The 57671-nt window shown below is 68.2% G+C and carries 57 protein-coding genes, 1 tRNA gene and 2 rRNA genes (2 of these 60 running past the window's edge); 46 read left to right on the forward strand and 14 right to left on the reverse strand.

The genetic code is table 11. The features are described 5' to 3' along the window. The 20 genes from MA876_RS07850 to MA876_RS07945 all read left to right on the forward strand — a co-directional run. Positions 1-772, forward strand: a 23S ribosomal RNA gene (locus MA876_RS07850); it begins 2332 nt to the left of the window's first position. Positions 773-875: 103 nt separating this feature from the next. After that, a 5S ribosomal RNA gene (rrf, locus tag MA876_RS07855) occupies positions 876-992 on the forward strand. 585 nt (positions 993-1577) lie between these two features. Next, positions 1578-2420, forward strand: coding sequence for a hypothetical protein (locus tag MA876_RS07860; RefSeq protein ID WP_248147556.1), 843 nt, complete (start codon positions 1578-1580; stop codon positions 2418-2420). Continuing rightward, positions 2420-3454 (forward strand): HAD-IIA family hydrolase, encoded by a 1035-nt coding sequence (locus MA876_RS07865; RefSeq protein WP_248147558.1) that lies wholly within the window; start codon positions 2420-2422, stop codon positions 3452-3454. Before MA876_RS07860 ends, MA876_RS07865 begins: the two co-directional genes overlap by 1 nt. Positions 3455-3495: 41 nt before the next feature. Continuing rightward, positions 3496-3654 carry a hypothetical protein gene (locus tag MA876_RS07870; protein WP_248147559.1) on the forward strand — a complete coding sequence of 53 codons (159 nt, stop codon included), beginning with the start codon at positions 3496-3498 and terminating at the stop codon, positions 3652-3654. Positions 3655-3664: 10 nt separating this feature from the next. Further along, complete coding sequence (locus MA876_RS07875) at positions 3665-4459, forward strand: TlyA family RNA methyltransferase (protein ID WP_248147560.1); 795 nt, start codon at positions 3665-3667, stop codon at positions 4457-4459. After that, entirely contained in the window at positions 4456-5391 is a 936-nt protein-coding gene (locus tag MA876_RS07880) for an NAD kinase (protein WP_248147561.1), read from the forward strand. The genes MA876_RS07875 and MA876_RS07880 overlap by 4 nt, the downstream gene beginning before the upstream one ends. Next, positions 5388-7079: a DNA repair protein RecN gene (gene recN, locus MA876_RS07885; protein ID WP_248147562.1), complete on the forward strand. Its 1692-nt coding sequence runs from the start codon at positions 5388-5390 to the stop codon at positions 7077-7079. Before MA876_RS07880 ends, recN begins: the two co-directional genes overlap by 4 nt. Further along, positions 7076-9991 (forward strand): DUF2207 domain-containing protein, encoded by a 2916-nt coding sequence (locus tag MA876_RS07890; RefSeq protein WP_248147563.1) that lies wholly within the window; start codon positions 7076-7078, stop codon positions 9989-9991. Before recN ends, MA876_RS07890 begins: the two co-directional genes overlap by 4 nt. Positions 9992-10008: 17 nt before the next feature. Then, on the forward strand, positions 10009-11706 hold the full coding sequence (gene pyrG / locus MA876_RS07895) for a CTP synthase (RefSeq protein WP_248148008.1): 1698 nt from the start codon (positions 10009-10011) through the stop codon (positions 11704-11706). Beyond that, positions 11699-12265, forward strand: a complete 567-nt coding sequence (locus tag MA876_RS07900) for an NUDIX domain-containing protein (RefSeq protein WP_248147564.1) — start codon at positions 11699-11701, stop codon at positions 12263-12265. Before pyrG ends, MA876_RS07900 begins: the two co-directional genes overlap by 8 nt. Position 12266: 1 nt before the next feature. Then, entirely contained in the window at positions 12267-13190 is a 924-nt protein-coding gene (xerD, locus tag MA876_RS07905; protein ID WP_248147565.1) for a site-specific tyrosine recombinase XerD, read from the forward strand. 42 nt (positions 13191-13232) lie between these two features. Then, positions 13233-14138: a ParA family protein gene (locus MA876_RS07910; protein WP_248147567.1), complete on the forward strand. Its 906-nt coding sequence runs from the start codon at positions 13233-13235 to the stop codon at positions 14136-14138. A 100-nt stretch (positions 14139-14238) separates the two neighbouring features. Then, positions 14239-15069 carry a segregation and condensation protein A gene (locus MA876_RS07915; RefSeq protein WP_248148010.1) on the forward strand — a complete coding sequence of 277 codons (831 nt, stop codon included), beginning with the start codon at positions 14239-14241 and terminating at the stop codon, positions 15067-15069. Next, positions 15059-15664 carry an SMC-Scp complex subunit ScpB gene (scpB, locus tag MA876_RS07920; RefSeq protein ID WP_248147568.1) on the forward strand — a complete coding sequence of 202 codons (606 nt, stop codon included), beginning with the start codon at positions 15059-15061 and terminating at the stop codon, positions 15662-15664. Before MA876_RS07915 ends, scpB begins: the two co-directional genes overlap by 11 nt. Beyond that, a complete protein-coding gene (locus MA876_RS07925; protein WP_248147570.1) occupies positions 15661-16440 on the forward strand; it encodes a pseudouridine synthase in 780 nt (259 codons plus the stop codon). The genes scpB and MA876_RS07925 overlap by 4 nt, the downstream gene beginning before the upstream one ends. Beyond that, positions 16437-17567 carry a prephenate dehydrogenase gene (locus MA876_RS07930; protein ID WP_248147572.1) on the forward strand — a complete coding sequence of 377 codons (1131 nt, stop codon included), beginning with the start codon at positions 16437-16439 and terminating at the stop codon, positions 17565-17567. Before MA876_RS07925 ends, MA876_RS07930 begins: the two co-directional genes overlap by 4 nt. Continuing rightward, positions 17560-18252 (forward strand): (d)CMP kinase, encoded by a 693-nt coding sequence (cmk, locus tag MA876_RS07935; RefSeq protein WP_248147574.1) that lies wholly within the window; start codon positions 17560-17562, stop codon positions 18250-18252. Before MA876_RS07930 ends, cmk begins: the two co-directional genes overlap by 8 nt. Continuing rightward, on the forward strand, positions 18245-19777 hold the full coding sequence (gene der / locus MA876_RS07940) for a ribosome biogenesis GTPase Der (protein ID WP_248147576.1): 1533 nt from the start codon (positions 18245-18247) through the stop codon (positions 19775-19777). The genes cmk and der overlap by 8 nt, the downstream gene beginning before the upstream one ends. A gap of 49 nt (positions 19778-19826) precedes the next feature. Continuing rightward, positions 19827-20723 carry an NUDIX domain-containing protein gene (locus MA876_RS07945; protein ID WP_248147578.1) on the forward strand — a complete coding sequence of 299 codons (897 nt, stop codon included), beginning with the start codon at positions 19827-19829 and terminating at the stop codon, positions 20721-20723. Here the strand turns inward: MA876_RS07945 and MA876_RS07950 are convergent. Both MA876_RS07950 and MA876_RS07955 read right to left on the reverse strand, forming a co-directional pair. Further along, entirely contained in the window at positions 20714-21088 is a 375-nt protein-coding gene (locus MA876_RS07950) for an RNA-binding S4 domain-containing protein (protein ID WP_248147580.1), read from the reverse strand. The genes MA876_RS07945 and MA876_RS07950 overlap by 10 nt on opposite strands. Further along, entirely contained in the window at positions 21085-21759 is a 675-nt protein-coding gene (locus MA876_RS07955; protein ID WP_248147582.1) for a lysoplasmalogenase, read from the reverse strand. Before MA876_RS07955 ends, MA876_RS07950 begins: the two co-directional genes overlap by 4 nt. A gap of 37 nt (positions 21760-21796) precedes the next feature. Between MA876_RS07955 and MA876_RS07960 the strand changes: the two genes are divergently transcribed. Next, positions 21797-22978 (forward strand): low temperature requirement protein A, encoded by a 1182-nt coding sequence (locus MA876_RS07960; RefSeq protein WP_248147584.1) that lies wholly within the window; start codon positions 21797-21799, stop codon positions 22976-22978. Here the strand turns inward: MA876_RS07960 and MA876_RS07965 are convergent. Further along, complete coding sequence (locus tag MA876_RS07965) at positions 22965-23546, reverse strand: GNAT family N-acetyltransferase (RefSeq protein ID WP_248147586.1); 582 nt, start codon at positions 23544-23546, stop codon at positions 22965-22967. The genes MA876_RS07960 and MA876_RS07965 overlap by 14 nt on opposite strands. A gap of 409 nt (positions 23547-23955) precedes the next feature. Next, positions 23956-25440, reverse strand: coding sequence for an HNH endonuclease signature motif containing protein (locus MA876_RS07970; protein WP_248147588.1), 1485 nt, complete (start codon positions 25438-25440; stop codon positions 23956-23958). Between the two features lie 193 nt (positions 25441-25633). Between MA876_RS07970 and MA876_RS07975 the strand changes: the two genes are divergently transcribed. Next, positions 25634-25707 (forward strand) — tRNA-Pro (locus MA876_RS07975). A 238-nt stretch (positions 25708-25945) separates the two neighbouring features. Here MA876_RS07975 and MA876_RS07980 read toward each other — a convergent pair. Both MA876_RS07980 and MA876_RS19300 read right to left on the reverse strand, forming a co-directional pair. Beyond that, positions 25946-26617: a GAP family protein gene (locus MA876_RS07980; RefSeq protein WP_248147590.1), complete on the reverse strand. Its 672-nt coding sequence runs from the start codon at positions 26615-26617 to the stop codon at positions 25946-25948. Continuing rightward, entirely contained in the window at positions 26614-27567 is a 954-nt protein-coding gene (locus MA876_RS19300) for a DUF1254 domain-containing protein (RefSeq protein ID WP_248147592.1), read from the reverse strand. The genes MA876_RS07980 and MA876_RS19300 overlap by 4 nt, the downstream gene beginning before the upstream one ends. 104 nt (positions 27568-27671) lie before the next feature. On the opposite strand from MA876_RS19300, the gene MA876_RS07990 reads away from it, so the two are divergent. Next, entirely contained in the window at positions 27672-29135 is a 1464-nt protein-coding gene (locus MA876_RS07990) for a DUF1254 domain-containing protein (RefSeq protein ID WP_248147594.1), read from the forward strand. 65 nt (positions 29136-29200) lie between these two features. Beyond that, positions 29201-30376 (forward strand): MFS transporter, encoded by a 1176-nt coding sequence (locus tag MA876_RS07995; protein WP_248147596.1) that lies wholly within the window; start codon positions 29201-29203, stop codon positions 30374-30376. Positions 30377-30667: 291 nt separating this feature from the next. Here MA876_RS07995 and MA876_RS08000 read toward each other — a convergent pair whose 3' ends face one another. Then, positions 30668-31024 carry a TfoX/Sxy family protein gene (locus MA876_RS08000; RefSeq protein WP_248147598.1) on the reverse strand — a complete coding sequence of 119 codons (357 nt, stop codon included), beginning with the start codon at positions 31022-31024 and terminating at the stop codon, positions 30668-30670. A gap of 49 nt (positions 31025-31073) precedes the next feature. Between MA876_RS08000 and MA876_RS08005 the strand changes: the two genes are divergently transcribed. Genes MA876_RS08005 through MA876_RS08015 form a run of 3 tightly spaced genes read left to right on the forward strand, consistent with a single transcriptional unit; the run spans position 31074 to position 33012 of the window. Then, on the forward strand, positions 31074-31643 hold the full coding sequence (locus tag MA876_RS08005; RefSeq protein ID WP_248147600.1) for a mismatch-specific DNA-glycosylase: 570 nt from the start codon (positions 31074-31076) through the stop codon (positions 31641-31643). After that, on the forward strand, positions 31640-32023 hold the full coding sequence (locus MA876_RS08010; protein ID WP_248147602.1) for a ribosomal maturation YjgA family protein: 384 nt from the start codon (positions 31640-31642) through the stop codon (positions 32021-32023). Before MA876_RS08005 ends, MA876_RS08010 begins: the two co-directional genes overlap by 4 nt. After that, positions 32020-33012, forward strand: coding sequence for an aldo/keto reductase (locus MA876_RS08015; protein ID WP_248147604.1), 993 nt, complete (start codon positions 32020-32022; stop codon positions 33010-33012). The genes MA876_RS08010 and MA876_RS08015 overlap by 4 nt, the downstream gene beginning before the upstream one ends. A gap of 52 nt (positions 33013-33064) precedes the next feature. Here MA876_RS08015 and MA876_RS08020 read toward each other — a convergent pair whose 3' ends face one another. Further along, positions 33065-34951: a pectate lyase-like domain-containing protein gene (locus MA876_RS08020; protein ID WP_248147606.1), complete on the reverse strand. Its 1887-nt coding sequence runs from the start codon at positions 34949-34951 to the stop codon at positions 33065-33067. A gap of 179 nt (positions 34952-35130) precedes the next feature. Between MA876_RS08020 and MA876_RS08025 the strand changes: the two genes are divergently transcribed. The 11 genes from MA876_RS08025 (at position 35131) to MA876_RS08075 (ending at position 46126) form a co-directional block, all read left to right on the forward strand. Beyond that, entirely contained in the window at positions 35131-35928 is a 798-nt protein-coding gene (locus MA876_RS08025) for a glycosyltransferase family A protein (RefSeq protein WP_248147608.1), read from the forward strand. 260 nt (positions 35929-36188) lie between these two features. Continuing rightward, complete coding sequence (locus MA876_RS08030) at positions 36189-36590, forward strand: type II secretion system protein (RefSeq protein ID WP_248147610.1); 402 nt, start codon at positions 36189-36191, stop codon at positions 36588-36590. A gap of 80 nt (positions 36591-36670) precedes the next feature. Beyond that, positions 36671-37192, forward strand: coding sequence for a type IV pilus modification PilV family protein (locus MA876_RS08035; protein WP_248147612.1), 522 nt, complete (start codon positions 36671-36673; stop codon positions 37190-37192). After that, a complete protein-coding gene (locus MA876_RS08040; protein WP_248147614.1) occupies positions 37189-37707 on the forward strand; it encodes a PulJ/GspJ family protein in 519 nt (172 codons plus the stop codon). The genes MA876_RS08035 and MA876_RS08040 overlap by 4 nt, the downstream gene beginning before the upstream one ends. Beyond that, positions 37704-40601 carry a hypothetical protein gene (locus tag MA876_RS08045; protein WP_248147615.1) on the forward strand — a complete coding sequence of 966 codons (2898 nt, stop codon included), beginning with the start codon at positions 37704-37706 and terminating at the stop codon, positions 40599-40601. Before MA876_RS08040 ends, MA876_RS08045 begins: the two co-directional genes overlap by 4 nt. Then, complete coding sequence (locus MA876_RS08050) at positions 40601-41428, forward strand: prepilin peptidase (protein ID WP_248147618.1); 828 nt, start codon at positions 40601-40603, stop codon at positions 41426-41428. Before MA876_RS08045 ends, MA876_RS08050 begins: the two co-directional genes overlap by 1 nt. A 40-nt stretch (positions 41429-41468) precedes the next feature. After that, positions 41469-42479, forward strand: coding sequence for a pilus assembly protein PilM (pilM, locus tag MA876_RS08055; RefSeq protein ID WP_248147620.1), 1011 nt, complete (start codon positions 41469-41471; stop codon positions 42477-42479). Then, entirely contained in the window at positions 42479-43123 is a 645-nt protein-coding gene (locus tag MA876_RS08060) for a PilN family protein (RefSeq protein WP_248147622.1), read from the forward strand. The genes pilM and MA876_RS08060 overlap by 1 nt, the downstream gene beginning before the upstream one ends. Further along, positions 43123-43737, forward strand: a complete 615-nt coding sequence (locus tag MA876_RS08065) for a type IV pilus inner membrane component PilO (RefSeq protein WP_248147625.1) — start codon at positions 43123-43125, stop codon at positions 43735-43737. Before MA876_RS08060 ends, MA876_RS08065 begins: the two co-directional genes overlap by 1 nt. Further along, entirely contained in the window at positions 43734-44882 is a 1149-nt protein-coding gene (locus MA876_RS08070; protein ID WP_308221647.1) for a type IV pilus twitching motility protein PilT, read from the forward strand. Before MA876_RS08065 ends, MA876_RS08070 begins: the two co-directional genes overlap by 4 nt. 2 nt (positions 44883-44884) lie before the next feature. Continuing rightward, positions 44885-46126 (forward strand): type II secretion system F family protein, encoded by a 1242-nt coding sequence (locus MA876_RS08075; protein WP_248147627.1) that lies wholly within the window; start codon positions 44885-44887, stop codon positions 46124-46126. A 50-nt stretch (positions 46127-46176) separates the two neighbouring features. Here MA876_RS08075 and MA876_RS08080 read toward each other — a convergent pair whose 3' ends face one another. After that, positions 46177-47844, reverse strand: a complete 1668-nt coding sequence (locus MA876_RS08080) for a GspE/PulE family protein (protein ID WP_248147629.1) — start codon at positions 47842-47844, stop codon at positions 46177-46179. A 145-nt stretch (positions 47845-47989) separates the two neighbouring features. On the opposite strand from MA876_RS08080, the gene MA876_RS08085 reads away from it, so the two are divergent. Beyond that, the gene (locus MA876_RS08085) at positions 47990-48979 is read left to right on the forward strand and encodes a YihY/virulence factor BrkB family protein (RefSeq protein WP_248147630.1); all 990 of its coding nucleotides are present in this window, start codon (positions 47990-47992) and stop codon (positions 48977-48979) included. A 73-nt stretch (positions 48980-49052) separates the two neighbouring features. Beyond that, on the forward strand, positions 49053-51551 hold the full coding sequence (locus MA876_RS08090; RefSeq protein ID WP_248147632.1) for a glycogen/starch/alpha-glucan phosphorylase: 2499 nt from the start codon (positions 49053-49055) through the stop codon (positions 51549-51551). 6 nt (positions 51552-51557) lie between these two features. Here the strand turns inward: MA876_RS08090 and MA876_RS08095 are convergent, their stop codons facing one another. Beyond that, complete coding sequence (locus tag MA876_RS08095) at positions 51558-52289, reverse strand: glutamine amidotransferase (protein ID WP_248147634.1); 732 nt, start codon at positions 52287-52289, stop codon at positions 51558-51560. A gap of 49 nt (positions 52290-52338) precedes the next feature. Here MA876_RS08095 and MA876_RS08100 point away from each other — a divergent pair, with 49 nt between their 5' ends. From MA876_RS08100 to MA876_RS08110, 3 genes are read left to right on the forward strand one after another with little or no spacing between them, the layout of a single operon-like run. Then, positions 52339-52566 carry a response regulator gene (locus MA876_RS08100; RefSeq protein ID WP_248147636.1) on the forward strand — a complete coding sequence of 76 codons (228 nt, stop codon included), beginning with the start codon at positions 52339-52341 and terminating at the stop codon, positions 52564-52566. Continuing rightward, entirely contained in the window at positions 52556-53170 is a 615-nt protein-coding gene (locus MA876_RS08105) for a CYTH domain-containing protein (RefSeq protein WP_248147638.1), read from the forward strand. The genes MA876_RS08100 and MA876_RS08105 overlap by 11 nt, the downstream gene beginning before the upstream one ends. Position 53171: 1 nt before the next feature. Further along, a complete protein-coding gene (locus MA876_RS08110; protein ID WP_248147640.1) occupies positions 53172-53672 on the forward strand; it encodes a PaaI family thioesterase in 501 nt (166 codons plus the stop codon). A gap of 300 nt (positions 53673-53972) precedes the next feature. On the opposite strand, the gene lpdA is transcribed toward MA876_RS08110, so the two are convergent. The 3 genes from lpdA to MA876_RS08125 form a co-directional block, all read right to left on the reverse strand. Next, entirely contained in the window at positions 53973-55373 is a 1401-nt protein-coding gene (gene lpdA / locus MA876_RS08115) for a dihydrolipoyl dehydrogenase (protein ID WP_248147642.1), read from the reverse strand. A gap of 9 nt (positions 55374-55382) precedes the next feature. Next, positions 55383-56054 carry a copper resistance CopC family protein gene (locus MA876_RS08120; RefSeq protein ID WP_248147644.1) on the reverse strand — a complete coding sequence of 224 codons (672 nt, stop codon included), beginning with the start codon at positions 56052-56054 and terminating at the stop codon, positions 55383-55385. A gap of 145 nt (positions 56055-56199) precedes the next feature. Next, positions 56200-56445, reverse strand: a complete 246-nt coding sequence (locus MA876_RS08125) for a hypothetical protein (protein WP_248147646.1) — start codon at positions 56443-56445, stop codon at positions 56200-56202. On the opposite strand from MA876_RS08125, the gene MA876_RS08130 reads away from it, so the two are divergent. Continuing rightward, positions 56357-56635: a four-helix bundle copper-binding protein gene (locus tag MA876_RS08130; RefSeq protein ID WP_504919234.1), complete on the forward strand. Its 279-nt coding sequence runs from the start codon at positions 56357-56359 to the stop codon at positions 56633-56635. The two genes, MA876_RS08125 and MA876_RS08130, sit on opposite strands and share 89 nt — an antisense overlap. Position 56636: 1 nt before the next feature. On the opposite strand, the gene MA876_RS08135 is transcribed toward MA876_RS08130, so the two are convergent. Beyond that, positions 56637-56987 (reverse strand): hypothetical protein, encoded by a 351-nt coding sequence (locus MA876_RS08135; RefSeq protein WP_248147650.1) that lies wholly within the window; start codon positions 56985-56987, stop codon positions 56637-56639. Positions 56988-57158: 171 nt separating this feature from the next. Here MA876_RS08135 and MA876_RS08140 point away from each other — a divergent pair, with 171 nt between their 5' ends. After that, on the forward strand, positions 57159-57668 hold the full coding sequence (locus MA876_RS08140) for an FHA domain-containing protein (protein WP_372491499.1): 510 nt from the start codon (positions 57159-57161) through the stop codon (positions 57666-57668). Then, a protein-coding gene (ftsR, locus tag MA876_RS08145; protein WP_248147652.1) for a transcriptional regulator FtsR crosses the window boundary here: on the forward strand, positions 57668-57671 show its 5' end (the start). 683 nt of this gene lie beyond the right edge of the window; the window shows 4 of its 687 coding nt (coding positions 1-4); the start codon lies at positions 57668-57670; its stop codon lies beyond the right edge, outside the window. Before MA876_RS08140 ends, ftsR begins: the two co-directional genes overlap by 1 nt.

Raw genomic sequence — 57671 nt, forward strand, 5'->3', positions numbered from 1 at the left:
GACTTTGAAGCATGGACGCCAGTTCATGTGGAGTCATTGTTGAAATACCACTCTGGTCACTCTGGATATCTAACTTAGAACCGTAATCCGGTTCAGGGACAGTGCCTGATGGGTAGTTTAACTGGGGCGGTTGCCTCCCAAAAAGTAACGGAGGCGCCCAAAGGTTCCCTCAACCTGGTTGGCAATCAGGTGTCGAGTGTAAGTGCACAAGGGAGCTTGACTGTGAGACTGACAGGTCGAGCAGGGACGAAAGTCGGGACTAGTGATCCGGCAGTGGCTTGTGGAAGCGCTGTCGCTCAACGGATAAAAGGTACCTCGGGGATAACAGGCTGATCTTGCCCAAGAGTCCATATCGACGGCATGGTTTGGCACCTCGATGTCGGCTCGTCGCATCCTGGGGCTGGAGTAGGTCCCAAGGGTTGGGCTGTTCGCCCATTAAAGCGGTACGCGAGCTGGGTTTAGAACGTCGTGAGACAGTTCGGTCCCTATCCGCTGCGCGCGCAGGAAATTTGAGAGGATCTGACCCTAGTACGAGAGGACCGGGTTGGACGAACCTCTGGTGTGTCAGTTGTTCCGCCAGGAGCACCGCTGATTAGCTACGTTCGGGATGGATAACCGCTGAAAGCATCTAAGCGGGAAGCCGGCCTCAAGATGAGATTTCCATGCCTTCGGGCGAGAGGCTCCCAGCCAGACTACTGGGTTGATAGGCCGGATGTGGAAGCGTGGTAACACGTGAAGCTGACCGGTACTAATAAGCCGATGACTTGATAACACACCGTTTTTGGTGCTTGCGTCCACTGAGTGGTTCTCGATGTACGGTCGAGAACCGCATGACAATGACTTATTTGTTGTGCAGACTGAGACATCAATAGTGTTTCGGCGGCCATAGCGTGAGGGAAACGCCCGGTTACATTCCGAACCCGGAAGCTAAGCCTCACAGCGCCGATGGTACTGCAGGGGGGACCCTGTGGGAGAGTAGGACACCGCCGGACTTCTTTCGAGAAATGGCCACCCAGTGTTGGGTGGCCATTTCGCGTTAACGCGACATCCGCCATGATCGAGGTGGAGTGCAGGGAGTGACCATGGCCGACGACAAGCCCGAGCGCGAGGATTCTGCGCGCTCCTCGAGCTCCGGACGTGGTTCATCCCGTGATTCGCAGTCCCGCGGCGCTGCCTCCGGACGAGGTGCTGACCGCAAGAAGTGCCCACCGCGCGACGGGCAGCGGAAGCCGTATCCGCCGCGGGATGGTGAGCGTAAGTCGTATCCGCCGCGGGATGGTGAGCGTAAGTCGTACCCGCCGCGGGATGGTGAGCGTAAGTCGTACCCGCCGCGGGATGGTGAGCGTAAGTCGTACCCGCCGCGGGATGGTGAGCGTAAGTCGTACCCGCCTCGCGACGGTGAGCGGAAGTCTTACCCGCCTCGCGACGGGCAGCGGAAGCCGTATCCGCCCCGCGACGGTGACCGCAAGCCGTACCAGAAGCGCGAGCACGCGCCGCGAGCCGGCGCTGATCGCGCTCCTCGGGATCCGGTGCAGGACGCCCTGCGTTCGGTGCGCCCGCGCCACGACGATCCCTTCGTGCCCGACGAGGTCACTCCGAAGGACCTCAGCCCTGCGGCGCGCCACGAGCTGAAGACGCTGTCGAAGGAGAACGCCGAGTGGGTGGCTCGCCACCTCGCGATGGCGTCCTCCCTCATCGATGAGAACCCCGAGCTCGCGCACCAGCACGCCCTTTCGGCGTCTCGGCGCGCCGGGCGCATCGGGATCGTGCGAGAGACGCTTGCGATCACCGCCTACGCGACGGGGGACTACGCACTCGCGCTGCGCGAGCTGCGGACGTACCGCCGTATCTCGGGCAAGGACGATCAGATCGCGCTCATGGTCGACAGCGAACGCGGCGTCGGTCGGCCGGACCGTGCCCTGGAGGTCGGGCGTGCCGTCGATCGCGGGGCTCTGCCGGCATCCGTCCGTGTCGAACTCGCCATCGCCATGTCCGGTGCACGTCTCGACCTCGACGACCCCGCGCGTGCTCTGACCGAGCTCGATATTCCGGAGCTGGATCCGGATCGCGCGTTCGAGTGGAGCCCGGGCCTGTTCGCCGCCCGTGCGGCGGTGCTCGAGGAACTCGGCCGCACGGAAGAAGCGGCTGAGTGGCAGACGCGGGCGATCGTCGCGGCGGAGGCACTGTACGCCGCGAGCGGACTGGGCGACCTCGAGACGATCGAGATCGAGGAGATCTTCGAGACGGCCCTCGACGAGGTTTCCGTGGTCGAGCCCGAGGACGACCAACCCGAGGCCTTCGAGGAGAGTGGAGCCGCGGTCGACGAGGCCGATCCCCAGTCCGAGGAGTTCACGATCGAGGACGAAGTCGACGAGATCCTCGCCGAGGCGGGCATCGACGAAGAACGCATCGACGACTGATGGCGCTGTTCTCCGGTCGGCGTGTCTCGTCGACCCCGCTCGCTGGAGTGGATGTCGTGCTGGCGGACCTCGACGGTGTCGTCTACGCCGGAGCGGGGGCCCTGCCGTACGCGGTCGACAGTCTCGAGCGCGCGCGCGAAGGGCGACGACTCGGCTTCATCACGAACAACGCCTCGCGGACGGATGCGTCGGTCGCGGCGCACCTGACGGAGCTCGGTCTTCAGACTGCCCCGGACGAGGTCGTGACGAGCCCGCAGGCGGCCATGCGCCTGCTGTCCGAGCGAGTCGCGCCCGGTGCCACGATCCTCGTGGTGGGCGGCGACGGTCTCGTGAACGAAGTCGAGAAGGCGGGTTTCGTCGTCACGCGCAGCGCAGAGGATGCGCCGGCGGCTGTCGTGCAGGGTTTCGCGCCCGAAGTGGGCTGGTCTCAGCTCGCCGAGGCCGCGTACGCCCTCAAGCTGCCGGAAGACGAAGGCGGGATCCCGTGGATCGCGACCAACACGGACTGGACCATCCCCCAGGCGCGCGGTATCGCGCCGGGGAACGGCACGCTCGTGTCCGCTGTGCACACGGCCGTCGGTCGCCTCGCCACCGTCGCCGGCAAGCCCGAGGTGCCGATCTTCGAAGAGGCCGTCGCGCGGTTCGGTGCGCAGCATCCCCTGTTCCTCGGCGACCGTCTCGACACCGACATCCTCGGCGCCAACCGGGCCGGCATGCCATCGGCACTCGTGCTCACGGGCATCGACCGGCCCAAACACGTGCTCGCCGCTCCCGCAGGATCCCAGCCGACCTTCATCCTCGCCGACCTGCGGGACCTGCACGCGCCCTACCCCGAGGCGCGGGTCAAGGACGACGTCGTGGCGGTCGGCGATGCGAGGGTGCGGATCGATGGTCCGGACGTGCAGATCCTCGCGGCCGGCGAGCCGATCGATCTGCTGCGGGCGGGCGCGAAGGCGATCTGGGACACGGGCCGTGCGATCTACGGCTTCCGCGTACCCGAACAGCTGTACGCGGATCCGTTCCACAAGCCGTGAGGCTCCGAGGCTCCGTGGGGCGGTTCACGTAGTCTGAACGCATGACGGAATCCGCGAGCGAGGATGCCACCGCAGACCTGCTGTCGCACCTCGAGGTGATCGAGGCGCAGCCGCTCGCATCACGCGCCGCGGCGTACGAGTCTCTTCACGATTCCCTCGCGCGGCGCCTCGAAGCGGACCCGTCCGCACCGCGCACGTGACGGCGACCGCATGAGGCTCGATGCCGCACTCGCCGCGCGCGGTCTCGCCCGGTCGCGTACGCAGGCCGCAGCACTCATCGCGGACGGGCTGGTCACGGTGGCCGGCCGGCCGGTCGTCAAGGCATCCACCGCTGTTCCCGACGACGCACTCATCGAGGTCGCCCGCGCCGACCATTACGTGAGCAGGGCGGCGCACAAGCTCCTCGCGGGCCTCGACGCGTTCGAAGTGGATGTGTCGGGGCGGGTCGCGCTCGATATGGGGGCGTCCACCGGCGGGTTCACGCAGGTGCTCCGCGAACGCGGGGCCGAGCCCGTCCTGGCGGTCGACGTCGGCCACGGGCAGCTCGCGGGATCCATCGCCTCGGACCCCGGCGTCGTCTCGGTCGAAGGCTTCAACGTGCGGTACATGTCCCGCGCGTCCCTCGCCGAGGCGAGCGGCGTCGATGCGACACCGTCGGTCGTGACGGGCGATCTGTCGTTCATCTCGCTCGACCTCGTCCTCCCGGCCGTCGCGGCGGTCGTGGGCGACCACGCCGACATCGTTCTCCTGATCAAGCCGCAGTTCGAGGTCGGGCGCACAGCGGTCAAGGGCGGCCTCGTGACCAACCCGGTGCTGCGCTCCGATGCTGTCGCGCGCGTGCTGTGGACGGCGTGGGATGCCGGGCTCGGCACGCTCGGCGTCGTCTCCTCCCCACTGCTGGGAACCCACGGGAACGCCGAGTACATCGCGCATCTCGCGCCGGGACGCGGTACGAATCCGACAGAATGGTTGAGCACCGTGAACCGACTGGCGGGGAGCCCATGACACAGCCGCAGCGCAGCATCCTGGTCGTCGCGCACGCTCGTCGCGGCGACACCGTTCGCGCGGCCGAGCGTGTGATCGGCGCCCTGCGCGGCGCGGGCGCGACCCCCGTGCTCGCCGCAGACGACGCGCTCGAACTCGCGACAGAGCTGCCGACGCTGGGCCCCGTCGCGATCCTCGATGTGGATGTCGCGGTCGCCGATGTCGAACTCGCCATCGTCCTCGGCGGCGACGGCACGATCCTGCGCGCGGCCGAGCTCGTGCGCGAGGGCACGGCGCCCGTGCTCGGCATCAACATGGGGCACGTCGGCTTCCTCGCCGAGATCGAGCGCGACGACATGGATGACGCGGTCCGCCGCGTCATCGCCCGGGACTACGCGGTCGAGGAGCGGCTCGCGCTCCAGGTGCGGGTGAAGGATGCGCACGATTCGGTGCTCTACGAGACATGGGCGCTCAACGAGGCGACGGTCGAGAAGGCGAGCCGCGAACGTCTTCTCGAAGTCGTCATCGAGGTCGACGGGCGCCCGCTGTCGTCGTTCGGCTGCGACGGCGTCGTCGTCTCGACGCCGACCGGCTCGACCGCATACAACTTCTCGGCGGGCGGTCCGGTGATCTGGCCGACGGTCGAAGCGATCTCCGTCGTCCCGCTGTCGGCGCATGCGCTGTTCGCCAGGCCGCTCGTCGTCGGCCCGGAGCACACCGTCGCGATCGAAGTGCTCGAGCGCACCAACGGCGTCGGCATCCTGTGGTGCGATGGCCGGCGCTCACATGATCTGCCCCCCGGGGCCCGCGTCGTCGTGCGGCGCTCGGAGCGACCCGTGCGCTTGGCTCGCCTGCATCCCGCAGCCTTCACCGATCGCCTCGTGCGCAAGTTCCGCCTGCCCGTCGAAGGGTGGCGGGGTCCTTCCGCTCTGCCACCGGGGGAGACTCCGTGATCGAAGAGATGCGCTTGCGCGACCTCGGCGTCATCGCCGAGGCGACGCTGCCCATCGGCCCCGGGTTCACGGCGATCACGGGAGAGACCGGCGCGGGCAAGACGATGGTCGTCACGGGCCTCGGGCTGCTGCTCGGCCAGCGTGCCGATTCGGGTGCCGTCCGCGCGGGAGCCGCGCAGGCATCCGTCGACGGCGTGTGGATCGTGCCCGACGGCGGTGCCGTCGCAGAGCGCGTGCGGGATGCCGGTGGCGATCTCGAACCGCTGGGCGACGGGCGCGCGGAGCTCTTCGTGGGGCGGTCGATCTCGAGCGAGGGCCGCGGTCGAGCCTCGGTGGGCGGCCGCGCCGCACCCGCGGGGGTTCTCGCGGATCTCGCCGACGAGCTCGTCGTCGTGCACGGTCAATCCGACCAGCTGCGACTGCGATCGACCGCGGCGCAGCGCGACGCCCTCGATCGCTTCGGCGGCGGTGCGGTGCAGACGGCGCTCGCGCGGTATCGCGAGAAGTACGAGCGTGCGCGCGCGATCGAGCGCGAGCTGCACGATCTCGTCGAGGATCGCGATCTGCGCGCGCGTGAGGCCGACGAACTGCGCGCGCAGCTCGCCGAGCTCGCGCAGGCGACGCCGGTCGCGGGCGAGGACGATGACCTCGCTGTCCGGGCCGAGCGACTCGCCAACGCCGAGGATCTGCGGCTCGCGGCCGCGACGGCGCACGAGGCGCTCTCGGGCGACGGCGAGCAGCCCGATGCCGGGGCGCTTCTGGCCGATGCCCGCCGCGCCCTCGAACGGGCCCACGACCCCGCGCTCGAAGAGATCGCGACGCAGGTCGCCGAGATCGGCTACCGCACGGCCGATCTCGCGACCGCTCTCGCCGCCTATCTCGCCGACCTCGACGAGTCCGGGCCCCACGAACTCGCGGCCGTCGAAGAGCGACGCTCCGTTCTGAACGGCCTCGTCCGCACGCACGGCTCGCTCGAGGCCGCGCTGAGCCTGCTCGAGACCGGGCCGACGCGGCTGGCCGAACTCGACGACGACAGTGACCGCGTCGAGCGACTCGAAGCGGAGCGGGATGCCGCGGCATCCGCCCTCGACGCGGCCGCCGCCACTCTCACCGCCGCCCGGCAGAAGGCCGCCACGCGACTCGGCACGCAGGTCACGGCAGAGATGCGCGCTCTCGCGATGCCCGATGCGCGGGTCGAGGTGCAGGTTGCGCCCGGGCAGGCGTCGAGCGCGGGCCGCGATGACGTCGCGATCCTGCTCGCCCCGCACCCGGGTGCCGAGGCGCGATCGGTCGCGCGGAGCGCATCCGGCGGAGAGCTCAGTCGCGTCATGCTCGCGATCGAGGTCGTGATCGCGGGGGTGGATCCCGTGCCGACGTTCGTCTTCGATGAGGTGGATGCCGGGATCGGCGGTGCCGCCGCGATCGAGGTAGGTCGCCGGCTCGCGCGGCTCGCCGAGTCGTCGCAGGTCATCGCCGTCACCCATCTGGCGCAGGTCGCCGCGTTCGCCAACAATCACCTCTCGGTCGTCAAGGCGAGCGACGGGTCGGTCACGGCATCCGACGTCCGCCGTCTCGAGGGCGACGACCGCGAGGCCGAGATGGCGCGGCTGCTGTCGGGGATGCCGGACTCCGAAGCCGCTCTGCTGCACGCGCGCGAACTGCTCGCGCTGCGGGGCGCGACGGCGTGACGAGAAGGCGCGGCAGGCGACGGGACGGGCCCGACGCACACGGTGATCCGGCGCTGCCGGCGGCCGAAGCGGACACCGAGCTCGAAGAGGATCTCGACGGACCGCCGCCGCCCGGCGCGATCGTCCTCCCGGCTCCGCGCCACACGCCCGTGTACGCGGCGCTTTCCCGGATCCTGCTGCGCCTCGAGACGCGGGTGCGCGCCGCCGGATCGACGAGCGTGCGCTGGGCGACTCGCGCGGTGTGGGCAGTCGTCGCGCTCGTCGGCGTTCTGCTTCTCTTCGGGCCCGTGATCAACAAACCACTGAGCTTCGATGACATCACCTCGTCGGCCTCCACCGCCACCGAACGGTGGATTGCGCGGTCCTTCACTTCGGACGTCGAGATCCTGCGCGACGACGGCGGCCGGATGAGTATGCGAGTGCACGAGACGATCGAGGTGTACTTCCCGGACGACGTCTCCGACGATCGCATAGAACGCGTCATCGCGAGTCAGTACGAGGGGCATGATCTTCATCCGACGATCGAGCGCGTGACCCTGGACGGGACGCAGGTCGATCCGCGCATCGCCCGCGGTGCGACGCGCACGACAGTCGCGGTGGTCGAGGACGACGACTTCTCGGGCGATCACATCGTGGAGTACGAGTACACGCTGCACGACGTGGCCTTCACCGAGACGGACGCATCGACCCGCCTCACAGAAGAGGTCGTCCTGTGGGACGCGTTCGGCCCGTCGTGGCCCCACGGTGTCGCCGAGAGTCATCTCACCATCACGGTCGGCGACGACCTCGTCGACGCCTACTCGCGCCAGCCGAGCGCGGGGATCGCGTGGCTGCTGGTCGGCGACAGCGTGACCCTGACGCCGGACAGGGATGCCGGGAACGCCGTGGTCTACACGGTCGACAACGATCAGAACATTCCCCCGCATGCGCAGTTCTGGTTCGATCTGCGGTTCCAGCCCGGTACGTTCGCCATGCCCCCGCCGTCCGCGCTCTTCTGGATACAGGCTGTCGGGCCTTTCGTGCCGCTCATCCTGCTCGCCGTGACGCTGCTGTTCGCGCTCGCGGCCCGCGCCGTGGCGTGGTCGGATGCGCGGGGTCGGGCCTGGTTCATCAGCCAGAGCGCACCGCAGAGCGACGTGTCACCCGCGCTCGCAACGCGACTCACGCGCACCGTCCAGCTCTCGCCCCTCGTCGACGCCGTCGCCGCGTACCAGCTCTCGCCCCAGGACAGCCGTCGCCGTCGCGCGCTCGTGCGGGCGGCGCGTCGGGCGGGTCGCGCGGGCAATCTTCCGGCTGCATGGCTGACCTACCTCGACCGGGTCGCGTGGCGCGAGCAGTTCACGCGCGGTCTGCGTCGCATCCCGCGGGGATTCGTCCGGGACAGCTTCCTGGGCGCATCTCTGGCGCTGACCGTCGTCCAGTGGGGGCTGGTGCGGCAGCTCTCGTACCAGTTCGCGCTCAGCGTGTACTGGTGGCCGGTCGCGATCGTCGTGGTCACGACGGCACTCGCCCTGATCGTCGTCGCCATCGCGCTGACGGCGCGGCCGCTGACGAGGCAGGGCGCGCTGCGTCGCGAGCACCTGCTCGGACTCGAGCTGTACCTCGCCCAGACATCTGGTCTCGAGCGCACCTCGCTGAAAGATCGCCTGCTCCCGTACGCCGTGATGTTCGCCCGCCCCCGGGACGTGCGCCGCAGCGTCGCAGCCCTCGTCGAGGAGGCGGGCTTCGCCAGGGAGAAGATCGATGATCCGGACTTCGTGACCGGACCACGCCTGGCCGTCCGCATCCTCTCCGTCGTGCCCGTGCTGGTGGCGCTCGCCCTCGTGATCTGGGCTCCCGTGCACCTGCGGGGCACGCCCGAGGATGAGGTGTACTCCGGTGATCTTCCCGGCGACTACGGCGTCTTCGTGCAGGAGTTCCGCTCGGACGCGACCGTGGTGGGCGCCGAGGACGGGCGTCTGGGCGTCGAGGTCGAGGAGCGTCTGTCGGCAGATGTCGGCTCGAACTACCGCGATGTCCCCCAGGTGCTGCGACAGTGGCGCGATGTCGTCGGCGGCCACGACATGGGCCTCTCGGTCGAGTCGGTCACGGTCGACGGCGCAGCCGTGCCTTTCGACGTCGGGCGCACCCAGGGGATGGCGCTGCTGCAGACCCGCATCGGCGACGAGTGGCCGGGCGAGCACGAGATCATCATCCGTTACACGCTGGCCGACGCCGTGGGAACCGTCAACGAAGACGGCCAGTGGCGCGATCAGCTCCGGTGGACGGCACTCACCCCGGGATGGGACTACGGCTGGAGCGGCGTCGATCACGAGGTCGAGGACGTCTCGTTCTCGATCAGCGTCCCGCAGGAGATCGTGGATGACGCGACCACCGCAAGCGGCTGGTTCGAACGAGTGCGATTCCGCGACGAGCTGGAGCTCACGCCGTTCGGCCGGGGCGAGGCATCCGGCGACCTGATCACCTACGATCTCGCACTGGTCGACGATGACGGATGGTGGGGGAGCGCCGGCCACTCGGACATCGGCGTGCAGCTGCAGTTCCCCGACGGCACCTACGGCGAACCTCGCCCGGCATCCTGGGTGTGGTTCTCGATCACCATGGCGCTTCCGTTCGCGGTTCCGCTGATCTTCGGTGCGGTCGCGGTCTGCTTCGCACTCATCGGGCTCGTCGTCCAGGCCGTCGCTCCCGAGCGGCTGCGCGGGGGGATCCTGCGCGACCTCGTGCGCTGGGTGCCGCCCTGGCTCACCGCGGCCCAGCTCGTGTCGTGGTTCTGGGCTTCGGTCGAGGCATCCGCCGATGATCCGGTCCTCTGGCAGCTCGGCATCCCGCTTGTCATCAGTGCGGTGCTGTCCATCGCTGTGCTGTACTCGACACGACGCCGGACACGGCGCTCTGCCAGAACCGACTGATAGGATCAAAGCCCGTGATGCAGACTTCTGATTCTTCCCGCGGCGACATTTCGAACGACACCACCAAGCACATCTTCGTGACCGGCGGTGTCGTTTCTTCGTTGGGCAAGGGCCTGACGGCTGCGAGCCTCGGCAACCTGCTCACCGCCCGCGGCCTGCACGTCGTCATGCAGAAGCTCGACCCGTACCTCAACGTCGATCCGGGGACGATGAACCCGTTCCAGCACGGCGAGGTCTTCGTGACCGACGACGGCGCCGAGACCGATCTCGACATCGGCCACTACGAGCGCTTCCTCGACATCGAGCTGAGCCAGGCCGCCAACGTCACGACAGGGCAGATCTATTCGCAGGTCATCGCCAAGGAGCGTCGTGGGGAGTACCTCGGCGACACCGTGCAGGTGATCCCGCACATCACCGACGAGATCAAGCGCCGCATGCGACTGCAGGCGGACGAAGACCCGAAGCCCGATGTCATCATCACCGAGATCGGCGGCACCGTCGGTGACATCGAGTCGCAGCCGTTCATCGAGTCCGCGCGCCAGATCCGGCACGAGCTGGGCCGCGCGAACGTCTTCTTCGTGCACGTCTCGCTCGTGCCGTTCATGGGGGCGTCGGGTGAGCAGAAGACCAAGCCGACGCAGCACTCCGTCGCGGCACTGCGATCGATCGGCATCCAGCCTGACGCCCTCGTCCTGCGCAGCGATCGCCCCGTCACCGAGTCCAACAAGCGCAAGATCGCGCTCATGTGCGACGTCGACGAGGGCGCGGTCGTCAACGCGGTCGACGTGCCGAGCATCTACGACATCCCCTCGATGCTCAACGAACAGGGCCTCGACGACTACATCGTGCGTGCGCTGGGGCTCTCGAAGGCCGCCGACGTCGACTGGGCGCGCTGGCAGAAGGTGCTCCAGGCGGTGCACAACCCCAAGCACGAGGTGACGATCGGACTTGTCGGCAAGTACATCGACCTGCCGGACGCGTACCTCAGCGTCACCGAAGCGCTCAAGGCCGGCGGCTTCGCGCAGGAGACCCACGTCAACATCCGGTGGATCCCGTCGGACGAGTGCGAGACCCCCGAAGGCGCGGAGAAGGCGCTCGCGCCGCTCGACGGCATCGTGATCCCGGGCGGTTTCGGCATCCGCGGCATCGAGGGTAAGATCGGTGCGCTGAAGTTCGCGCGCGAGCAGGGCATCCCGACGCTCGGCATCTGCCTCGGCCTGCAGTGCATGGTCATCGAGTACGCGCGTCACGTCGCGGGGATCGAGGATGCGTCGTCGAGCGAGTTCGACCCCGACACGACAGCGCCGGTCATCGCGACGATGGAGGAGCAGGTCGACATCCTCGAAGCCGGCGACATGGGCGGCACCATGCGACTCGGCCTGTACCCGGCGAAGCTCGCGGAGGGCTCCATCGCGGCCGAGATCTACGGCTCGACGACGGCGTCGGAGCGTCACCGCCACCGCTACGAGGTCAACAACCGCTACCGCGATCAGATCGCCGCGGCCGGCATGGTGTTCTCGGGCATCAACCCCGACCTCGACCTCGTCGAGTACATCGAGCTCTCGCGCGACGAGCATCCGTACTACATCGCGACGCAGGCGCACCCCGAGCTTCGCTCGCGCCCGACCAACGCCAACCCGCTGTTCCGCGGACTGGTCGCTGCGGCGCTCGAGCGTCACAGCGCGAGCGAACTCTTCGACGTCGACAATGACTGACCTGCGCGACGAGCCTTTCGAGCCGGAGGTGCTCGAGAGCGATCTCGTCTACGAGGGGCGCGTGTGGGATGTCCGCAGCGACACCGTGCAGTACGGCGACGGACGGATCGTGCGCCAGTACGTCGCTCACCCGGGCGCCGCGGCGATCGTCGCGGTGGACGAGCACGAGCGCGTTCTGCTGATCCAGCAGTACCGGCATCCCATCCGCCATCGCGATTGGGAGATCCCCGCCGGGCTCCTTGACGTCGCGGGCGAGTCGCCTCTCGAGAGCGCTGTACGGGAGCTCGCTGAGGAGGCGGACCTCGAGGCGTCGTCGTGGGAGCCTCTCGTGAGCGTCTTCACGACGCCCGGCGGCAACGACGAGGTCGTCCACCTCTTCCTCGCGCGCGGGCTCTCGCCGCTCGCCGAGGTGCACGAACGTGAGGATGAAGAAGCCGATATCCGCGTCGAGTGGATACCGCTGCAGGATGCCGTGGCCGGCGTGCTCGCGGGGCGACTGCGCAACGGCATCCTCGCCACCGGCGTCCTCGCCGCGGCAGAGAAGCTCCGCGCGGGCTGACATGCGGCTCGAGCGCGCCGTCGACGCCTACTTGCGGCACAGCGCGATCGAGCGCGGGCTCTCGGACCACACCGTCGCGGCCTACGGGCGGGATCTCGCGGTCTACCGGGGATGGCTCGAGGGGCGCGGCGTCGTCGACTCCGCAGCCGTGACGCCGGCGCTCGTCGCCGAGTTCGCGGCGGACCGGGCGGCCGCGCAGCCGCCCGTCGCGGCCTCCAGCCTCGCTCGCCTGCAGTCCTCCGTCCGGGGCCTCCACCGCTTCCTGGTGCGCGAGGGCATCGACGACGTCGACCCGTCCTCGAAGCTCACGCCGCCGAAGCAGGCACGGCGGCTGCCGAAGGCGCTCACGATCGAGCAGACCGAGCGGTTGCTGGATGCCGCGGGCCCCGCACCCGCGGACGCGATGCCCGGCGAGCTCGTGGGCATGCGCGATCGCGCGCTGCTGGAGCTGCTGTACGCGACGGGCGCGCGCGTGAGCGAGATCGTGCAGCTGGACGTCGACGACCTCGCGCACGGCGATGTCCTGAGGGTGCGGGGGAAGGGCTCGAAGGAGCGGATCGTACCGATCGGCTCGTACGCGCGTGCCGCCGTCGACGCGTACCTGACGCGGGCTCGACCAGAGCTCTCACGGCGGGGTCGGGCGACACCCAAGCTGTTCCTCGGCGCCCGCGGAGCGCCGCTGTCCCGGCAGAGCGCGTGGCTCGTCATCCAGTCCGCGTCCGAGCGAGCGGGCCTCACCGCCCATGTCTCGCCCCACACGCTCCGCCACTCGTTCGCGACCCACCTGCTGCAGGGCGGAGCGGACGTCCGCGTCGTGCAGGAGCTGCTCGGTCACGCGTCGGTCGCGACGACGCAGATCTACACCCACGTCTCGGTCGACGCGCTCCGCGACGTGTACGCGACGTCGCATCCCCGCGCGCGGTAGACCCTGCGCGCGCCGGGCTATGTGCGAGAATCGACGCACGACATGGCGAAGGCAGGAGAGTCGGTGGCGGGCAGCACGCGGGGCGCGACGAAGACGTCGGAGGACGGCGGTCCGATCGGCCCGACCGGGCGTCCGTATCACGGGTTCCCCACGCCCCCGGCGCTGAAGAGCCACGGCCCGGCGCGCATCATCGCCCTGTGCAATCAGAAGGGCGGCGTCGGCAAGACGACCACGACGATCAACCTCGCTGCGGCGCTGGCGCAGTACGGTCGCAGAGTCCTCGCGGTGGACTTCGACCCGCAGGGCGCCCTCTCGGCCGGTCTCGGCATCCAGACCCATGACGTGCCGACGATCTACGATCTGCTCCTCGACACCAAGCGCGACCCTGCCGACGCGATCGTGCACACCGGGACCGAGAACCTCGACGTCATCCCCGCCAACATCGACCTGTCGGCGGCCGAAGTGCACCTCGTCAACGAAGTGGCGCGCGAGACGATCCTCAGCCGCGTGCTGCGCAAGGTCACGCCCGACTACGACGTCATCCTGATCGACTGCCAGCCGTCCCTCGGCCTGCTGACCGTCAACGCCCTGACGGCGAGCCACGGTGTCGTGATCCCGCTGGAGTGCGAGTTCTTCGCGCTGCGCGGCGTCGCGATGCTCATCGAGACGATCGACAAGGTCCGCGACCGCCTGAACCCCTCGATCAAGCTCGACGGTGTGCTCGCGACGATGTACGACGCACGCACTCTCCACTCGCGCGAAGTTCTCGAGCGGGTCGTCGAGGCGTTCGGCGACGACGTGCTCGAGACGGTCATCGGTCGCACGGTGAAGTTTCCGGATGCCTCGGTGTCGGGCATGCCCATCACGGAATTCGCGCCGGAGCACGCGGCCGCCCAGGCCTACCTGCGCCTCGCGCGGGAACTGGTCGCCCGCGGTGCCGTCGCCTGACGCCTCGGCTCCTCACGCCTCCGAATTCGGCGAAGAGCCGATCGCCGACGACGTGATTCCGTCGGCCGAGGGCACCGATCCGTCGCAGACGGCCGCTCGGGTGAACGTCGACGCGGCCGATTCCGACGGTTCGCGTGATGGCGAGGCGGAGCCGGGTTTCCGGGTCTCGCTCGGCGTCTTCGACGGGCCGTTCGACCTCCTGCTGACGCTGCTGTCCAAGCATGAACTCGACATCACCGAGGTGTCGTTGTCGAAGGTCACCGCCGAATTCATCGCCTATCTGCGCGAGCTGGGACCCGATGAGGAGCTCGAAGAGGCCTCCGAGTTCCTCGTGGTCGCCGCGACGCTCCTCGACATGAAGGTCGCGGGGCTGCTGCCACAGGGGGAGTTGGTGGATGCCGAATCCGTCGCGCTCCTCGAGGCGCGCGATCTGCTCTTCGCCCGACTGCTGCAGTACCGCGCGTTCAAAGAGGTGTCGGCGTGGTTCGCACGCGCGCTCGCGCTGGAGGATCGCCGGCACGTGCGCTCGGTGCGCCTGGAGGAGAAGCACCGCAACGCGGTGCCCGAGCTCGTCTGGACCCTGAGCCTCGACGACTTCGCCGCCCTCGCCCTGCTCGCGATGTCGCCGAAGGAGATCCCGCACGTCGGACTCGACCACCTGCATGCACCGCTCGTGAGCATCCGCGAGCAGGCGGCCGTCGTCGTGACGCTCCTGCGCTCGTCCGGCACCCTGTCGTTCCGCGAACTGATCGCCGGTGTCGCGCAGCAGGGCGTGATCGTGGCGCGCTTCCTCTCCATCCTCGAGCTCTACCGGCACGCCGCGCTGTCCTTCGAGCAGCTCGAGCCGCTGGGAGAGCTCACCCTGCGCTGGACCGCCGAGCGGTGGTCCGACGAGAACCTCGCCACCTTGGGGGCCGACTATGACCGATGACCCGATCGAGCCCGACGCTCCCGTGCGGGCGCAGGATGCGGCCTCCGTCGCCCGTCGCCTCGAGGCGATCCTCTTCGTCGTCGACGAGCCGCAGAGCCTCGTGAGCCTCGCCACCGCGGTCGGGTCTCCGGTTCCCGCCGTGCGTCAGGCGGTCGAGGGCCTGGTCGAGGATTACGACGGGCTCACCGGCGGACCGCGGCGCGGGTTCGAGCTCCGCGAGGTCGGAGGCGGCTGGCGCTTGTACGTGCGCGACGACCACGACGACCTCGTGAGCGAGTTCGTGAACTCCCAGGCGCCGTCGCGCCTGTCGCAGGCCGCGCTCGAGACGCTCGCCGTCATCGCGTACAAGCAGCCCGTGACGCGCGGGCAGGTGGCATCCATCCGCGCCGTCAACGTCGATTCGGTCGTGCGCACGCTCCTGTCGCGCGGCCTCATCACCGAGGTGTTCACGGATGCCGAGACCGGCGCGATCAACTACGGCACGACCGACGCGCTGCTGGTGAACCTCGGGATCAACTCGCTCGACGAGCTGCCGCACATCTCGCCGCTGCTCGACGATGGCGCTGACGGATTCGACGCGGAGGTCGTCCGATGAGCGATGCGGGGACCGACGGCGTTCGCCTGCAGAAGGTGCTCGCGAACGCGGGCGTGGCCTCGCGGCGGGTGATCGAGGACTACATCGTGGCGGGGCGCATCCGCGTGAACGGCGAAGTGGTGAGCGAGCTCGGTCGGCGGATCGACCCCGAGAACGACCTCGTCGACGTCGACGGCACAGCCGTGCAGCTCGACCAGTCCAAGCGGTACGTGATCCTCAACAAGCCGACGGGAGTCGTCTCGTCGATGAAGGACGACCGCGGCCGGCCCGATCTGCGTCGCTTCACGAAGGAGTGGACCGAGCGTCTGTACAACGTGGGGCGACTGGATGCCGATACGAGCGGCCTGCTCGTGCTCACGAACGACGGCGAACTCGCGCACGTGCTCGCGCATCCGTCCTTCGGTGTCACGAAGGTCTACATCGCGAAGGTCGACGGGCGTGTCACGCCGCAGACGATCTCGAAGCTCACGAAGGGATTCGACCTCGACGACGGCTTCATCAAAGCGGACAAGGCGCGGCTCCTCGACACGGGATCCCGCGACTCGCTCGTCGAGCTGACGCTGCACTCTGGCCGCAATCGGATCGTGCGGCGCATGATGGCCGAGGTCGGGCATCCCGTCGTCGAGCTCGTCCGCCGCCAGTTCGGACCACTGCACCTGGGAACCCTCCCCGTGGGGCGCGCCCGCGAGTTGACTAAGGTTGAACGGGGCGCGTTGCTGACGCTGTCGCGCGGAGCGTCGGCCTCCGACACCCCGGAGCATCAGGAGACAGAGTGAGCGATCGGTCCGGCGCAGTCGCGCCCGGAGGAAGGCTCGCTCCGCGCGTCCACGGCACGGTGCGCATCGTCGGCGCCGGCCTGCTGGGGGCATCCATCGGGCACGCGCTCTCAGCACTCGGCGTGGACGTCGCGCTCGCCGACACGTCACCCGCACAGCTGCGCCTCGCGATCGACTACGGCGCCGGTCGCGCCGCGCGCGCCGACGACCGGCCCGGTCTCGTGATCGTCGCGGTCCCGCCGGACGTCACGGCGGACGTGATCGAGCGGGAGCTCGTCGCCCACCCCGACGCCGTCGTGACGGATGTCGCGAGCGTCAAGCTCGAGCCGCTGCGCGCGCTGCGCGAGCGGGGCGTGGACCTCACGCACTACATCGGCTCCCATCCGCTCGCGGGCCGCGAACGAGGTGGCGCGATCTCGGCGCGCGCCGACATCTTCATCGGGCGACCCTGGGTCGTGTGCCGCGACGAGGAGACCTCCGCGACCGACCTCGCGCTCGTCGAAGGGCTCGCCCTCGATCTCGGCGCGACGCCGATCGAGATGAGCCCCGAGGAGCACGATCGCTCGGTCGCTCTCGTGTCGCACGTGCCGCAGCTCGTGGCCAGCCTGCTCGCGGGACGCTTCGTCGGCGCTCCCGACGGCTCGCTGCGTCTCGCTGGGCAAGGTGTGCGCGACACGACCCGCATCGCCGCATCGGCACCCGAGCTGTGGGTGCAGATCCTCGGCGCGAACGCGGCGCCGGTCGTCGACGTCCTCGACGCTCTGGCCGCCGACCTCTCGTCGGTCGCCGACGCCCTGCGCGCGCCGGATGCCCCGGGCGCGCGCCGCGCCGTCGCCGACACGATCCGCCGCGGGAACGAGGGCGTCGAACTGCTGCCGGGCAAGCACGGGCAGAATCGTCGTTTCGAGAACGTCGTCGTCATGGTCGACGACACGCCGGGCCAGCTCGGCCGCCTCTTCGGCGAGCTGGGCGAACTCGAGGTGAACGTCGAAGACCTCCGGCTGGAGCACTCGCCCGGCGCCCAGTTCGGGCTCGCCGAGATCAGCGTCGTGCCGAGCGCCGTCCGCCCCGCCGTCGAGGGACTCGAGGCCCGCGGCTGGAAGATTGCGAGCACCACCAATGACTGACCCCGTGATCGTCGCGATCGACGGACCGGCCGGCAGCGGCAAGTCGAGCGTGTCGAAGCAGGCCGCGCGAGCGCTGGGCTTCGGCTACCTCGACACTGGCGCCGCGTACCGCGCGCTCGCGTGGCACGCGCTCGAGCACGGCATCGACACGTCGGATGCGGCATCCGTCCTCGATGTCTCCGGCGACTTCGATTTCGCGATCTCGCTCGATCCCGACGCGTACACAGTGCGCGTGGGCGCCGCCGACGTGACCGAGGCGATCCGCGAGCCCCGCGTCGCCGAAGCCGTCAGCGGTGTCGCGCGTGTACCCGCGGTGCGCGAGTCCGTCAATGCGCTCTTCCGCGCCCTCGTGGCGGGGTCGGGCAGGCGTGGCGTCATCGTCGAAGGCCGCGACATCACGACCGTCGTGGCGCCCGATGCCCCCGTGCGCATCCTCTTGACCGCGGCACCGGAGGTGCGCGCCGCGCGGCGCAGCGCCGAAGTGTCGACGCAGGATGCCGCATCCGTCGCCGCCGCGATGCACAAGCGCGACGCATCCGACTCTTCCGTCGTCGACTTCCTCACGGCCGCACCCGGCGTGACCGTCGTCGACTCGACGGACCTCGATTTCGAACAGACCGTGGAGGCCGTGCTCGACGTCGTTCGCACGGGTCGCCGCACACAGGTGGGAGCCGATCATGGCTGATTCAGGATTCGACGACGACTTCGAGGCCGAGGACGACAACCTCGTCGAGACCCTCGCCGACCTCGACGACGAACTCGCGGAGCAGCGCGCCAGCGCACTGCGCGCCGCGCTCGCGGACTACGACCTCGACGACGAGGACGCCGCGCTGCTCGCGGGCCTCGAAAGCGGGGAAGACGGCATCCACCTGCTGCCGGCACTCCCCGTCGTCGCGATCGTCGGGCGGCCGAACGTCGGCAAGTCCGCGCTCGTGAACCGCATCCTCGGGCGCCGCGAGGCGGTCGTGGAGGACACCCCCGGTGTGACGCGCGACCGTGTGACGTACAAAGCCGAGTGGATGGACCGCAAGTTCACACTCGTCGACACCGGAGGCTGGGAGCCCGACGCGAAGGGCATCGACAAGTCGGTCGCCGCGCAGGCCGAGATCGCGATCGATCTCTGCGACGTCGTGCTCTTCGTCGTCGACGCAATGGTGGGGGCGACCTCCACCGACGAGCAGGTCGTCAAGCTGCTGCGCAAGAGCGGCAAGCCCGTGTTCCTCGTGGCGAACAAGATCGACGACGCGCGCCAGGAACCCGAGGCCACGGCGCTGTGGAACCTGGGCCTGGGCGAACCTCATCCGGTCTCGGCGATCCACGGTCGCGGTGTCGCCGACCTGCTCGACGAGGTCATGAAGGTGCTGCCCGAGATCTCCGCCGTTGCGAAGGCCGAGATCGGCGGACCGCGTCGCGTCGCGATCCTCGGTCGCCCCAACGTGGGCAAGTCGTCGCTGCTCAACAAGGCGGCGGGTGAAGAGCGCGTGGTCGTCAACGAGCTCGCCGGCACCACGCGCGACCCCGTCGACGAGATCGTCGAACTCGGCGGAAAGCTCTGGCGCCTCGTCGACACGGCCGGCATCCGCCGTCGTGTGCACCTGCAGCAGGGCGCGGACTTCTATGCGTCGCTGCGCACGTCGGCTGCCCTTGAGAAGGCCGAAGTCGCTGTCGTCGTGCTCGATGTGAGCGAGACGATCAGCGTGCAGGACATCCGCATCATCGACCTCGTGCTGGAGTCCGGCCGCGCGCTCGTGCTGGCGTTCAACAAGTGGGACCGCCTGAACGACGACGACCTCGAGAATCAGGATCGTCGCCGCTACCTCGAGCGCGAGATCGAGCAGGACCTCGCTCACGTCGCGTGGGCGCCGCGCGTCAACATCTCGGCCAAGACCGGGCGTCACCTCGACAAGCTCGTTCCGGCTCTCGAGACCGCGCTGGACTCGTGGGATCAGCGCGTGCCGACCGGCAAGTTCAACGCGTTCATCACCGAGCTCGTGGCCGAGCACCCGCACCCGCTCCGTGGAGGCAAGCAGCCGCGCATCCTCTTCGCGACGCAGGCGTCGACAAGGCCGCCGACCTTCGTGCTGTTCACGACGGGGTTCCTCGATCCCGGCTATCGCCGATACATCGAGCGGCGCCTGCGCGAGGTGTACGGCTTCGAGGGCACGCCGATCGTCGTCAACATGCGGGTGCGCGAGAAGCGTCAGCGCTAGCCGAGGTGATCGCGGATCCGCGGCCTGTCGGATGTGACAGTCTGAGTGAGTGACGATCGAGCCCCCCGCTTCGGGTGAACCGCGCCGCCCGCACGGGCCGCGTGACCCCGGTGACGCATGGGTGGTCGCCCCGAGCGGGGAGCGCTACTGGGGTGCCTTCGGTGCCGCCGGCCTGCTCGCGCTCGACCCCGACCGGGGCGTACTGCTGCAGCACCGCGTGTCGTGGAGCCACCACGGCGACACGTGGGCGCTCCCCGGCGGCGCCCGCCATGAGGGAGAGTCGGCGGTGGACGGTGCGATCCGCGAAGCGCAGGAGGAAGCGGGGGTTCCGGATGCCGCGACCCGGCCGCGCCTGTTGAGCGTGTTCGATCTCGGGTACTGGAGCTACACGACGCTCGTCGCCGACGTCATCCGTCCCTTCGAACCGACGATCAGCGATCCCGAGAGCCGCGCGCTCGCGTGGGTGCCGCTCGACGAGGTCGACGAGCGCCCCCTGCATCCGGGATTCGCGGCGTCGTGGCGGCAGCTGCGCGGTGTTCTCGGCGTGCGGCCGGTCGTCGTCGTGGACGCCGCGAACGTCGTGGGATCCGTCCCCGACGGCTGGTGGCGCGACCGCGCCGGAGCGGCATCCCGCCTCCTCGCACGCATCGCAGGTCTCGCAGACCGAGGCGTCTCCGGCGGAGCACTCGACCTGCCCGAGGACGTGTGGTTCCCGGAGTGGACCGCCGTCGTCGAGGGGGCCGCGCGCGCAGCCGACGAGGCTCCGGGCGTCGAGGTCGTGCGGGCCGAGGCATCCGGAGACGACGCGATCGTCGCGCGCACGGAGAGTCTCATCGCGCGCGGACGCACCGTGACGGTCGTCACGAGCGATCGCGGACTCGTCGCCCGCGTGACCGCGGCGGGAGCGTCCACCCGCGGTACCGGCTGGCTGCTCGATCAGCTCTGACGATCCCGCAGTCGGTCGATGTCTCGGCGCTCGCGCTTGGTCGGGCGTCCGGCACCGCGGTCACGGACGGGAACGAATGCCGTGAGCTCGCGCGGAGGCGGTGGGGGAGTGCGATCGTCGACGGATGCTTCGACCACCGCGGCGCCGACGCGCTTCGTGATCGTCTGCTTCACGACGAGGTGACGATCGAAGCCCGAGATGCGGACCCGCACCTCGTCGCCGGGGCGCACGGGTTGTGCCGCCTTCGCCCGTTCGCCGTTCACGCGTACATGCCCCGCACGGCACGCGGCCGTCGCGAGCGAGCGCGTCTTGTAGATCCGCACGGCCCAGAGCCACGCGTCGACCCGGGCCGAGGCATCCGTCATGTCGTCACCGCCGCCTGCGTTCGCGCGTCGGCGCGCAGCGACACGACGGCGCCCGCCGCGATGAGTCCCTGGCCGAGCGTGTAGGTGAGCATGACCAGCGGGCTCGTCCAGTCGGGCATCGCATCGGGCACGAAGAGCCGGAACGCGAGCACGGAGTCCGAGATCAGGAAGAAGACACCGCCCCACAGGACGACGGGACGACAGCGGGATGCCGCGACCGCCGTACCACCGAGCACGAACCCGTAGAGCGCGACCGGCACGAGGAGTGCCCCGATGCTCGGCCACAGCACGGCGAGGAGCACGCCCCACCAGACGGTGAAGACGAGGGACCATGCAGGCACCGGGCGCACCGCGAGCACGCGCCAGAAGAGCAGGATGTAGCAGACGTGCGCGAGCCCGAAGCACAGGAGCATCATCGGCACCTCGGGCGCGAAGGGGAAGAACGTGCCGGCTCCGTCGCCGAGCCACGACAGTGCGATCGCGGCGACGAGGAGGGTCGTCGCGGCCGTCCAGCGCGTGCCGCGTATGCCCCAGACGACGGCGAATGCGAGGAGTGGCATGAGCGCGAACTTGGTCGGACCCGCGATGGCATCCGACCCCACCGCGAGCGCGCCGACGTGCACGATCGACACCGCGATGTAGGGGATGAACCCGATGACGAGCCGTGGCATGATCCTCCGAGGTCGCGTGCGGCGACATAATCGTCGCATGCCCGACACGCTCTCCCGACTCGGCCTGCGCCGGATGACCGCTCGCGATGCCGATCAGCACCACCGCGTCGCAAGTCCACTCGAACTCCTCTTCGACCTCGTCTTCGTCGTGGCCGTCTCGCAGGCGTCGCAGAACCTGCACCACCTCATCAGCGAGGATCACACGGGCCAGGGCGTGCTCGCCTACCTCATGGTGTTCTTCGCCGTGTGGTGGGTGTGGATGAACTTCACGTGGTTCGCCTCGGCGTTCGACACCGACGACTGGCTGTATCGCGTGCTGACGATCGCGCAGATGGGCGGGGTTCTCGTCCTCGCCGCCGGCGTGCACGCCGCGATGGTCGACTTCGACTTCGTCGTCGTGACGTGGGGGTACGTCATCATGCGATTGGCGATGGTGGCGCAGTGGCTGCGGGCCGCGGCATCCGATCCGGCGTCCCGCCGAACAGCGCTGCGGTTCGCCGTCGGGATCGCGATCGTGCAGGTGCTGTGGGTCGCTCGGCTGTATCTTCTGGACGGCGCGCTGGAGTTCTGGAGCTTCTTCGTGCTCGTCGCCCTCGAGCTGCTCGTGCCCGTGTGGGGAGAGTCTGCGGGGCGGACGACGTGGAATCCGCATCACATCGCGGAGCGGTTCGGCCTCTTCACGCTGCTTCTTCTGGGCGAGAGCCTGCTGGCGTCGGCGAACGCCCTGTTCGACGCTCTCGGAGAGGGCGAGCACGTCGGCGAGCTCATCGGGCTCGGGGTGTCGGGGCTCGTGATCACAGCGGGCATCTGGTGGGTGTACTTCGCCCGCGAGCAGCACGGCAGGCTGCGGGGGATGACGGCGGGCTTCCGATTCGGATACCTGCACTACGTCATCTTCGCGGCGGTCGGCGCCGTCTCCGCCGGCGTCGAGGTCGAGATCGACGAGATCACCGGGCATGCACACGTCTCCGAGGTCATCGCCGGGCTGTCGCTGACACTGCCGGTCGCGATCGTCGTGCTCAGCTCGTGGATCATCCTGCTGCGGACGAAGATCGCGCCGTGGGCATCCGCGCTCGTGGTTCTCGGTGCGGTGCTGATCGCACTCGCGGGCCTGCTTCCCGAGGGGGAGTACGCGGCCACGGCCGTGCTGCTCGCTGCGGTCGTGATCGTGATCGAGGTGGATGCCGTGCGTCGCGCGCGCTCGGTCAGTCCAGTCTGATCGCGACGATCGGTCGATCGGGTTTGGGGCGGGCGACCTCTTCGAACCCGGCATCGACGAAGGTCGAGAGCGCACCGTGGTACAGGTCGTTGGAGGGATGCTTGCCGACGGCCGCATCGACGGGGTAGCCCTCGATCACGCGTGCGCCGTGGGCTCGGGCGTGATCGATCGCGGCACCCAGCAGCTTCGCGTTGAGGCCTTGCCCCCGATGCTCCTTGCGGACGACGAAGCACGAGACCGCCCAGACCGTCGGGTCGTCCATGGGCTCTGATGTCGCGTCCTTGATCATCTTCGTCCGCGCGATCCGCTGCTGGATCGTGCGGGGGCTCACGCGCACCCAGCCGGCAGCTTCTCCGTCGACGTAGGCGATGAGTGCGGGTGAGACCTCTGCCTCGAGATCGCCGGCGAGGAGCTCCCGCTTCTCTGCCTGCGATGCTGCCTGGAACTGTGCGTTCGTCAGCGTCCACCACTGGCACTGACAGCCACGCCCGTCACCCCCGCCGGTGAGCGCGTGCTCGGCGTCGTCGAAGCGGTCGGCTGTCGCGGGCTCGATCACGATCTTCGGCATGGCACCGACCGTAGTGAAGGTCGCCGACATCCGGTACCGCCGCGCGGAGCGTGAACGGGTACGCCCTTGGGTGATGTGGCGTTCCGGGCGCGCTGTCGCCCCGTGTTGCCTCTCTCGAATCCTCGACCGGCTGCGTACATGATCTGCGCGCTCCATCCCTCCACGACGGGGCGTGCTCGACTCTTTCTCCGTGCCGGGGATGCTGCTGTCCGGGGCTTGCTCCCGGCTTCGACGCGCTACCACGTCGGATGACTTTCGAGCGGGGTCTCTTCTCGAGCGGGGTGTCCTGTTGACCTGGGGTGTCCTGTTGACCTGGGGTGTCCTGCCAACCCGGAGTGCGCTCACGCATCATGGGTCGGCGACTGTCGATCGTGGCCGCGCGCGTTGCAGGTCCATTCGCCTCCCGCGATCACGCCGCCTGGAAGCGGCGCGGCGACTTCGACTGCAGGAGGAGTGGCGCAGCGGTTTGACCCGTCTCAGCGTCTGGCGGTGGGTGGAGCCAGTACCCGTCGATGCCCGTGATCGGATCCCGCGTTCTCCGGATCCTCCAGCCCTGATTGTGCAGCCGCATGTGGCAATTGCGGCACAACGGCACCCCGTCGTCGACGTCGGTTCGGCCATGATCCGCCCACCAATGATCGGCGTGATGGAACTCGCATTCCGAGATCGGCGCGACACACGACGGCCACAGGCAGCCGCCGTCGCGAATGGCGATCGCGATGCGCTGCTTGCGGGTGAACAGTCGCTGGTCTCGGCCGACATCGAGCGGTCGACCGAACGCGTCCAACTGTACTGAGGTGGCACCCGCGTCGCAGAGCAGCTTTTCGATGATGCCGCCGGGCAGTGCGGCGCCGGTGTCTTCGAGGTGCCCGACGCCTCGCACATGCATCTCGCCACGTCGCTCGGCGTCGCCGATCGCGCTTGCATCCACGGTGACCCGGACCCCGGGCTGGCGATCGCCGAACGCCTGCGCAGGGTCGGCGTTCGCTCCGGTGCGCAGCACCGCGATCAGCGTGTCGTATTGCAGTTGCTCGTTGGAGCGCTCGTCATGGTCTGCGGCGCGCGCACGTTCGCCGGCGTCGGAACCGACGAACCTCGGTCCGCGGCGTGGGCGGAGTGCGCCACCGACGATCGCATGCACCCACGCGGCAGCTTCGTCGTCGAAGTCGATGCGAGCGTGATGCTGGCCGTGCTCGTCGATCCAGGTGCGGAACGAGCGTGCGGCGAAGCGTTCCTCGAACCGCAGGGTCACCCCGATCGGGTCGAGACGGTCACGGGCGGTGCGAGCGGCGTTGCGCAGCTCTTCGACGGGGGTGGATGCAGCCTCGGCGAGCAGGATCTCGACCGCCTCGGCCCACGCGGCCGGGAGGAAATCAGGGTCGAGGTCAGGATACCGATCAACAGGCGGCTCGCCGAGGCCACCGCGGATCGCCTGGAACTTCGCCTGCCCCACTCGACCGGCTGAGAGCGCTCCACGGAGCAGCACCAGCCATCGCGATACAACCGGCGGCGGGGTTGCGTCGCCGCCGGCAACCGGCGCAGCGTTCGGGGGCGGAACGAGATCTTCCCCCGTGCGGATCGCCTTGAACACATCACCTCGCGACTGCCCGGTGATGTTCTGCACAAGCGAAGTCGCGTTACGGTGTCCCTTCCGCTGCGCCAGCCCCGCGTACCCCAGTTCGCGGACCGAACGGCGCCCGACCTCAGCCGACGCTGCTGCGACGATGACATCGATTGCCGACCGCGCGGCCGAGGCATCCGTCATCAAGGTCAGCAGGTCGTCGTCGTCGAGCCGCAGCACCACACTTGCGACGTCGTCGTCGCCACAGCTGGCAAGAACGCGGGTCGCGGCGTCGATCAGCCTGACGGCAGCTGTCGGGTCGGTGGGTGCCATAGAACAAATGTACGAAAGGCCGCCGACATTGCTGTGGCCGATGAGGGCTGCTGAAGGGGTTGCAAAATCACGAAATGGTCACGAAGCGCGAAGTGGGGGGATCCGCCCTCTGGGCGGGGCATCCCGCCACGGTTCGCGGCCGGTGCGGCGACCGGGTAGGATAGTGGAGTTGTCCGGACGCGAGTCCGGGTGACGGGATGTGGCGCAGCTTGGTAGCGCACTTGACTGGGGGTCAAGGGGTCGCAGGTTCAAATCCTGTCATCCCGACGGTTCAGAAAAATCCCCGGTGAGATCGTAAAAATCTCACCGGGGATTCGTCGTATTGAGGGAGTGCTGCCTGATATCGCTGCCTCTGACTCGAAGCAACCCGCGGCGTCCGCGCTCGACGCCAGTCCACGATCGGTGCTCAGTCGCGAGCTACCGAGCACGAGGGTCACAGGGTGTCAGGGTGTAGCGCAGCGTCGGAAAGGTTCCGTGCCTCTTCGCTGTTCAGCTCATCCCGGGTTCAGAAGCTGCCGATGCCTTTGCCGATGACAACGACGCCGAGCACCAGAAGAAGCACCGCCATGATGAGGGCGTTCTGCTTCGCCAGCCATTCGCGGAGCGCATCGAGCGGGCCTCGAAGGCGGTCGGCCGCCAACAGGTAGGCCAGGACGGGAACCAGCACGGTGGAGGCCGCGATCACGGTGAAGATCGCGATCGCACCGATCGTCGCTCCCGTTCCGAGGGCGGCTGACCCGATCGTGACACCCGCGCTGGCAGACAGCAGCAGGTTCTTCGGGTTGACCCCCGACAGCAGGATGCCGAGTCCCGCCGCGCCGAAGAACGACATGCTGTCGATCGCACCCATCCACTTCGGCATTTCGGGTTCTTCGCCCGGCTTGGGGCGGTTGCGCCAGTTCCGCACGGCAAGCAGCAGAAGGAGGGCGCCCAGTGCAAGCTGGATCACCCCCTTGACGGGGGCGGATTCGTCTTCTCCACTGTCGGGCAGCACGGACGCGAGCAAGGTGAAGATCGTCGAAGCGAGGACGATTCCGAGCACCCATCCGAGCAGGAATCCGACGCTGGTCACCCGCGCCTTCGGCGAGAGCAGCATGAGGATCGCCGCGATGATCGGCACCGGGCTGATCGCAACCCCCAGCGCGACCGGGAGGATGTCGCCGACGACTCCGTTCACCGTGTTGCGACGATCGGGTTGGCGCGCAGTTGCTCGATGAAGGTGCGGGTTTCGTCGACGTCCTTGGGTCGGTACAGCCGGATGCCGTAGAAGTACTTCTGCCCTTCTGTGGCCTCGATGAGGTTCTCGGTGCCGCAGGCGCCGTCACCGAACCGGACGGTGATCGTTCCGTCCGCGTTGCGGGTGAGGTCATTGTCGGTCAGGCAGGGCTTTTCGACGTCGAGCCAGCCCTTCTCGTCGTACTTGATGACGGAGAAGTACCCGTTGTGCTCGTAGTCCAGGGGCGGCACCGGGAACGTCCACTCGTCGCAGCCCGAGCAGGTCGTGACGGCTTGGAAGTACTGGGCGTGCTGGGGGGAGAGGCCACCCCACCCGAGCTCGGCTGCGAGCATGTGGTTGTAGGTGTCGGTGGTCTCAGGGGTGCCGAAGCCCTTGCTGAAGTCCGCCTCGGCGGCCTTCGCCTCGATCTGCGCTTTGACGTCCTGCAGCGAAGCGTCGTCGAAGTCTGGCGCGACGAACGTGTTCGCCGTCTTCGCGTCGATGGTGAGCGCATCCTGCAGCTGGTGCGCAGTATCGAGCCCGTGTGCGGTCGCGGTGCGGGCGAGGATGTACACGTGTGTGCCGCCGGTCAGGTCCGCCGGGTGCAGTGTGACCGTCTCGCCGGGGTAGACGACGGCTGCGATGTAGTGATTCTCGTCGATGATCTGAGCCACCTGATAGGTGTCGGATGCCGCTACCGAGAAGGTCGCCTCCTCGGTCACGTCCACGACAGCGTACGAGTAGATCAGGTCCACATTCGAGCGGATGATGACCTGGTTCTCGACGTTCACCGGAACTCGGTTGTGGAAGTACTCGTTGACGGGCGCCTGACTCAGCTGCTTACGGAAGTAGCTCGCCGTCTCGGCGCGAACGAAGTTGTCAAATGTCACGGTCTCGGGGGCTGTCTGCACGATCCCAGGATTGGCGATCCTCGCATTCCCCGTCAACCTGGCGCTTCGATTGACGGCGGGATGCTCGGTCGGCCAGGCTGGCGGTGGTCACCGTGAGGAGAATGATGTCGATATCGCCCGGCAGGTACGACGAACTTGCGAGCATCCCGCTTCAGGGGGGATATCCGACCCCGGAAGCGGCTCGGGCGCTGGAGGAGGAGGTGTTCTTCCAGCGGGCTGTGCAGACGTGGTTGTGGGCTCTGCCGGCGATGAACATGGTGGCGATGAAGAAGGGTCATGAGAGGACGTCGGGAGTCGGCTACAACGTCGTCGCGGTGTATGAGAAGCGCCTCAAGCCGAACACCGTGATCACTACCCCGAACTCCGATGTGATCTATGCGCTCGCGTTCGCGGATCTGGGTGTGAGTGGGCCGTTGGTGATCGATGCTCCGCCCAAGCTGCAGGCGCTGCTGGATGATTTCTGGCACCGGCCACTCGTCGGCCCGACCGTCGATGGGCGTACGTACCTCGGCGATGTGGGCATTCCCGGACCCGACCATGGACAGGGTGGCACGTATGTAATAGTCCCCGAGGGGTACGACGGTGCTGTACCCGATGGTGCATTCGTGTTCACCAGTCCGACCAACGGCGTCTTCATCTTTGTTCGTGGGTTCTTCTCATCGGTGGAAGACCTCTCACCCGGCGTCGCGGCGATCGAAGGCATCTCGATCCGACCGCTGCACGGGGAGGGCGAGCGGATGAGGTTCGAGCATGTCTCGGATCTTCCGGCGAACGCGCTGTTCCCGCACGACAGCTCGTACTTCGACATGCTCGACGAGTTCATCCAGGATGAGACGGTCGATTCTGTAGACCCTTACATGCATGGGATGCTCTCAGCCCTGGGCATCCGCAAGGGGGCCACGTTCGAGCCGACCGAACGACAGCGGGAGCTCCTCGACCTGGCCGCGGCGACGGCGTGGAAGATCGCGAAGACCGAGGCGGCGAACTTCGATGAGCGGCCGCATGCGCGCTGGTGGAACGACCGGCACTGGGTCGCGCACGTGCTCACCCAGCCCGATGACTTCATGCATACCCTGCTCGATGAGCAGTGGCGAGACCGTGCGACAGGTCACACCGATGTCGTCGCGAAGGCCCACATGTTCGTGAACCACTACTCGATCAGCACGGGCATGATGACTTCCGTCGTCGGGATGGGTGCGAAGTACGGGAACGCCTACAAGGACAGGGACGGCGAATTCCTGATGGGTGATCGCACCTACCGGATAGAGCTGCCGCCGAATCCGCCGGCGAACCTCTTCTGGTCGATCACCATCTATGACGCCGAAACCGCCTCAGGGGTCGATGCCGACGGGCAGGAGTACCCATCGCTGAACGGGATGAATGACGTCCCGCTCAACGACGACGGATCGATCACGCTCTTCGTCGGACCCAACCCGCCCGAAGGGGCGAAGAACTGGCTGAGATCGGTCCCGGGTCGCGGCTGGTTCAGCCTGTACCGGTTCTACGGCCCCACGCAGGAGTTCTTCGACCGGCAGTACGTCGTCGGCGACTTCGTCCGACTCGATTGAGCCTGGGCGCGTTCACGAACGGTCAGGGGCGGAAGTCCGCCGTACACCCGGCGGCGGAATGGTGGATGCTGTCCAACGTCGCCACCGGTGCGGCGACGGGGTCGTTCCTCACCTTGCTTCTGCCCCCATTCGTCACAGACGTCACCGGGCAACCGTGGCGCGTCGGCGTCATCTTCGCTGCGCTCAGCCTCGCTGCCGCCGTTGGACCGTGGGTGGGGGCAGTCGTCGATCGCACCCGCACCCACCGTGTCGCCCTGACGGGATCGATCGCCGCGATGGCGGCGGCATACGCGCTGCTCGCGATCGACGCCGCGGTCGAGTGGTACTCGCCGCTATTCGGCCTGCTGCTCGGTGCGGCGTGGGCGACCCAGGGCACAATCGGCCCGGCGCTCATCGTCGGCAGCCCGGATCCAGCCGCAGTGACGGCTCGCAGGCTTACCGTGTACAGTCTCGCCTACCCCGCAGGGGTCCTCTTCGGAGCGGTCATTGTCGCGGTCTCCCTCGCCCTCGGCGTCGAACCCGGAGCGATCTTCCTCGTTTGTGCCCTCACCCTCGCCGGCTTCGCGATGGTCACCTGGGCCACGGCCGGACCGATATCGCGGTCGCTCGCGGCGTCCGACACTGCTCGACCGACCACGGATCGGGAGTACGCCACCAAGAGCACTGTGCAGCGGGGGCAGGTCACGGCGTTCGCCGCCTTCCTCGCCGTGGTGTTCCTCTCTTCTCTGGGCAGCAACGGGCTGGTCAGTCAACTCGCGAACATCATGCCCGCCGTGTACGGGTTCACCCCTGTCGCAACAGCGCTTCTGGTTGGTATCGCCGGACTGCTCAACATCGCCACCCTGATCCTCGCCGGTCGTGCGATGGCACGCTCCACATCGATGCGTGTGTTCACCGTCGGCACCGTCATCCGTGGCGTCGGCGCGCTCGCGATGGCACTGATCGGGCTGATCACCTCTCCCGTGCTCATCCTGGCAGCCCTTGCGATGCTCGTCGCCTACCAGGGCATCCCGATTCCGCGCCTGGCAGCGCCCGACCTCGCTGCCCGTCTCGAAACCCGATCGCCGACACGAGCCAACGGCTACTACTTCGCCTCCTCCGCACTCGGCTCGGCCCTCGGTTGCGTCGCGGCCGGGCTCGCCGCCATGAGCGGCTATGAAAGTGTGCTGTGGCTCGCCAGCGTCGCGGGACTGGCTGCCTCAGCCACAGCGCTGATCTGGCTGCCCAGGGCCTACCGCTGAGTCCAGGCGGGGCTCAGCCGGCGGCGGGCTACCGCCGGGTGCTCGCGCGCGGAGTGGTCATCACTTTCCCACCTCAATCACCCAGCGACAACCCGAGGCGACCGGATACAATCGGAGAATTCGAACCGTCCGGTTCCCTGTCAGCACAAGGGAACGCGAGGGTTTTCAAGACATCCGGATGGATTCGGAAATCGCCCTAATCCTCCAAGGGTCGCAGGTTCAAATCCTGTCATCCCGACAAAATGAAGAAGGGTCGGCCGAGAGGCCGGCCCTTCTTCATTCCGAAGGTGATCAACCGCCCCGCTCGGCCTCGGCGCGGTTGCGCTCGCGCGCGGCATCCACCCAGAACAGCAGTCGATCATCGTCGGCGATCGCATCGCTTTCGATGAGCAGCCAGCCCGGGCCCATGTCCCGCTTCTTCGGACCCATGTAGGCCCTGCCAGCGCCGGGTTCGAGCATGAGGACCGCCTCCTGCTCCTCGTCGACGCGGATCAGCAGGTCCGCCTCGCGGAAGACCGCGACGAGGATCCGATCGTTGACCATGAACGCTCGCGAGCCGAACATCGACTTCTCGGTCAGCGTCGGCTCGTCGGCGAGCAGTGAGCGCACTCGATCGGCCATCGCGCTCTGCGCCTCGTTCATCGGCATGGACCGATCTTGGCAGGCGGCGCGGACACGGTCCAGGCAGACTGGACCGATGGGTTTCACGCGCGGCGAGCTCGAGGGATTCCGGGATCGGGCGATCCCGGAGTTCATGCCGCGGCATCCTCGACTCGTCTTCGTCGGCATCAATCCCGGCCTGTGGACCGCCGCGACCGGCGTGCCGTTCGCGCGACCGGGCAACAGGTTCTACCCGGCGCTCGTCGAGGCGGGGATCGTGCCGAGGCTGCCGGTGATCGACGACGACGGGATGCCGGAGGCCGACCGTCGGATGTTCTTCGACGCGGGCATCGGCATCACGAGCATCGTGCAGCGCGCGACCGCGCGTGCCGACGAGCTCACGCGGGACGAGTTGCGCGAGGGCGCCCGACGGCTCACCACGGAGATCGAGGAGCTCTCGCCGAAGGCCGTCGCGATCGTCGGCGTCACGGCGTATCGCGTGGGGTTCGACCGGCCGAAAGCTATCGTCGGGCGCCAGCCCGATGGTCTTGGCGGCGCGCAGCTGTGGGTGCTTCCCAACCCGAGCGGACTCAACGCGCATGACACCGTCGCTTCACTGGCCGCCGCGTATGCGGAACCGGCACGCGCAGCCGGGGTCCTCGCGTGAGCCGTCGAGTGGCGGCGGCGATCGCCCTCGCATCCGTCATCGTCGCGGGTCTCGCGGTCCACGCGTTTCTGCCCGATACCTCCGCGACCGATATCGCGGGTGACGCGCTCTACGCCGTCGCCGCGTACTCCGGCATCGTCTTGCTCGCGCCGCGGCTGAAGCCGTGGGTCGTGGCCTTGATCGCCGGCGCATGGTGCGTCGCGGTCGAGCTGTTCCAGCTGACGGGCATTCCGCTCGCGCTCGGCGGCTTGCTCCCACCCGTCATGCTGCTGCTCGGCACGGTGTTCGACGCGCGAGATCTCGTGATCTACATCGCGGCCGTCGTGACGGCGGGACTCATCGACGCGGCCGTGCGCAGACCTGGCAAGCTGGACGAATGATTCAACGCCCCCTCGGACGCACCGGACGACAGGTATCGGCCATCGGCCTCGGCACGTGGCAGCTGGGCGCGGACTGGGGCGATGTGAGCGAAGCCGACGCCACCGCGGTGCTCGAAGCATCCATGGCCCACGGCGTCACGCTCTTCGACACGGCCGACGTCTACGGCGACGGGCGCAGCGAGTCGATCATCGGCGCACTCCTCGCGGCGCGCCCCGGACACGCCATGACGGTGGCGACCAAGATGGGCAGGCGCCTCGCGCAGGAGCCCGAGAACTACACGCCCGAGAACTTCCGCGCGTGGACGGAGCGCTCGCGCCGCAACCTCGGGGTCGACACCCTCGACCTCGTGCAGCTGCACTGCCCGCCGACGGCGGTGATCGAGGATGCCGCGACCTACGACGCCCTCGATGCGCTCGTCGCCGAGGGCGCGGTCGCCGCCTACGGCGTCTCGGTCGAGACATGCGATCAGGCGCTCGCCGCCATCTCGCGGCCGAACGTCACGAACGTGCAGATCATCTTCAATCCGTTCCGGCTCAAGCCGCTCGACGAGGTCCTGCCCGCGGCCGAGGCTGCCGGCGTGGCGATCTTCGCGCGCGTGCCGCTCGCCTCGGGGCTGCTGTCGGGCAAGTACACGGCGACGACGACGTTTGCGGCCAACGACCACCGCACGTTCAACCGCCACGGCGAGGCCTTCGATCGGGGCGAGACCTTCTCGGGCGTCGACTTCGAGGTCGGGGTCGCGGCGGCGGCCGAGCTCGCGGCATCCCTCCCCGAAGGCGTCAGCCTTCCGGCCGCGACCCTCGCCTGGATCGCCGCGCAACAGGGCGTCACGACGGTCATCCCGGGTGCGCGCAACGTGCGACAGGCGGAGGCGAACGCGGCTGCCGCAGCCCTGCTCGATGGCGGGTTCGACGTCGAGGCGTTCGGTCGTGTCGTGCGCGAGGTCTATGACCGCGACCTTCGCGAAGCGATCCACCCGCTCTGGTGAGAAGGGGATGCCTCGGCCCCCGCAGCGGGCCGAGGCATCCGTTCTCCGTCTTCTACGGCGCGGGGTAGTCGACGATGAACCGCGGCTGACCCGTGTTCGTGTTGTCGGCTTGGCCTCCGGTGCCGTTGACGACGTGCTGGATCGTGCCGGCCGAGAGGTTGACCGTCATGATGTGGTGCAGCTTGACGCCGGGCTTGTCCGGAACCGAGAACCCGTTCGCCGTGATGATCGACGGGTTGTTCTGGTTGAACACGTACACCCCGGCGCCGTCCAGGCGGTGGTTCTTGACCTTCTGGTCGACGACGTAGCCCGGGTAGCCGAGCGTGCCGTCCGGCTGCGTCCAGTCCGCCTGCGTGGGCGGGTCGTACGGCAGCTCGTTCTGATACAGGATGACCCGGCCGTTCTCGCCCTTCCACAGCAGGTTGTACTTCTGGAAGTGCTCGACGAACAGGCCCGTCGCCGTGACGTTGTCGCCGTTGATGATGGCGCCGTTCGTGCCGGTGTTGGTCTTCCACCGGTCGGTGTCGCCGTTCACGCCGTTCGTGAAGCCCTCGACGCCGTGATCGCCGCGCCACACCCACGTGTGGTCGATGAGCACGTTGTCGGCGTTGACCTCGAGCGCCGTCGTCGTCTTGCCGATGTGCGGCCCGCCGACGCGGAAGTACACGTCGCTGAGCGTGATCGGGTTCGACGTGGACGCCTTGCTCGACAGGTTGAGGCTCTTGGTGAGGCCGACCTTGAGCAGCACGGGCGAGAGCTTCTCGCCCGCGTCGATCGTGACGCCGGCGAGGACGACGCCGGGCACGTCGACGACGGCGAGCGGAGTCGCGCCGTTCTTGGCCGTCAGCGTCGCGTGACCGAGCCCGAGCACGACCGTGTTCGGCCGCCACACGAGGATCGTCGACGAGATGTCGTACACGCCGGGCGTGAAGATCAGGTGCTTGCCGAGCGCGAGCGCCGCGTTGATCCTGAGGGCCGAGTCACCGGGCTTGGCGACGAAGAAGTCCTTGATCGGGATGCTCCGGCCCGCCGTTTCACCGGCACCCCACGAGATTCCGCTCGTGTTCTGGGCGTAGCCCGGTACGCGCACCTGGTACTTGCCCGCGCCGTCGACGTAGAGGTACGGCTTCTCGCGGCTCGCGGGCGTCTGATCGACGGTCGTGTAGGGCGGGTCGGGGAAGGCTGCTTCGCTCGGCGCGCCCGTCACGCCGGAGAAGACCTGGTTCCACACGCCGTTGCTCCAGCCGGCCGACACGTCGCTGTTGCGCGTGAGCCACTGCTGCTGCGAGCCGCTGACGGTGTACGAGAGCTTCGAGTCGGCGATGAAGCCGCCGCTGGCGTACTGCGGTCCGGCGGTGCAGTAGTCCATGAGCGACAGGTTGCCGCCGCGCACCTCGACCCGACGCATCGACACCGCCTGCGAGACGGCCCAGAAGTTCGCGCTGGAGCGGCATCCATCCTGTCCTGCCTTGTCGACTTCGATCGTGAGGTTCGAGATCGTGCGCCAGAAGTTGACCAGCGCGAGGCAGTTGTCGGGAGTGAGACAGCGGTTGTAGACCTCGACCGCGCCGTGGATCACGACGTCGGCAGGGGATGCTCCGAGCCCCGCGACCTCGGTGTAGTAGCCGACCTCGAACTGAAGGGGCTCCGCAGCCGAGCCGTAGGTGCCGGGCAGGAAGTACACCGAATGGCGCGCGGTGCTCATCTCGGCATCGCGCTGCGCCGCGGCGAGGGCGTCCATCTGGGCCTTGATGTCGGCGACGGGCGTCTCGGGCGAGAAGATCGTCACGTTGGAGCCGAAGCCGGGGTTCGCCGGGACGACGGCCGGCTGAACGGCGGTGGCGGCGGGCGCCGCCATCAGTGCGCCCGCGACGAGGGCAGCGCCCGTGAGGGCGGCGAGCCATCGCCGCAAGCGGCGGGTGGGTGGGGGAGTTGTCATGCGAATTCCTCTCCGTCGAGGGATCACGATGGCGGCGGGATCGCCGTTACTTACAGGACAGTAACCATTCCATAGGCGCGCTTCAAGGGGGTGCGACATGAGGTTCCTCTCACGACGCGATCACGCCCTTCCCGCCGGTCCGGCAGAGCGGCGCGGGAGTGCGGGAGTACTCTGACTGCGTGCCCCTCCCGCTTCGCGTCACGGTCGTGATCCCGTGCCGCGACGATGCCGAGTTCCTCGAGCACTGCCTGCAGGCGCTCTCGGTGCAGACGCATGCCGCTGACCGCATCATCGTCGTTGACAACGGATCGACGGATGCCTCGGCCGCCGTCGCCCGTCGCTTCGGCGCCGTCGTGGTCGAGGAGCCCACGCCCGGGATCTGGCCAGCGGCCTCCCGCGGGTACGACGAAGCGCTCGCCGACGCCGACGTCATCGCGCGGCTCGACGCGGATTCGCGTCCGCATCCGGACTGGGTCGCGCGACTCGTGCGCGCCTTCGTGGCTGATCCCGGCCTCGGCGTGCTGACCGGCGGCGCCGAGTTCTACGGGGCCAGCCCGACGGTCAACTACCTCGGCGAGCACTGGTACATCGGCGGCGGGCACTACTGGATCAAGAAGTTCCTCGGCATCCCCCTCGTCTTCGGCTCGAACTTCGCGATGCGGTCGCGCGTGTGGGAGCGTGTCCGCGACCGCGTCGATCGCGCGAACCCGCGCATCCACGACGATCTCGATCTCACGATCCGGCTGCGCCCGACCGACGGCGTCCGATACGACCCCGAGCTCAAGATGCCCGTCTCGGCACGGCCACTCGTCTCGCAGCGGGGGCTGTGGCGGCGCGTCTGGCGTGTGGTGCCGACGTTCGCCGCGAGCTGGCCCGAGGGCGCCGCGTGGAATCGTCGTGCGACGTCGGATGCGGCGGGCGGCGAGGAGTGGATTCCCGACGCCGACGAGGGTCTGGCTCCGGGCTTCGGCCGCTGAGAAATGCTCGATTCATGAGATGGATCGCTAGCCCACTTGCACGATCTCGGCTTCGTTACTTTTCCGTGACCTTCTGGCCTTGCTGAAGTATGAGAGATCTCTCATGATTACTCTCGGGAGGGGGAGCGGGTTCTGAGAAGGGCACCCGCGACCTATGCCTAGCTCTGGGGAGAACTAGGAATCTGGGGATTCACTTCGGCATGCACGCGTATGCCCGGTCAGAGCTGACCACTTTTCACATCATCTGGGGAGATGCGCACATGCGTGCAACCATCAAGCAGTACATCGACGCCGTCAAGAAGCGTCGCGAAGAGGGCGACGACAAGGGCTTCTCGCTCATCGAGCTCATCGTCGTCGTGGCCATTCTCGGCGTTCTCGTCGCGATCGCCATCCCGGTGTTCACGAGCATCCAGGCGACCGCCAAGACCAACTCGCTCCAGACGGCCGCATCGAATGGCGCGACGACTGTTGCTGCCGCTGTCGCCAATGGTGAGGCGCCCGCAACGCAACTCGCCAAGATGAAGTCCGCGGATTGGACCATCGCGATCACGACGCCAGCTTCCGGAACCGTCACGCTCGACAACTTCTGCGTGACCGCGACAGCAGTTTCCGGCAAGGCGCTTGACGGCGCGACTGCTGCGAAGGCCGGCCCCGGCTGCTGATAGCCGAAGTGTGTGGGACCGGCGGCTCATCGTCGCCGGTTCCGCAACGCATCGTCGCAAGCTCTGGGGAAGGGGCGATCGTGGGTACCAGGCGTGCGGACGACGGCTTCGGCCTCGTCGAGGTCGTCATCGCGATGGGCATCCTCGCGCTCCTCGCGATCGCCGTCCTGCCCATGATCATCACGGGCCTGCAGGTCTCGACGACCCAGAGCAGGGTGGCCTCGGCCACGCAGCTCGTGAGCTCCGGGATCGATGATGCGCGGGCGAACATCGCGCTCGGCTGTGCAGCACTCGACGTGACGCGGTACGCGAGCGATGGACGCGGCGCGACCATCCAGATCGTCGGCGCGGTCGTCGCCGAGACGACGGACGAGGCATCCTTCTTCTCGTCGTTGCCGACACCCTCGCCGAGCCCGACTCCGTCGCCGTCGCCGTCGCCGTCGCCGTCGCCGACCGCAACGGTGACGCCGAACCCTCAGTGCACCGGTGTGACGGCGCCCGCGACCGTCAAGTACATCGTCGTCGCGCGCGATGTGAGCGATCCGACCGAGGCGCTCGCCTCCGCGACGACCCGCATCTTCCTCCCGAAAATCGGCGAATGATCCACCGCACCGGGCTGCACGACGACGACGCCGGCATCTCACTCGTCGAGGTCATCATCTACGCCGCGCTGTCGGCCGTGATCGCGACACTCGCCGCATTCATGTTCATCAATACGCTGAAGGGCCAGGAGACCGTGACGGCTGTGACGACCGCGACGACGCGCGGCCAGACGGCGGTGCAGGCGATCGAGCGTGCCGTGCGCAATGCGAAGGACGTCTCGGTGTCGTCCGACGGTTCGACCATCACCGTGCTCACGACACTCGCGACGCCGTGCCAGTCGTGGCGGGTCTCGGGCGGCGCGCTGCAGATCGCGCAGGGCGGCGGCGCGCCGTCCTGGAAGACGTTCGCCGAGGACGTCGAGCTGCCGGAGGGATCCTCCGTGTACTTCTCCGAATCAGGGGACTCGGCGGTTTCATACCACCTGGCGTTCCCGACCGACAGCCAGCCCGTCACCTTCGTGGGCTCGATCCTCCCGCGCTCGACCGGAGGGTCGGTGAGTGCCTCGTGTTCGTGAAGCTCGACGAAATCCTCCGGCGCCTGCGCGCGACGACCCGCGATGATCGCGGCGCGAGCCTCGTGGTGGTCGTCGGTCTCATGGCGGTGGGCTTCATCGTCGCTTCGACGATCGCTGCCGCGTGCCTCTTCGCGATCGGGCAGACGACCGAGAACCGCCAGAACGTCCAGGCCTTCGCCGCCGCCGAAGCTGGTCGCGACGCGATCGTCGGACAGCTCTCGACGACCACGCCGACCTGCGCCAGCGGGGCGCCCGTCACGGGCACCGATCCGGTCTTCCGCGGCGCCATCTATTCTTCGACGCTCGCCACGCTCGCGGCCGCCGACCTCGACCAGGCGTCGCTCAGCGTCGCGACGAAGTGGACCAAGACCTGCCCCACCAACGCGACGACGTACGTCCGACTCGTGGTCGAGGGTGATGGTGCGAACGGCGGAACCGAGAAGATCGACTCCGTCTACACCTGGGACGCCTACCGGCAGGTGGCCGAAGGCGGTGGCCTCGGGTTCATGGATGCCGCGTACACGACGTACGGCGTGACCTACAGCGGCGACATCGTCGTTCGCAACGGCAACTTCACGTGCGCATCAGGCTCGGTCATCAACGGCAGCGTGTTCGTACTCGACGGCAAGGTCCGCGTCGCGACGCCGGTGTACCTGTTCGGCTTCTACGTCGGCGACACCGGCTCCACGTGCACCATCAACGGAGATGTCGTGGCGAGCGGCGGCGTCGAAGTGCCCTCCTTCTCACTCGTGTCGAGCCAGTTGACGGTCGCCGGCAGCATCAGCACGAGCGGAAACGTCGTCGCCGACCGTCCGATCAACGCGAAGGGCGACATCGAGGCGAAGGGCACGATCTCCGTCGGAGGCAACGGCGCACTCACGACCGGCGGAGCCGACGTCAAGAAGCCCTACACGCAGAGCACTGAGACGGTCACCTATGCGAGAGGTGACATCGCGGCGGAGGGGGCGATCACGACCCGCAACGTGCTGCGCACGACGACGGGCGAGATCCGCTCGAAGTCGACGGTCTCGGTCGAGAGCGGAGGTGGCGCGTATGCGCGCACGGCGATATCGGCCGTCGCCGGCATCACGGCGAACGGTTCGGGCCCATCGGGTCAGAACGGCATCACCCTCTCGGCATCGGCCGGCTCGGTCGCATCCGGAGCGTTCATCGAGGTGAACTCGGGGCAGCTCAGCGCGGCGGGGGTCGCGGCCGTCTCGGACATCCGCGGCACCGGCACGGTTCAGGCGACACTCGGTGACGTCCGGGCCGGCGGTCGGATCACCTCATCCACGATCGCTGCGTCGGCAGGCGCCGTCCTCGCCGTCGGTGATGTGGCCGCAGGCAGCGTGTCGACGAGCACCAGCATCCGTTCCCTGGGCAACATCCGCACGTCGGGAACGGGCACGTTCTCGGCGACGGGCGACATCATCGCTCAAGGATCCATCGCGACTCCGGGTGGCACGATCCGATCCACCGGCGGAAAGGTCGTCGCCGTCGGCGACATCGCCACCACCGGCACGAGCGGGTCGACGATGGTCGGCTCGGGAACCGTCTCGGCGGCGGGAGACGTCCATGCGGGCGGCGCCATCACGACCGGGCGCGGCACGATCGCCTCCACGAGCGGCAGCATCCTGGCCCGACTCGCGCTGACTTCGACCGACACCGGCACCTTCCAGACCGATACGGTGAGCGGTCGATCGATCACCGCGGGGTCGATCTCTCTCAAGGGGCCTGTCACCGGATTCGACGTCAGGTCGGCGTCGACCTTCGAGTCGAGTTCGACGTGCACGCTCTACGGGAGCGTGCTCGCCGCCACCACCGCCAGATTCACCCTCGGCAAGTCCAACGACTCCGGCAACCCCGCGCGCTGCATCATCCGAGGCGACGTCAAGGCGTATGCCGCTGCGACCTCTCCCTCGACTCTGCCGGCGAACACCTCGACCGGGCAGACACCGCGTACGCAGGTGTGGATCAAGGGCAGCGTGCAGGCCCGCGCGTGGGCGGCCGATTCGCGGTATCGCGTCCTGCCGTCGAACAACACGCCGAACTCCAGCGCCGTCAACACCGCGGCGTCTGCGACGAGCCCGTCCGGCGTCGCGCCGGCGGCACCGGGGACACCGCAGGGGCCGACGGGGATCATCGCGCCCGATCCGCCGACCCCCTACGTGTTCACCGAGCCGGACTATCAGAACCTCCACGTCCGCACCGGATGGGTCGATCTCGGTACCCACACCGTCTGGAACGGCTATACGAATCGGTACACCTTCACCGCGGCCGACTGCGACAACGCCATGAACGTCGTGCGCAACCAGGTGCAGACCGCGGGAGATCCCGTCGTCATCGACGCCACGACGTGCGGAACCCGCAAGGTGAGGCTGACCGGATGGGCGAGCCTGCGGTTCGACCGGGACGCCGTGCTCCTCGTCAACAACGTCGAGGTGCAGTTCATCCGGTTCACGCGCTCGGGCAGCACCCCGCGCCAGTTCTTCATCATCCAGGTCGACGATGACCTGCGGATGCAGAAGCCGTCGTACGACGCGACCGCGCCCGCTGAACCGCAGCCGGACTGCGCCGGGCGCCAGCCGATCGACACGCTCGGCGCGAACTGGTTCGGCCTCACCTGGGATCCCCTGGTACGTGTCATGCTCTACGCGCCCTGCGGCACGTCCTGGGGGAGCGGGTCGACGAACTGGTTCCAGTCGTGGTCCGGCCACCTGTATGTCGCGAACGACACCGCGACGTCGGACGTGCTGTCGCGCATCGACTGTCAGCGCATGGAGATCCCCGGGACGATCGACATGCCGTGCAACGTCGACACGATCGGGGGCTCGGGGCAGCAGATCGTGTCGGGCAAACGTATGGGCACGCGTATCTACCAGACGGAGCCGTGATGCCGTCCGCCGTCCTGATCTTCCTGCTCCTCATCGCCGCCCTTCTCGGGCTGGTGATCGGCTCGTTCCTGAACGTCGTCATCTTCCGCGTACCCGCCGGGATCCCGCTCACCCGGGAGAGTCGGTGTCCGCATTGCGACACGGCGGTGCGGTGGTGGCAGAACATCCCCGTCGCCTCCTGGATCGCCCTGCGTGGTCGTTGCGCGAAGTGCGGGGCGACGATCTCGCCCCGCTATCCGCTCGTCGAGTCGCTCACGGCCGTCGCATTCGCGGGGATCGTGTGGTGGCTGACCGAGATCCGACCCGAGGCGACCGTTGCGGCGACCGTTCTCGTGACGATCGCGTTCCTCTACCTCGCCGCCGTGAGCATCACCCTTTCGCTGATCGACCTCGACACCCACCGGCTTCCGAATTCCATCGTGCTGCCGAGTTATGCGGTCGGGGCGCTCCTGTTCACCGCTGCCTGCGCCGTGGGTGCCGACTGGTGGTCGCTCGGGCGCGCCGTCGCCGGTGCCGGCGCGCTCTTCGCCTTCTACTTCGTCCTGCGCCTTGTGCGCCCAGACGGTATGGGGGGCGGCGATGTCAAGCTCGCGGGTGTCCTCGGTCTCTACCTCGGCTGGCTCGGCTGGCCGACGCTCGTGGTCGGAGCGACCGCGGCCTTCCTGTTGGGAGGTGTCTTCGGTGTCGCGCTGCTCGTCCTGCGCCGCGCCGGCCGTGGTTCGGCGATCCCCTTTGGCCCATGGATGATCCTCGGCGCGTGGGTCGGCGCAGCATTCTCCGGCCCGCTCGCGCGCTGGTATCTCGGACTCCTCGGAGGGGCTTCATGAACGACATCGAATCGGACGCGGAAAGGACAGGTGAGTGACGATGGCGAAGACAGTCGTGGCCCTCGAGATCACAGAGGAGTGCGTGCGCGCGATCGAGGTGACCACCGGGCGTGCGCAGAGCGTGGTGGCCCTCGGCGAGGTGCCGCTGCCCGCCGGAGCGGCGAAGGACTCGGAGGTGCTGGATGCGGATGCCGTCGCTGTTGCGCTTCGACAGCTCTGGTCGCAGACCGGCATCAAGAGCCGCAAGGTGGTGCTCGGCATCGGCAGTCGTCGCGTGCTCGTGCGCGAGTTCTCGACGCCCACGATGAGCCTCGAGCTCATCAAGGCGTCGCTCCCGTACCAGGTGCAGGACCTCCTGCCCGTGCCGGCGAACCAGGCCGTGCTCGACTTCTACCCGGTCGCCGAGTCCGCCGGTCAGGTGCACGGCCTGCTCGTGGCGGCGGTGTCCGAGACGGTGGAGGAGCTCCTCGCCGCGGTGAGGCGTGCCAAGCTGACGGTCACGCGCGTCGACCTCACCCCGTTCGGTCTTGCACGGGTGCAGCGAGCAGTGGCAGCGCCGGGAGAGACTTCGGCGATCATCTACCTCGGCGAGCACACGTCCTACGTCGTCGTGGCGACCGACGGGGTGCCGGACTTCGTCCGGGTCATTCCGGCCGACATCGTGGCGCCCGGCCTCGCGCTGGCGCAGATCGTCGAGCCCGAGCCGGAGCTCGCGCTCGTCGGTGGCGGCTCGACCCGCGGCCGCTCGTCGAGCCGGGCGGCGGGAGGGGGCGCCGAGAGCGTGGTCGCCGACTTGGTCGGCCGGATCCGCAGCACGCTCGCGTTCTACGGTGGGCGCCCGACGTCGGCTCGGATCGGCAGCGTCCACGTCACCGGTCCTGGTGCCGGGATGCCGGAGATCTCGGCGCGACTCGAGGATGCGATCGACGTGCCGTGGAAGCGCGTCGATCTCGACACCATGGCCACGCTCGGCCTCAAGATCCATGTCACGGCCGAGAGCGCGAGGAACCTCGTGAGCACCGTGGGTGTGGTTCTCGGAGAGGAGAACTGATGGCTCGTCAGGCAGCGCCGCTGGCACTCGCCGGAGTGCCCCGGGTAGATCTCATGCCGCGCATCGAGCGCGAGTCGCGAGCACGTGTTGTGCTCACGCGTCGGTGGGCAGTGCTGATCGGCGCGGCCGCGGTCGTCACCGTGCTCGTCATCGCCGGAGCCTTCGGCCTGCGCGTTGCGGCGGAAGCCCAGCTCGCAGCCGAACAGGCGCGCACGACGGCACTGTTGACGGAGATCGCGGAGTACTCGGCCGTGAGCACAGCGATCTCCGACGCGCAGACGCTCGACGCGCTTCGCGCGGGTGCTCGCGTCAACGACTTCGCGTGGGGGCCGCTCGTCGCGACGATCACGGGCGTCCTCCCCGAGGGCGTCACGCTCGCCAGCGTCGTCCTCACGCCGGGCGCTCCGCCGGTGGGAGACGATCCGACCGTCGAAGTCGGGGCTCGGGGCGATCTCACGTTCACGACGAAGAACCTCGCCGACCAGGCCGCGACCGTCGCAGCTCTCCTCGGTGCTGAGGGAGTCCTCTCGGCGGACGCCGGTTCGCTGACGCTGTCCGGCGACACCGACTACACGTTCACCGCGACGATCGCCTTCGACCAGTCGATCTACACGGGCGACCCCGCCCAGGACGGCGGCAACTGATGCCCAAGCAGCTCATCAACACCATCGGCGCGATCATCGCCGTCGCCGTGCTCCTCGCCGGTGTCGGACTCGTCGCTCTGCCGCTCTGGCTCCAGTCGACGGCCGTCCAGGCGCAGGCGCTCGCCGTCCAGCAGTCGAACGACGTGCAGCAGTCCGCCGTCGACGGACTGGCCGCCGAGCAATCCCAGCTCGACGACTTGGAGGACGACCTCGCAGCGCTGGAGGCGGAGATCCCGTCGGCGGCGCGGATCGACACGATCTCGGCACTGGTCGCCACGGCGGCGAGCGAGACGGGTGTCACGGTCACGAGTTTCTCGCCGTCGGAGCCTGTCTCGTTCGAGGCGGCCGCCGCCTCAGCATCCGGTTCCGACGCACCGGCGACCGATGCAGCCGAGGCCGCACCCGCGGAACCGGGGACCGGGCGGGTGCAGATCCCGGTCACGATCGACGTGACCGCGCCGTCGCTCGACAGCATGACCGCTTTCCTCGATGCGCTCCGCGCGGGACCTCGCTTGCTGGCGTCGATCCAGCCGCAGATCGCGACAGGCAGCGAGGGAGCGACGGCCACGATCACCGCGCTCGCGCTCGCTCTCATCCCCGCGGCGGGGGAGTGAGCGTCGTGGAGATCAACGAGATCGACCGCATCCTTCGAGACGCGCAGTCGCTGCGGGCATCCGACGTCCACATCTCCGCCGATGAGGCGCCGCGCGCACGGGTCGACGGCGCATTGGTTCCCATGCGCGGCTACGAGACGGCGCTGTCTGCCGCATGGGTCGAATCCGCGCTCTTGGCTCTGATGACGTCGCGGCAACGCGACGAGTTCGCGACGGACAACGAGATCGACTTGTCGCACGACGTTCCTGGTGTCGGCCGGTTCCGCGTCAACGTGTTCCGCCAACTGGGTCACGTCGCGGCGGCGCTCCGGCTGGTCCCCGAGACGACGGCATCGCTGTCCGATCTCGGCATCCCTGACATCGCGCGCGAGTTCGCGACACGACCGCGCGGACTGGTGCTGGTGACGGGACCGACCGGATCGGGCAAGTCGACCACTCTCACGGCGATGGTCGATGTCATCAATGAATCGATGCCCTCTCACATCATCACGATCGAGGACCCGATCGAGTACATCCACCCGAGCAAGATGGCGCTCATCCACCAGCGTGAGGTCGGGTCGGACACAGCCTCGTTCGCCGAGGCGCTGCGTCGGGTGCTGCGTCAGGACCCCGACGTCATCCTCATCGGCGAACTCCGTGATCCCGAGTCGATCGCCGTGGCACTCTCGGCGGCCGAGACCGGTCAGCTCGTGCTCGCCACGCTGCACACGCAGGGCGCCGCCAAGAGCATCAACCGCATCGTCGATGCCTTCCCTGCGCACCAGCAGGAGCAGGTGCGCGCGCAACTCGGCGACTCGCTGCAGGGGGTCATCAGTCAGACACTGCTTCCGCGGGCGCAGAGCGCCGGGCGCGTCGTGGCGACAGAGGTCCTGGTCCAGACACCGGCCGTCGCCAATCTCGTCCGCGAGGGTCAGATCCAGCAGCTGTATTCGGTCATGCAGTCCGGCTCGGGGGTCGGGATGCACACGCTCGACCAGAGCCTCCAGGAGCTCGTCGCGTCCGGAGCGGTCGCCCACCAGGTGGCGCGGCAGTACGCGATCGACCCGCATGCCCTCGACGGCGTCCGCGTGCGGCCGAAGGATCTCGACGCGGAGGCCTGGGTCAGTCATCTGCCCGGTCACGCCTCCGTGGGAGGAAGGTTCTGACGATGGCACTCGTCGAGGAATTCAAGTACACCGCCATCGACGCGGCCGCCGGTGCCACCGTAAAGGGGACGATCGAAGCGGCGAGCGAGACGGCCGTCGCCGGCAAGCTTCGCGCCCAGGGTCTGACTCCGATCGACATCGCGGCACTGTCGAGGACCGGTCTTCATCGCGAGATCAAGGTCCCCGGCTTCGAGCGTCGCGTGAAGGTGAAGTCGCTCGCGATCTTCGCGAACCAGATGGCCGGTCTCATCAATGCCGGTCTGCCCCTCATGCGCACTCTGGCGATCCTGATCGAGCAGACCGACGACAAGGTCCTGCAGTCCGCCCTCGTGGCGGTGCAGACGGACGTGGAGAGTGGTCAGTCGTTCTCCGCGGCCCTCGCGCGTCAGCCGAGGATCTTCCCGCCGCTCTTGATCAATCTCGTCCGGGTGGGCGAGACCGGCGGGTTCCTGGGCGACTCGCTGACCGCGGTGGCGAAGGCCTACCGCTCGGAGGCGGAGCTGCAGGACAAGGTGCGATCGGCGACGACGTATCCGGTCATCGTGCTGATCATCGCCCTCGTGGCCGTCATCGGCATGGTGACGTTCATCGTGCCGATCTTCGAGGGCATGTTCGCGAGTCTCGGTGGATCCCTGCCTCTGCCGACCCAGATCCTCGTGACGCTGTCCCACAACATGATCTGGATCCTCCCGCTGCTCCTGGTCGTGTTGGGTGGTGCGTGGATCTGGTGGGTGCGCAATCGGCACACGGAAGCCGTGCGTCGGGTGGTGGATCCCTTCAAGCTGCGGATGCCGGTCTTCGGCAAGCTCTCGACGAAGATCGCCGTGGCGCGGTTCAGCCGCAATCTCTCGATGATGCTCGTCGCCGGGGTCCCGCTCCTTCAGGCGCTTTCGATCGTCGGGCAGGCGTCGAACAACTGGGCGATCGAGCGGGCCGTACAGGACGTTCAGGAGTCCGTCCGCCAGGGCAAGTCGTTCTCGGCGCCGCTGGCGAAGTCCGGCGTGTTCCCTGCGATGGTGTCGCAGATGGTCTCCGTCGGTGAGGAGTCGGGCACTCTCGCCGAGATGCTCGGCAGCATCGCCGACTTCTACGAGGCCGAAGTGCAGGCCGCGACGGAACAGCTCACGAGCACGATCGAGCCGATCCTCATCGTGCTCATGGGGGTCGTGATCGGCGGCATGGTCCTCGCGCTCTACATGCCGATCTTCAGCATCTACGGAGAACTCAACTCGCAGGCCGGCTGAGGTGCGGAGGATGGATGCCGCGGCACGGGCCGCAGCATCCATCCTCCGCGTCACACGCTGACGCGGAGGACTTCCTCGATCGTCGTGAGTCCTCCGGCGACCTTCGCCCAACCGTCCTCGCGGAGCGGCACCATGCCCTGGGCGAGCGCGATCTGACGCAGCTCGGTGCCGGTCGCACGCAGGACGACGTGCTGCTCGAGTTCCTCGGTCACCGTCATGACCTCGTGCAGCGCGACACGGCCGCGATAGCCGGTGCCCGAGCATGCCGGGCAGCCGACGGCGCGATACAGCTGGGGCAGGTCCTGAGGGTCGTGCGGGAAGCCGAGCGACGTCAGGACATCGGACGGCTCGACGACCGGCTGCCGGCACTTCGTGCAGAGCCTGCGGGCGAGGCGCTGAGCGACGACGGCACTGAGGGCGGTCGCGACGAGGAAGGGCTCGGCTCCGATCTCGGTGAGACGCGTCAGGGCACTCGGCGCATCGTTCGTGTGGAGCGTCGAGAGCACGAGGTGACCTGTGAGGGCCGCCTCGATCGAGATCACCGCGGTCTCCTCGTCGCGGATCTCTCCGACGAGGACGACGTCGGGGTCGCTGCGGAGGATCGATCGCAGCGCCGAACTGAAGGTCAGGCCGGCCTTGTTGTTCACCTGCACCTGGCTGATGCCGGGGATGCGGTATTCGACCGGGTCCTCGACGGTGATGACGTTGATCCGCGGGTTGGCGACCGCCCGCAGGGCCGTGTACAGCGTCGTGGACTTGCCGGAGCCCGTCGGCCCCGTGACGAGGATCATGCCGTGCGGCCGCGTGATGGCGCTCGTGAACCGCTCCGAGTTGATCGCCGAGAATCGAAGGTCGGCCATCGTCATCGTCTGACCGGAGTTGTCGAGGATGCGCATGACGATCTTCTCGCCCCAGACGGTGGGGAGGGTGGCGACCCGGAGGTCCACCTGCCGGCCCTCGTGGACGACCGACAGGCGGCCGTCCTGGGGGCGACGGCGCTCGGCGATGTCGATCGACGACATGATCTTGAGACGGGAGATCACACCATCCTGGATCGTGCGGTCCGTGCGCTGCATCTCGTGCAGCACTCCGTCGATCCGGAAGCGCACCGTCAGCTGGTGCTCCCCGGGCTCGATGTGGATGTCGCTCGCACGGTCGTTGATCGCCTGCGTGATGAGCAGATTGACGAACCGGACGACGGGAGCATCGGCATCGGCGTCGTCGAGCGCTTCGGTGAACGAGACCGCCTGGGAGGAGGCTGACTCCTCGAGGGTCGCTGACAGATCGCTGAGCTCTTCGTCGGATCGCAGATACCGTTCGAACGCCTGACCGAGGGCGTCGGCGGCGACCACGACAGGGTCGACCTGCAGATCCGTCAAGCTCGAGATGTTGTCGATCGCGATGATGTCGGTCGGATCGAGCATTGCCACGAGCAGCCGTCCGCGGCTGAGGTCGAGCGGGATCACCCCGTGGCGGCGGCACACTGCGCCGGAGACCAGGGCCACGACCTCGGGGTCCAGCTCGGTGTTCGCGATGTCGACGTATCGGTGCCCCGTATGCAGGGCGACGGCTTCGGCGACCTGTGCGTCGGTGACGACACGGTTGTCGACGAGATAGCGCATGAGCTCGTCGCCGTCGCCCATCTGCGCAAGAGCAACGGACATCTCTTGGGCACGCACCGCGCCCGTCAGCACGAGCGTCTGTGCGATTCCTCTCACAGGAGTCCCCAATCTCCAGCGTCGCGACGACGCGACGATCCCCAGCAGGGCTCCCCAGCCCCTTCACTCATCCTACGTGCGAGACGGCGGCGGAGAACCCTGTCAAGGGCGAGAACTGAGGGGATCCCGTCGATAACCTGACCGAGTGAAAGGCATCATCGCGTGGGCGCTCGCACGCAAGCCCGTGCGCGCATTCCTCCTTTACTCCGAACACCGTGGTCCGATGCTCGCCGACAGCATCACCTATCGCACGCTGTTCAGCGTCTTCGCGGGCGTCCTGCTCGGGTTCTCGCTCGCCGCGCTCTTCCTCGCGGGCAATCCGGCGGCGTGGGATGCGCTGGTGGATGCGGTGGATGCCGCGATCCCCGGCCTCGTCGGCGAGGGCGGGCTCATCGACCCCGACGATATCCAGGCTCCTGCAGGCCTGACGATCGCGGGCATCCTGTCGCTCGTCGGTCTCGTCGGCGCCGCGATCGGCGCGATCGGATCGCTGCGCACGGCACTGCGGGTGCTCGCGGACAAGGTGCACGACGACGTACTGTTCGTCTGGGTGATGCTGCGCAACCTCGCCCTCGCGATCGGCATCGGCGCGGCGCTCGCCGCATCGGCGGCGATCACGATGCTGGCGACGGCGGGGACGAGCATCGTGACCGGCTGGCTGGGTCTGGCCGCCGACGATCCGGCCGTCACCGTCGGCGGACGCATCATCTCGCTGCTCGTCGTGTATGCGCTGGACGTCGCGGTCATCGCGGTGCTCTTCCGCGTGCTGTCGGGCGTGCGGCCGAAGCCCCGCGCGCTGTGGACCGGTGCACTGCTGGGTGGTGTCGGACTCGTCGTCCTGCAGGAGCTGTCCAGCCTGTTCGTGGGCGGGGCATCCAGCAATCCGCTGCTGGCGACCTTCGCATCGCTCATCGCGCTGCTGCTGTGGCTCAACCTGTCGGCGCAGGTGATCCTCATCGCCAGTGCCTACATCATCGTCGGGGTCGAGGACGACGTCGACCGCGTGCGCGCCCGCTACGGAGCCACGACGTTCGCCGAGCGACGGGCGAAGCAGGCGGAGAAGGCGGTTCAGGTCGCGACCGACGAACTCGCGCATGCGCGGGCCGACGTCGAGAAGGAGCGCGCCGGAAAGTGACGAGCACGTAAACTCTGGCGCCCGCCGGCCCACCCGATTCACGGCGGATCCGGAACCTCGGTAGGTTTTCCCTGTGTCTGCACAAGAGTCCACCCCTGCCGCTGCATCGCATCCCCTCGCCCTCGCTCCCGTCGCCGCTCCGCCCGCGTCGGTCGACGGGTTCGTGCGCGAGTTCCTGCGCAATCTGAACTTCGAGCGTGGCGTCGCACTGTCGTCGTCCGCGCCGAACGACCGCTACATGGCGCTGGCCTACACGGTCCGCGACTACCTCATGGCGCGCTGGCTCGAAGACCAGGCCCGCCAGCGGGAGCTCCAGGCGAAGGGCGTGTGCTACCTCTCGGCGGAGTACCTCCTGGGCCGTCAGCTCGACAACAACCTGCTCGCCGCGCGCCTCACCGAGGTCGCGACCGAGGCGATGGTCGCGTGCGGAATCGACATCGACGAACTTCGACAGCAAGAGGTCGAGCCGGGCCTCGGCAACGGCGGTCTCGGCCGGCTCGCGGCCTGCTTCATCGACTCACTCGCGACGATGAGCGTTCCGAGCATCGGGTACGGCATCCGCTACGAATACGGGATCTTCCGCCAGACGTTCGTCGACGGCCAGCAGGTCGAGCAGCCGGACGCGTGGCTCACGCTGGGGTCGCCGTGGGAGTTCCCCCACCCCGAGGCTGCACAGAAGATCTTCTTCGGCGGTCACACCGAGAAGACGACCGACGAGCAGGGCGTCGAGACGACGACCTGGGTGCCGGGCTGGCACGTCCTCGCCGTGCCCTACAACTACATGGTCCCCGGCTACCACAACGGTCGCGTGAACACCCTCCGCCTGTGGCGGGCCGTGGCATCCAACGCCTTCGATCTGCGCATCTTCAACTCGGGCGACTACGAAGAAGCCGTCCGTGCGCAGACGTTCGCCGAGAACATCTCGAAGGTGCTGTACCCCGAGGACTCCACCCCCCAGGGCAAGGAGCTGCGGCTGCAGCAGCAGTACTTCTTCGTCGCCGCATCCATCGCCGACTTCCTCGATCACCAGCTGTCGGCCGACTTCGACCTCGAGAACCTGCCCGAACGCGTGATCTTCCAGCTGAACGACACGCACCCCGTCATCGCCGTGCCCGAGTTCATGCGCGTGCTCGTCGACGAGCGGGGGATGGAGTGGGATGCCGCGTGGGCGATCACCCAGAAGTGCTTCGCGTACACGTGCCACACGCTGCTGCCCGAGGCGCTCGAGGTCTGGCCGGTCGATCTGCTGGGCCGTCTGCTGCCGCGCCACCTCGAGATCATCTACCGCATCAACGAGGAGTTCCTGCTCGAGGTGCGGGAGCGCTTCGGCGACGACGAGCTGCGCATCCGCAACATGTCGATCATCAGCGAGAACCCGCGATCCGTGCGCATGGCGTACCTCGCGACCGTCGCGGGGGCCAAGGTCAACGGCGTCGCCGAGCTCCACTCGCAGCTGCTGCGCGAAAAGGTGCTGCCGGACTTCGACGAGTTCTACCCCGGCAAGTTCACGAACGTCACGAACGGCGTCACGCCCCGCCGATTCGTCCGCCTCGCGAACCCCGGGCTCGCGGGGCTCATCACCGAGGCGCTCGGCGCAGGGTGGACGGTCGACCTCGAGCGCCTCCGCGGGCTCGAGGCGTTCGCCGAGGACCCCGAGTTCCGGGTGAAGTTCGCCGAGGTCAAGCGTGCGAACAAGCGCATCTTGAGCGATGTGCTGCGCGAGCGCGACGGCTTCGTGCTGAACGAGGATCACCTGCTGGATGTCATGGTCAAGCGCCTGCACGAGTACAAGCGGCAGATGCTCAAGCTCCTGCACATCGTCACCGAGTACGAGGGCATCGTCTCGGGCCGCGTCGAGGCATCCAGCGTCCAGCCGCGCACGTTCATCTTCGGAGCGAAGGCGGCGCCGGGCTATGCGATGGCCAAGCGCATCATCCACCTCATCAACGCCGTCGGATCCGTGGTCAACGACGATCCCCGGGTCGAGGGGCGCCTCAAGGTCCTGTTCCCGCCGAACTACAACGTCACCCTCGCAGAGCGCGTGATCCCGGCCGCCGACCTCTCGGAGCAGATCTCGCTCGCGGGCAAGGAGGCATCCGGAACGGGCAACATGAAGTTCGCCCTCAACGGGGCGCTCACGATCGGCACCGACGACGGCGCGAACGTCGAGATCCGCGAGCTCGTCGGCGACGACAACTTCTTCCTCTTCGGAATGACCGAGCCCGAGGTCGAGGCGCTGTGGGCCAAAGGCTACAAGCCGGCGGAGTTCTACCAGGCCGACTCCGGACTGCGGCGCGCGATCGACCTCATCGCGTCCGGCGCGTTCTCGGACGGCGACCGCTCGGTGTTCGAACCCGTCGTCTCGAACCTGCTCTACGACGACCGGTTCATGGTGCTCGCGGACTACTCGTCCTACATCGCCGAGCAGGCGAAGGTCGACGCGGCGTACGGGGATCAGGATGCCTGGACCAGGGCATCCATCCTCAACGTCGCCCGCACGGGGTTCTTCTCGTCGGACCGCTCGATCCGCGACTACATCGACCGGATCTGGCACACGCCGCCGATCCTGTAGAACCCCTCAGCGGGCGTACCGCTCGACGAACGTCCGCAGGATGCGTCCGGTGTGCGTCACGGCGGCGCGCCGCACGGCGGCGAGGGTGAGCTCGAGCTCGTCGGACGCGAAGTAGCCGTGATCGGCGTAGGCGTGGATGCGCGTCGTGATGCCGTCGAGGTCGAGCTCGGGGTGGAACTGCGTCGCGTAGACGTTGCTCCCGACGCGGAACATCTGCACGGGGCACGTCGGCGACGACGCGAGCAGCGTCGCCGACGACGGAAGCACCGAGATCGCCTCCTTGTGCCCGACGAATGCCTCGAACTCGCGCGGCATTCCGACCAGCAGGGGATCGGATGCCCCGGCCTCGGTGAGGGTCACCGGTACGACGCTGATGGGCTCGCGATAGGTTCCGTCGATCGTCGCGCCCTGGTGCGCACCCACGGTGCCGATCCCGTAGCACGCGCCGAGGAACGGGAAGTCGCGCGCGACGACCTCATCCAGGAGATCGTGGAACTCCGCCTCGACCCGGTGTTGCACCACCGACTTCTTCGAGGGCGGGTCGGATGCGTTGAAAGGACCACCGCCGACGAAGATGCCCGAGAGGTCATCGAGGTCGTATGCCGGCATCGGCCCCGCTTCGAGGCGCACGCGGATGAGCTGCTCGGGCGAAAGGCCCGTGAACTGAACGAAGAGCGCGTATTCCTCGTCGGCGGGCACGTCTTCGGCGCGGGTCGCGAGCAGGAGGAACGGCTTCATCGTGTCAAGCCTACCGAGCCGCGTCGAGGGCCCGGAGTAGAGTCGCCCCATGGCTATCGCACGACTCCACGGAGGCCCGCTCGACGGGCAGATCATCCCCCTCGAGCCCGGCGTCTCGGACTCCTACATCGTCCCCTACGGTGAGGGTCAGCTCGTCTACCACCGCGAGGGCGACGAGCAGCACACGGGTGCGGACGACGGCCCCACCGAGGTGCGCTTCGTGTACGTCGAGGCGACCGAGGACATCGACCCGAATCCCGACGGACGTGACGACTGAACCCGCGCGGTCCGTCGAGATCGAGCTGAAGTTCGACGTCGACGGAGAGGTCGCGACGCCGGATTGGTCGGGAGTGCCCGGCGTGGCCTCGGTCTCGGCGCCCGAGTGGCGCGAGCTCGACGCGGTGTACTTCGATGATCCGGATGCCGCGCTCGGTCGCGCCGGCTACGCTCTGCGTCGGCGCACGGGCGGGCCCGACGCCGGCTGGCACATCAAGGGTCCGCGCGGCGCCGACGGGGGCCGCGTCGAACTGCACTGGCCCCTCGATGACGACTCGGTGCCGCCGTCGGCGGTGACCGAGCGTGTCGCGGCTGTTTCGACCGGCCCGTTCGCGCCGCTCGCGCGCATCCGCAACTCGCGTGCCGTGCAATACCTGCTCGCGGCCGACGGGGGTGTCGTCGCGGAGTTCGCCGACGATCACGTCTCGACCCGCGACGAGCGCGCCGGTGTCGAGCGATCGTGGCACGAGTGGGAGATCGAGCTCGGTCCGGCCGCCCCGGCCGATCACGCGGCCTTCTTCGCCGCCGTCGAACAGGCGGCGCTCGCCGCAGGCGCGCGGGGCGCGACATCCGAATCCAAACTCGCTCGCGCTCTCGGGGTCTGACGTGGATTCCGAGACGTTCGAGCGGTCGCGCACCGTCACGTGGGACGACCCGCTGCCGCCGCTCGAGGCCTCGGCGGGGCTGTCGGGACTCGACTACCTCCGCGGGCTGATCGCGGGCGAGTATCCGCCCCCGCCCATCGCCCGCCTTCTCGGCTTCGAGATCGTCGAGGCGAACGAGGGCGAGGCCATCTTCGAGTGCGAGCCGGGGGAGTACCACTACAACCCGCTCGGCACGGTGCACGGCGGGCTCGCCTGCACGCTCCTGGACACCGTCGTCGGCTGCGCGGCGCACACGACGCTCGCGAAGGGCGTCGGCTACACGTCGATCGACCTGAACGTGTCGTATCTGCGGCCGATCCTCGCGACCAGCGGCACGCTGCGCGCGATCGGTCGCGTCGTCAAGCCGGGCCAGCGCGTCATCTTCGCCGAAGGAGTGCTGCAGGATGCCGCGGGCCGCCCGCTCGCGACGGCGACGAGTTCGCTGCTCGTCCTACAGCGCTGAGGCCGGGCGGAGGCTCGGCGCTTTTCGATCGCGGGGATCGATCGGCACCGTCGCGGCTGCTCTGCGCACGGCTCCCATCGCGGTCGGGTGTCGACGGTCTCCCGCGCCGGGACTTTTCGTGTTCCCCGTGGAGACTCCTGAAACGAAGGACATCGCCTGGTGCCCTCCTTCGTTTCAGGAGTCCGCGGGGTGTGTCCTTCGTTTCAGGAGTCCGCGGGGTGTGTCCTTCGTTTCAGGAGTCCGCGGGGTGTGTCCTTCGTTTCAGGAGTCTCGCGAACGCGACGACCGGTCGAGCGTCGATCAGAGGTTGATCATGTGGCCGGCGAGGCCGTGGAAGGCCTCCTGCACGGCTTCCGACAGCGTGGGGTGCGTGTGCACGTTCCGTGCAGCCTCGAGTGCCGTGAGGTCCCACTTCTGAGCGAGTGTGAGCTCGGGGAGCAGCTCCGAGACGTCGGGACCGATGAGGTGGCCGCCGAGGAGTTCGAGGTGCTCGCCGTCGGCGATGAGCTTGACGAAGCCGATGGGCTCGCCCAGGCCGTTCGCCTTGCCGTTGGCGGAGAACGGGAACTTCGCGACCTTGACGTCGTACCCGGCATCCCGAGCCTGCTGCTCCGTGAGACCGAACGATGCGACCTGAGGCGAGCAGAACGTCGCGCGCGGCATCATGCGGTAGTCGCCGAGGGTCATGGTCTCGGCCTTGCCGATCGTCTCGGCGGCGACGACGCCCTGCGCCTCGGCGACGTGCGCGAGCTGGAGCTTGGCCGTGACGTCCCCGATCGCGTAGATGTGCGGCACGTTGGTGCGCATGTAGTGGTCGATCTCGATCGCGCCGCGGTCTGTGAGTTTGACGCCGGTCGCCTCGAGCCCGAAGCCCTCGACGTTGGCGGCGAAGCCGATCGACATGAGCACCTTGTCGGCCTCGATCGACTGCTGCTCGCCGCCGGCGGCGGGGGAGTAGGCGACGGTGACCTTGTCGCCCGAGTCGACGACGGTCTCGACCTTCGTCGAGGTGAGGATGTCGACGCCGAGCTTCTTGTACTGGCGGGCGATCTCCTTCGAGACGTCGGCGTCCTCGTTGGGCAGCGCCCGGTCGAGGAACTCGATGATCGTGACCTTGACGCCGTAGTTCGTCATGACGAACCCGAACTCCATGCCGATCGCGCCCGCGCCGACGATGACGATCGACTTCGGGAGCTCCCGCCTCATGATCTGCTCTTCGTAGGTCACGACGTTCTCGCTGAGCGTGACACCCGGCAGCAGACGCACCCGCGAGCCGGTCGCGATGATCGCGTTGTCGAACGTGACGTCCTCAGTGGAGCCGTCGGCCTTGGCCACCGTGATGGCGTTGGGCCCCGTGAAGGTGCCGCGCCCTTCGTACTCGGTGACCTTGTTCTTCTTCATGAGGAAGTGGATGCCCTTGACGTGCGTCTCGGACACCTTGCGGCTGCGGTCCCACGCGACGCCGAAGTCGAACGACACATCGCCCGAGATGCCGAAGAGATCGGCCTGGTCGTGGAAGATGTGCGCGAGGTCGGCGTTGCGCAGAAGCGCCTTCGAGGGGATGCAGCCGACGTTGAGGCAGACACCGCCCCAGTACTTCTCTTCGATGATCGCGACGGACAGGCCGAGCTGAGCACTGCGAACGGCCGCGACGTACCCGCCGGGGCCGGCACCGAGGATGACGACATCGTAATGAGGCATACCAAAATCCTACTGCTCGGCGGGCGGCTCGGTTCCGCCGGACAGCGCCTTCGCGCGCGCTTCGGCCAGCGCCTTCTGCTCCCGTGCGCGAGTCACGAGGAGGAACACGACGGCGCCCATCGCGCCGACGACCACCAGCCCGCCGATGACCCACGGCCACGCGCTAGAGAAGGTCGAGTCCTCGGGCTCGGGCGCCGCGGTCGGCGTGGGGGTCGTGGTCTCGACCGGAGCGATCGCCGTCTCGGTCGGAGAAGGCGTGGGTGTGGGCGAAGCGGTCGGGGCGCCCGCCACCGTGAAGTCGAACTCGCCCGAGATCGGGTGGCCGTCGCTCGAGACCACCTTCCAGAGCACCGTGACGGCTCCCGACGCGGTTCCGTCGAGCACGACGATCAGCACGTTGTCGGTGGTGACGAGATCGCTGACGGGGATCGCGCCGCTCGCGTCGCTGACCTCGACGACCGACGCGCCTTCCGCGTCGGAGATGTTCCCGCTGAACGTCAGCGTCAGCTGCGCGGGCGATGCAGGCATCTCCTGACCCGGCATCGGGTCCGAGCCGATGAGTTCGTCGTGCGCGCTCGCCGGCGAGGCGATGAGCAACCCCCCGAACGTGAGGACCGCTGCGGCGAGAGCGGCCGAGGCCAAGCGGGCGAAGGATCTGGGGGAGCGGCTGTGTCGAGGCATCCCCACCAGGCTATCGCCGCAGGAGAGACCGCGCGGCTGCGGCATCCCTCTGCGCGATCAGCGCGGCGTATGACGTGCGTGTGAATTGCTCGTGAGGGTACGCCTCACGGGGTGACGCGCGCCGACGTGCGGAGTAACGTGCCGATCACCGGGCATCCGGCTCGGCGGAAGTGGAGGGCGAAATGGACTCGATGATGATGGGCGCGATGTCGAAGGCGTCGATGCCGGGCATGGAGAAGATGGACATGGCCGTCATGCAGGCGTGTATCGACGCCTGCTCGGCCTGCGAGCAGGCGTGCACGATCTGCTCGACGCAGGGCATGGACTGCGCTCCGGCCTGCATGAACTGCGCCGACATGTGCAACACGATGATGCGCTCGATGCTGCGCATGGAGGGCATGACCCCCGCGACGATGATGGCGATGCTCGACGCGTGCATCGCGATGTGCCAGATGTGCATGGACGAGTGCATGGAGCACGCGGACATGAGCGACGTCTGCCGCATGTGCGCTCAGTCGTGCAAGGCCTGCATGGACGCCTGCATGTCTATGAAGGACGCCATGATGCCGATGATGGCCTGAGCTACACCCGAGCGGTGTTGAAGCGCTCGCGACCGATCGCGAGCACGTCGTAGCGCGCGTGGAGCGCGACGGGGGTGCCTACGACGGCGTGGGATGCTGCGCCCCCAGCGTTCCAGAGCACCACGGCCGGGCTGCCGTCGAGCGGAGCCACGACGACCTCGCCCAGCTCCGCGTCGGACGATGCGACGACGGCGTCGACCCACTCCGTCGGCGTCGCCGACGCCAGGCGCGTCTGGATGAGGTGGAGCGCGTGACCCGGAGCGAACGAGGAGCAGGCGTTGCCCGTCACGCACATGCACGCCGCACGCTCACGCACCTGGCGGGGCGGAAGATGAAGGCGCGGGGTCGACACGGGAGTCTCCTGTCAGTAGGTTCGATCTCTGATCAGGCTAGGTCGAGCGCCGGCGCGGAGCATCCGGAGCGACACAGTGCGAAACATGACGGATGAACGCTCTGGGGGCAGAATCCGCACCTCGTCGCCGACCCCTGATCGGTTAGGCTTGCAAGCCAGAGGAGGATCATCGTGAGCGACAACCGCCGACCCGAACCGGATGAGATCCGACGGGTTCCCGGCGTCGAAGGTGACGGGGGATCTTCCGAGCGAGGGACCGATACCACTCAGACGTTCGGTCATGACTCCGACCTCTCGTTCGTGCCGTTCGGCAGCGAGCTCTCCGAGGCCGAGCTCGAAGCGATCGGAGCACTCCCCACGGGGGCTGCGCTGCTGATCGTCCGTTCCGGTCCGACGGCCGGAGCCCGCTACCTGCTCGACACCGACGTGACGACCGTGGGGCGGCATCCCGAGGCCGACATCTTCTTCGACGACGTGACCGTCTCGCGTCGCCACGCCGAGATCACCCGTGACGGCGTCACGTTCGAACTCGTCGATCAGCGATCGCTCAACGGGACCTACGTCAACGGCGAACGCGCCGACCGGTCGACGCTGCGCAACGGCGCCGAAGTGCGGGTCGGCAAGTTCCGCCTCAACTTCTTCGTCTCGCCCGCCGATCTCGCGCAGGCTGCGGACGACTGATGC

Source organism: Microbacterium aoyamense (assembly GCF_023155855.1).
In the GTDB taxonomy this organism is placed as follows: Bacteria; Actinomycetota; Actinomycetes; order Actinomycetales; family Microbacteriaceae; genus Microbacterium; species Microbacterium aoyamense.

Coding starts and splice junctions, on each gene's coding strand:
- MA876_RS07865 (WP_248147558.1), top strand. CDS start 2,420: ATGGCGCTGTTCTCCGGTCGGCGTGTCTCGTCGACCCCGCTCGCTGGA.
- MA876_RS07870 (WP_248147559.1), top strand. CDS start 3,496: ATGACGGAATCCGCGAGCGAGGATGCCACCGCAGACCTGCTGTCGCAC.
- MA876_RS07875 (WP_248147560.1), top strand. CDS start 3,665: ATGAGGCTCGATGCCGCACTCGCCGCGCGCGGTCTCGCCCGGTCGCGT.
- MA876_RS07880 (WP_248147561.1), top strand. CDS start 4,456: ATGACACAGCCGCAGCGCAGCATCCTGGTCGTCGCGCACGCTCGTCGC.
- pyrG (WP_248148008.1), top strand. CDS start 10,009: ATGCAGACTTCTGATTCTTCCCGCGGCGACATTTCGAACGACACCACC.
- MA876_RS07900 (WP_248147564.1), top strand. CDS start 11,699: ATGACTGACCTGCGCGACGAGCCTTTCGAGCCGGAGGTGCTCGAGAGC.
- xerD (WP_248147565.1), top strand. CDS start 12,267: ATGCGGCTCGAGCGCGCCGTCGACGCCTACTTGCGGCACAGCGCGATC.
- MA876_RS07910 (WP_248147567.1), top strand. CDS start 13,233: ATGGCGAAGGCAGGAGAGTCGGTGGCGGGCAGCACGCGGGGCGCGACG.
- scpB (WP_248147568.1), top strand. CDS start 15,059: ATGACCGATGACCCGATCGAGCCCGACGCTCCCGTGCGGGCGCAGGAT.
- MA876_RS07925 (WP_248147570.1), top strand. CDS start 15,661: ATGAGCGATGCGGGGACCGACGGCGTTCGCCTGCAGAAGGTGCTCGCG.
- cmk (WP_248147574.1), top strand. CDS start 17,560: ATGACTGACCCCGTGATCGTCGCGATCGACGGACCGGCCGGCAGCGGC.
- der (WP_248147576.1), top strand. CDS start 18,245: ATGGCTGATTCAGGATTCGACGACGACTTCGAGGCCGAGGACGACAAC.
- MA876_RS07950 (WP_248147580.1), bottom strand. CDS start 21,088: ATGACGGATGCCTCGGCCCGGGTCGACGCGTGGCTCTGGGCCGTGCGG.
- MA876_RS07955 (WP_248147582.1), bottom strand. CDS start 21,759: ATGCCACGGCTCGTCATCGGGTTCATCCCCTACATCGCGGTGTCGATC.
- MA876_RS07960 (WP_248147584.1), top strand. CDS start 21,797: ATGCCCGACACGCTCTCCCGACTCGGCCTGCGCCGGATGACCGCTCGC.
- MA876_RS07965 (WP_248147586.1), bottom strand. CDS start 23,546: ATGCCGAAGATCGTGATCGAGCCCGCGACAGCCGACCGCTTCGACGAC.
- MA876_RS07970 (WP_248147588.1), bottom strand. CDS start 25,440: ATGGCACCCACCGACCCGACAGCTGCCGTCAGGCTGATCGACGCCGCG.
- MA876_RS07990 (WP_248147594.1), top strand. CDS start 27,672: ATGTCGATATCGCCCGGCAGGTACGACGAACTTGCGAGCATCCCGCTT.
- MA876_RS07995 (WP_248147596.1), top strand. CDS start 29,201: ATGCTGTCCAACGTCGCCACCGGTGCGGCGACGGGGTCGTTCCTCACC.
- MA876_RS08000 (WP_248147598.1), bottom strand. CDS start 31,024: ATGCCGATGAACGAGGCGCAGAGCGCGATGGCCGATCGAGTGCGCTCA.
- MA876_RS08005 (WP_248147600.1), top strand. CDS start 31,074: ATGGGTTTCACGCGCGGCGAGCTCGAGGGATTCCGGGATCGGGCGATC.
- MA876_RS08015 (WP_248147604.1), top strand. CDS start 32,020: ATGATTCAACGCCCCCTCGGACGCACCGGACGACAGGTATCGGCCATC.
- MA876_RS08020 (WP_248147606.1), bottom strand. CDS start 34,951: ATGACAACTCCCCCACCCACCCGCCGCTTGCGGCGATGGCTCGCCGCC.
- MA876_RS08030 (WP_248147610.1), top strand. CDS start 36,189: ATGCGTGCAACCATCAAGCAGTACATCGACGCCGTCAAGAAGCGTCGC.
- MA876_RS08040 (WP_248147614.1), top strand. CDS start 37,189: ATGATCCACCGCACCGGGCTGCACGACGACGACGCCGGCATCTCACTC.
- MA876_RS08050 (WP_248147618.1), top strand. CDS start 40,601: ATGCCGTCCGCCGTCCTGATCTTCCTGCTCCTCATCGCCGCCCTTCTC.
- pilM (WP_248147620.1), top strand. CDS start 41,469: ATGGCGAAGACAGTCGTGGCCCTCGAGATCACAGAGGAGTGCGTGCGC.
- MA876_RS08060 (WP_248147622.1), top strand. CDS start 42,479: ATGGCTCGTCAGGCAGCGCCGCTGGCACTCGCCGGAGTGCCCCGGGTA.
- MA876_RS08065 (WP_248147625.1), top strand. CDS start 43,123: ATGCCCAAGCAGCTCATCAACACCATCGGCGCGATCATCGCCGTCGCC.
- MA876_RS08075 (WP_248147627.1), top strand. CDS start 44,885: ATGGCACTCGTCGAGGAATTCAAGTACACCGCCATCGACGCGGCCGCC.
- MA876_RS08095 (WP_248147634.1), bottom strand. CDS start 52,289: ATGAAGCCGTTCCTCCTGCTCGCGACCCGCGCCGAAGACGTGCCCGCC.
- MA876_RS08100 (WP_248147636.1), top strand. CDS start 52,339: ATGGCTATCGCACGACTCCACGGAGGCCCGCTCGACGGGCAGATCATC.
- lpdA (WP_248147642.1), bottom strand. CDS start 55,373: ATGCCTCATTACGATGTCGTCATCCTCGGTGCCGGCCCCGGCGGGTAC.
- MA876_RS08120 (WP_248147644.1), bottom strand. CDS start 56,054: ATGCCTCGACACAGCCGCTCCCCCAGATCCTTCGCCCGCTTGGCCTCG.
- MA876_RS08125 (WP_248147646.1), bottom strand. CDS start 56,445: ATGCGCAGCATCGAGCGCATCATCGTGTTGCACATGTCGGCGCAGTTC.